The 57,671-nt window shown below is 34.7% G+C and carries 38 protein-coding genes and 3 tRNA genes (2 of these 41 only partly in view); 25 read left to right on the top strand and 16 right to left on the bottom strand.

The annotated features are described in order from the left end of the window. The 3 genes from OZP07_RS06295 to OZP07_RS06285 form a co-directional block, all read left to right on the top strand. A protein-coding gene (locus OZP07_RS06295; RefSeq protein WP_281637679.1) for a T9SS type B sorting domain-containing protein crosses the window boundary here: on the top strand, positions 1 to 960 show its 3' portion. 3,522 nt of this gene lie to the left of the window's left edge; only the last 960 of its 4,482 coding nucleotides appear in the window; the start codon falls outside the window, past its left edge; its stop codon occupies positions 958 to 960. Positions 961 to 990: 30 nt separating this feature from the next. Continuing rightward, positions 991 to 1,410, top strand: coding sequence for a DUF2141 domain-containing protein (locus OZP07_RS06290; RefSeq protein ID WP_281637678.1), 420 nt, complete (start codon positions 991 to 993; stop codon positions 1,408 to 1,410). Between the two features lie 86 nt (positions 1,411 to 1,496). Continuing rightward, positions 1,497 to 2,066 carry a hypothetical protein gene (locus tag OZP07_RS06285; RefSeq protein ID WP_194642534.1) on the top strand — a complete coding sequence of 190 codons (570 nt, stop codon included), beginning with the start codon at positions 1,497 to 1,499 and terminating at the stop codon, positions 2,064 to 2,066. Positions 2,067 to 2,363: 297 nt separating this feature from the next. Here OZP07_RS06285 and typA read toward each other — a convergent pair whose 3' ends face one another. Beyond that, positions 2,364 to 4,160: a translational GTPase TypA gene (gene typA / locus OZP07_RS06280; protein WP_194642535.1), complete on the bottom strand. Its 1,797-nt coding sequence runs from the start codon at positions 4,158 to 4,160 to the stop codon at positions 2,364 to 2,366. Between the two features lie 175 nt (positions 4,161 to 4,335). Here typA and OZP07_RS06275 point away from each other — a divergent pair, with 175 nt between their 5' ends. Continuing rightward, positions 4,336 to 6,078, top strand: a complete 1,743-nt coding sequence (locus OZP07_RS06275; protein ID WP_281637677.1) for a PAS domain-containing sensor histidine kinase — start codon at positions 4,336 to 4,338, stop codon at positions 6,076 to 6,078. Next, positions 6,050 to 6,445, top strand: a complete 396-nt coding sequence (locus OZP07_RS06270) for a response regulator (RefSeq protein WP_281637676.1) — start codon at positions 6,050 to 6,052, stop codon at positions 6,443 to 6,445. Before OZP07_RS06275 ends, OZP07_RS06270 begins: the two co-directional genes overlap by 29 nt. Before the next feature lie 77 nt (positions 6,446 to 6,522). Here OZP07_RS06270 and rpsT read toward each other — a convergent pair whose 3' ends face one another. The 5 genes from rpsT to proS form a co-directional block, all read right to left on the bottom strand. After that, positions 6,523 to 6,774, bottom strand: a complete 252-nt coding sequence (gene rpsT / locus OZP07_RS06265) for a 30S ribosomal protein S20 (protein WP_035673520.1) — start codon at positions 6,772 to 6,774, stop codon at positions 6,523 to 6,525. Between the two features lie 36 nt (positions 6,775 to 6,810). After that, positions 6,811 to 6,882, bottom strand: a tRNA-Glu gene (locus tag OZP07_RS06260). A gap of 42 nt (positions 6,883 to 6,924) precedes the next feature. Then, positions 6,925 to 6,996 (bottom strand) — tRNA-Glu (locus tag OZP07_RS06255). A gap of 42 nt (positions 6,997 to 7,038) precedes the next feature. Next, positions 7,039 to 7,110: transfer RNA gene (locus OZP07_RS06250), tRNA-Glu, on the bottom strand. Between the two features lie 95 nt (positions 7,111 to 7,205). Continuing rightward, positions 7,206 to 8,684, bottom strand: coding sequence for a proline--tRNA ligase (gene proS, locus OZP07_RS06245; protein WP_194642538.1), 1,479 nt, complete (start codon positions 8,682 to 8,684; stop codon positions 7,206 to 7,208). Positions 8,685 to 8,786: 102 nt separating this feature from the next. On the opposite strand from proS, the gene OZP07_RS06240 reads away from it, so the two are divergent. From OZP07_RS06240 to OZP07_RS06215, 6 genes are all read left to right on the top strand, one after another. Next, the gene (locus OZP07_RS06240) at positions 8,787 to 9,815 is read left to right on the top strand and encodes a hypothetical protein (protein ID WP_281637675.1); all 1,029 of its coding nucleotides are present in this window, start codon (positions 8,787 to 8,789) and stop codon (positions 9,813 to 9,815) included. 45 nt (positions 9,816 to 9,860) lie between these two features. Further along, entirely contained in the window at positions 9,861 to 11,405 is a 1,545-nt protein-coding gene (locus OZP07_RS06235) for an OmpP1/FadL family transporter (protein WP_281637674.1), read from the top strand. A 502-nt stretch (positions 11,406 to 11,907) separates the two neighbouring features. Beyond that, positions 11,908 to 13,221 (top strand): 30S ribosomal protein S12 methylthiotransferase RimO, encoded by a 1,314-nt coding sequence (gene rimO / locus OZP07_RS06230; RefSeq protein WP_194642541.1) that lies wholly within the window; start codon positions 11,908 to 11,910, stop codon positions 13,219 to 13,221. Between the two features lie 25 nt (positions 13,222 to 13,246). Then, on the top strand, positions 13,247 to 13,702 hold the full coding sequence (locus OZP07_RS06225; RefSeq protein WP_281637673.1) for a hypothetical protein: 456 nt from the start codon (positions 13,247 to 13,249) through the stop codon (positions 13,700 to 13,702). Between the two features lie 43 nt (positions 13,703 to 13,745). Continuing rightward, positions 13,746 to 14,648 carry an N-acetylmuramoyl-L-alanine amidase gene (locus tag OZP07_RS06220; RefSeq protein ID WP_194642543.1) on the top strand — a complete coding sequence of 301 codons (903 nt, stop codon included), beginning with the start codon at positions 13,746 to 13,748 and terminating at the stop codon, positions 14,646 to 14,648. A gap of 162 nt (positions 14,649 to 14,810) precedes the next feature. Then, positions 14,811 to 15,953 (top strand): DegT/DnrJ/EryC1/StrS family aminotransferase, encoded by a 1,143-nt coding sequence (locus OZP07_RS06215; RefSeq protein ID WP_281637672.1) that lies wholly within the window; start codon positions 14,811 to 14,813, stop codon positions 15,951 to 15,953. A gap of 186 nt (positions 15,954 to 16,139) precedes the next feature. Here the strand turns inward: OZP07_RS06215 and OZP07_RS06210 are convergent, their stop codons facing one another. Together OZP07_RS06210 and OZP07_RS06205 are read right to left on the bottom strand one after the other, a co-directional pair. Next, positions 16,140 to 17,171 carry an outer membrane beta-barrel protein gene (locus OZP07_RS06210; protein WP_281637671.1) on the bottom strand — a complete coding sequence of 344 codons (1,032 nt, stop codon included), beginning with the start codon at positions 17,169 to 17,171 and terminating at the stop codon, positions 16,140 to 16,142. A 702-nt stretch (positions 17,172 to 17,873) separates the two neighbouring features. Next, positions 17,874 to 19,226 (bottom strand): NAD-dependent succinate-semialdehyde dehydrogenase, encoded by a 1,353-nt coding sequence (locus OZP07_RS06205; RefSeq protein WP_281637670.1) that lies wholly within the window; start codon positions 19,224 to 19,226, stop codon positions 17,874 to 17,876. Between the two features lie 461 nt (positions 19,227 to 19,687). On the opposite strand from OZP07_RS06205, the gene OZP07_RS06200 reads away from it, so the two are divergent. Next, positions 19,688 to 20,137 carry a GNAT family N-acetyltransferase gene (locus OZP07_RS06200; protein WP_281637669.1) on the top strand — a complete coding sequence of 150 codons (450 nt, stop codon included), beginning with the start codon at positions 19,688 to 19,690 and terminating at the stop codon, positions 20,135 to 20,137. Between the two features lie 73 nt (positions 20,138 to 20,210). Here OZP07_RS06200 and OZP07_RS06195 read toward each other — a convergent pair whose 3' ends face one another. The 8 genes from OZP07_RS06195 to OZP07_RS06160 all read right to left on the bottom strand — a co-directional run bounded on the left by OZP07_RS06195 (position 20,211) and on the right by OZP07_RS06160 (position 34,987). Next, a complete protein-coding gene (locus tag OZP07_RS06195; RefSeq protein ID WP_281637668.1) occupies positions 20,211 to 22,325 on the bottom strand; it encodes an ATP-binding protein in 2,115 nt (704 codons plus the stop codon). Between the two features lie 119 nt (positions 22,326 to 22,444). After that, complete coding sequence (locus tag OZP07_RS06190) at positions 22,445 to 23,410, bottom strand: glycoside hydrolase family 5 protein (protein ID WP_281637667.1); 966 nt, start codon at positions 23,408 to 23,410, stop codon at positions 22,445 to 22,447. Between the two features lie 11 nt (positions 23,411 to 23,421). Further along, positions 23,422 to 24,660 carry a glycoside hydrolase family 27 protein gene (locus OZP07_RS06185; RefSeq protein WP_281637666.1) on the bottom strand — a complete coding sequence of 413 codons (1,239 nt, stop codon included), beginning with the start codon at positions 24,658 to 24,660 and terminating at the stop codon, positions 23,422 to 23,424. 147 nt (positions 24,661 to 24,807) lie between these two features. Further along, positions 24,808 to 27,678, bottom strand: coding sequence for a beta-galactosidase GalA (gene galA, locus OZP07_RS06180; RefSeq protein WP_281637665.1), 2,871 nt, complete (start codon positions 27,676 to 27,678; stop codon positions 24,808 to 24,810). Between the two features lie 209 nt (positions 27,679 to 27,887). Next, entirely contained in the window at positions 27,888 to 28,940 is a 1,053-nt protein-coding gene (locus OZP07_RS06175; RefSeq protein ID WP_194642552.1) for an IPT/TIG domain-containing protein, read from the bottom strand. A gap of 17 nt (positions 28,941 to 28,957) precedes the next feature. Next, positions 28,958 to 30,598, bottom strand: a complete 1,641-nt coding sequence (locus tag OZP07_RS06170; RefSeq protein ID WP_281637664.1) for a RagB/SusD family nutrient uptake outer membrane protein — start codon at positions 30,596 to 30,598, stop codon at positions 28,958 to 28,960. Positions 30,599 to 30,609: 11 nt separating this feature from the next. After that, positions 30,610 to 33,795 carry a SusC/RagA family TonB-linked outer membrane protein gene (locus OZP07_RS06165; RefSeq protein ID WP_281637663.1) on the bottom strand — a complete coding sequence of 1,062 codons (3,186 nt, stop codon included), beginning with the start codon at positions 33,793 to 33,795 and terminating at the stop codon, positions 30,610 to 30,612. 313 nt (positions 33,796 to 34,108) lie between these two features. Next, positions 34,109 to 34,987: an AraC family transcriptional regulator gene (locus OZP07_RS06160; RefSeq protein WP_194642555.1), complete on the bottom strand. Its 879-nt coding sequence runs from the start codon at positions 34,985 to 34,987 to the stop codon at positions 34,109 to 34,111. Positions 34,988 to 35,287: 300 nt separating this feature from the next. On the opposite strand from OZP07_RS06160, the gene OZP07_RS06155 reads away from it, so the two are divergent. From OZP07_RS06155 to OZP07_RS06095, 13 genes are all read left to right on the top strand, one after another. Further along, a complete protein-coding gene (locus OZP07_RS06155) occupies positions 35,288 to 36,412 on the top strand; it encodes a glycoside hydrolase family 26 protein (protein ID WP_281637662.1) in 1,125 nt (374 codons plus the stop codon). Positions 36,413 to 36,436: 24 nt separating this feature from the next. Further along, positions 36,437 to 37,828 (top strand): MFS transporter, encoded by a 1,392-nt coding sequence (locus OZP07_RS06150; protein WP_194642557.1) that lies wholly within the window; start codon positions 36,437 to 36,439, stop codon positions 37,826 to 37,828. A 23-nt stretch (positions 37,829 to 37,851) separates the two neighbouring features. Further along, positions 37,852 to 39,045, top strand: a complete 1,194-nt coding sequence (locus OZP07_RS06145; RefSeq protein WP_194642558.1) for a glycoside hydrolase family 130 protein — start codon at positions 37,852 to 37,854, stop codon at positions 39,043 to 39,045. 2 nt (positions 39,046 to 39,047) lie between these two features. Then, entirely contained in the window at positions 39,048 to 40,238 is a 1,191-nt protein-coding gene (locus OZP07_RS06140; protein WP_281637661.1) for an AGE family epimerase/isomerase, read from the top strand. A gap of 45 nt (positions 40,239 to 40,283) precedes the next feature. Continuing rightward, on the top strand, positions 40,284 to 41,306 hold the full coding sequence (locus OZP07_RS06135; protein ID WP_281637660.1) for a carbohydrate binding domain-containing protein: 1,023 nt from the start codon (positions 40,284 to 40,286) through the stop codon (positions 41,304 to 41,306). Between the two features lie 21 nt (positions 41,307 to 41,327). Further along, complete coding sequence (locus OZP07_RS06130; RefSeq protein ID WP_281637659.1) at positions 41,328 to 42,557, top strand: glycoside hydrolase family 26 protein; 1,230 nt, start codon at positions 41,328 to 41,330, stop codon at positions 42,555 to 42,557. A gap of 408 nt (positions 42,558 to 42,965) precedes the next feature. After that, the gene (locus OZP07_RS06125; protein WP_281637658.1) at positions 42,966 to 44,261 is read left to right on the top strand and encodes a glycoside hydrolase 5 family protein; all 1,296 of its coding nucleotides are present in this window, start codon (positions 42,966 to 42,968) and stop codon (positions 44,259 to 44,261) included. Next, positions 44,261 to 46,249, top strand: a complete 1,989-nt coding sequence (locus OZP07_RS06120; protein ID WP_281637657.1) for a retaining alpha-galactosidase — start codon at positions 44,261 to 44,263, stop codon at positions 46,247 to 46,249. Before OZP07_RS06125 ends, OZP07_RS06120 begins: the two co-directional genes overlap by 1 nt. 362 nt (positions 46,250 to 46,611) lie before the next feature. Beyond that, on the top strand, positions 46,612 to 50,529 hold the full coding sequence (locus OZP07_RS06115) for a hybrid sensor histidine kinase/response regulator transcription factor (RefSeq protein ID WP_281637656.1): 3,918 nt from the start codon (positions 46,612 to 46,614) through the stop codon (positions 50,527 to 50,529). A gap of 236 nt (positions 50,530 to 50,765) precedes the next feature. Further along, on the top strand, positions 50,766 to 53,747 hold the full coding sequence (locus OZP07_RS06110; protein ID WP_281637655.1) for a SusC/RagA family TonB-linked outer membrane protein: 2,982 nt from the start codon (positions 50,766 to 50,768) through the stop codon (positions 53,745 to 53,747). Between the two features lie 11 nt (positions 53,748 to 53,758). Next, positions 53,759 to 55,357: a RagB/SusD family nutrient uptake outer membrane protein gene (locus OZP07_RS06105; RefSeq protein ID WP_281637654.1), complete on the top strand. Its 1,599-nt coding sequence runs from the start codon at positions 53,759 to 53,761 to the stop codon at positions 55,355 to 55,357. Between the two features lie 32 nt (positions 55,358 to 55,389). Beyond that, a complete protein-coding gene (locus OZP07_RS06100; protein WP_281637653.1) occupies positions 55,390 to 56,529 on the top strand; it encodes a SusE domain-containing protein in 1,140 nt (379 codons plus the stop codon). A 91-nt stretch (positions 56,530 to 56,620) separates the two neighbouring features. Further along, positions 56,621 to 57,671, top strand: partial view of a glycoside hydrolase family 53 protein gene (locus OZP07_RS06095; protein WP_281637652.1) — the 5' portion only. Its footprint extends 47 nt past the window's final position; 1,051 of the gene's 1,098 nt are visible here — the first part of the coding sequence; its start codon is at positions 56,621 to 56,623; the stop codon falls past the right edge of the window.

Here is a 57,671-nt window from a genome sequence, read left to right as displayed (position 1 = left end):
ATTAAAAACCTGCTGCCTTCTCCTTCCACAAACTACACTATCAAATTCTATGCGAATGAAATTGATGCGCTGGCGGAGACCAATATTATTCAAAATTCATCCAGTTATAGAAATACAACAGCAAACCAGCAGGATATTTGGGTACGTGTAGAGAGCAATTTAGACAATGCCTGTTTTGGACTAGGTCCTTACATCACTCTCGCTGTTACCCCTAAACCTAATATTAAAATCAACGGAAATAAAGATGATAATCAATTAGTATGTTCTAATTTACCGAGTTTTTTTATTACTCTCAATGCTGGAATAACAGATAACACACCAACTAGTAATTACACTTATAGCTGGTCAAAAAACGGTGCAATAATTCCAAACGAAAACAACTACACTCTTGATGTCAATGAAGAAGGTATTTACACAGTAATAGTATCTACCCAGAAAGGCTGTGACAGAACACGTAATATTACTGTTAATGCTTCAGATATTGCGCATTTGGATTCGATATCAATTTCAGATTTATCCGATTCAAACAGCGTAACAGCAAATATTTCCGGGCAGGGTGATTACGAATACAGCATTGATTTACCAACCGGACCTTTTCAGGAATCCAATTTCTTCGACAATATTTCACCTGGAATTCACGACCTCTACATTAGTGATAAAAATGGGTGCGGTACCATTAAAAAAACTATTGCTGTACTAGGTATCCCAAAATTTTTCACTCCTAATAATGATGGTTATAATGACTACTGGAATATCAAAGGAGCAAATGAAACATTCAATTCAGGCGCGCAAATTTTCATTTACGACCGATTTGGCAAGTTAATCAAACAGGTTACTGCTTCAGGAAATGGCTGGGACGGAACTTATACAGGAAATCCAATGCCAGCCGATGATTATTGGTACACCATAAAATTGGAAGACGGACGCGAGGCTAAGGGCCATTTTTCTTTAAAAAGATAAACAATCGCTTAAATATAAAAATCAATAATCATGATAAAGTTTTTCGCCATAGGCTTATTATCAATTAGCAGCTTAGGATTTGCTCAAAATTCGAACCTAACCATCAATGTTTCAGTTTTAAAAAACAATACCGGAGTGCTGACAGCTGAATTATACAATACGAAAGAAAAATTCCTCAAAACATCTTACAAAAAAGGTTCTGTCACAATAAAATCAAATACAGCTTCAATTATTTTTTCTGATATTCCTAAAGGAGAATACACTGTTATGGTATACCACGATGAAAACAATAATGGCAAACTAGATAAAAGTTTCATAGGGATGCCTAAAGAACCCGTTGCCTGTTCCAATAATGCCAAAGGTTTTATGGGACCTCCAAAATACGATGATGCAAAATTTACCGTGTCAGCCGATACCAAAATAACTATTAAAATGACTTCGGCGCATTGAATTGCTCCAATTGATTAGTTGGCAGTAATTTTACCTCAGAATCTTAAATTTAAAACATTCTAGTCATTTTTATAATACAACATGAAATGAAAAATAATAAATTGATTGTAGTCTTGTTTTTCTTAATTCCTTTTCTGTGTTTTTCTCAATCAAAAAGAGAGGATGAAAAATATATAAAGGAAACTCAAAAACTTTTATCCGATTTAATAATTCAAAATAAAATTGAGCCTCAATCGGTTTTAAATAATATAGCTAGAGCTAATCTATATGGTTTAAAAGATTGTTTTGATAACTCGTTTATTAATTTAGCAGGACTAAATGATAATGAAGTGTCACAAGTAAAACTTGAAATTTATTCCCAAAATATTTTTAAGTGGACTAACGAATATGTGCCAAACATAAATATCGTTGAAGCATCAGAAATAAACAAAATTTTTGAAGATGATAAAAATGGTTGGAAGAATTTCAGAAAACAATATGGAAATTATTCAATAGTAAGCTTTTCAAAACCAATTTTCTTGAGAAATTATGAAATTTGTATTATTTCATATTCAGTAACTTATGATTATTTAGGCGGTTACGATGAGACAGCTTGCTACAGAAAACAAAATGGCGTATGGGAAGCCTATGGAATTATATGCGGTGGTATGTCATAAAAACTACTACCAACAGATACTACAATGAGTTTAGCCAATAGGCTTAATAGAAGATAGTTTTTTGAAGAATAGTATTTTTAGAATAACAGCAAAAATGCAAAATCTCCCTCTTTAGCCCCGATTGCAGTGAAAATCCTTGTGTGCCGGGTTCAGCCCGCAAGATTGCAGCGGAGCGGGACCAATCTTTCTAAAAATGCCCAATCTTTCTGCTCCTAAAAAATAATCAAACGCCTTTAAAAACAAAAATCCCAAATTCCGATGGAATTTGGGATTTTTAATATTGAAAATTTAAATCTTTTAGATTTTAAATCTCTTTCTATCAGTTTCTGTCAAATAGATTTTTCTCAAACGAATAGATTTTGGAGTAACCTCTACATATTCATCTTTTTGAATGTATTCTAAAGCTTCTTCAAGAGAGAAAATGATTGGCGGGATGATTCTCGCTTTTTCATCAGCTCCAGAAGAACGAACGTTAGATTGTTTTTTCTCTTTAGTTACGTTTACACACATATCATCACTACGAGAGTTTTCTCCAATTACCTGACCTTCGTAAATTTCGGCATTTGGTTCAACAAAAAACTTACCACGATCCTGTAATTTATCGATAGAATAAGGAATAGCTTTTCCTTTTTCCATAGAAATTAATGATCCTTTGTTACGACCTGCAATTTCTCCTTTGTAAGGCTCATATCCTATAAAACGGTGTGACATGATCGCTTCACCAGCAGTAGCAGTAAGCAATTGATTACGTAATCCAATAATTCCACGTGATGGAATATTAAATTTAATAATCATACGCTCGCCTTTTGTCTCCATACTCAACATTTCACCTTTACGAACAGTTACGAATTCAACTGCTCTACCTGAAAGATTTTCTGGTAAATCGATTGTCAATTCCTCAATTGGCTCACATTTTTTACCATCAATTTCTTTGATGATAACTTGTGGCTGACCAATTTGTAACTCATAACCTTCTCTTCTCATTGTTTCAATAAGAACAGATAAGTGAAGTACTCCACGGCCAAAAACCATGAATTTATCTGCAGAATCAGTTTCACCTAACTTCATCGCTAAGTTTTTCTCTAATTCTTTTGTCAATCTTTCTCTAATATGACGAGAAGTTACAAATTTACCTTCTTTACCAAAGAATGGAGAGTCATTGATAGTAAACAACATACTCATTGTAGGCTCATCAATAGCGATAGAAGCTAAACCTTCTGGGTTTTCGTGATCTGCAATAGTGTCACCAATTTCAAAACCTTCAATACCAACTACTGCACAAATATCTCCTGCAATTACTTCTGTAACTTTTTTACGTCCAAGACCTTCAAAAGTGTGTAATTCTTTGATTCTTGATTTTGTTACAGTACCATCTCTTTTTACCAAAGATATTGGCATACCTTCTTTCAAAATACCTCTTTCTAAACGGCCAATTGCGATACGGCCTGTAAAAGCTGAGAAATCTAAAGATGTAATCAGCATTTGAGGAGTTCCTTCAGATACTTTAGGAGCTGGTACATTTTCTATAACCATATCCAACAATGGCTCAATGTTTTCTGTTTGGTTTTCCCAATGATCAGACATCCAGTTATTTTTAGCTGAACCGTAAACAGTTGGAAAATCTAACTGCCATTCCTGAGCACCTAATTCAAACATTAAATCGAAAACTTTTTCGTGAACTTCTTCAGGAGTACAGTTTTCTTTATCTACTTTATTGATTACAACACATGGTTTCAATCCTAAATCGATAGCTTTTTGCAATACAAAACGAGTTTGTGGCATTGGACCTTCAAAAGCATCCACCAAAAGACAAACTCCATCAGCCATATTCAATACACGCTCTACTTCTCCACCAAAATCGGCGTGGCCAGGAGTGTCAATAATGTTGATTTTTGTTCCTTTATATTGAACAGAAACATTCTTTGAGGTAATGGTAATACCTCTTTCACGCTCTAAGTCGTTGTTATCAAGGATTAAGTCACCTGTGTTTTCGTTATCACGAAATAACTGACAGTGATACATAATTTTATCAACCAAAGTTGTTTTACCGTGATCGACGTGGGCAATAATTGCAATGTTTCTAATAGCTTCCATCTGTGAATTTTAATGGGTGCAAAGGTACACTTTATTTTGATATAAAAAATCTTTATGCAATAGTTTGCTATTTTGTTAACACATAAGCAGTTAACACAACACTATAAATGTAGTGTCAGAATTTATTTAAAATGAAGTTTTAAATTTTTAACATTAATTTAATTATATTTGATTAATGAAAAACAAAGCTAACCAGACAACCTTAACTTATACACTCACAGCGTTATTCATAGCTATTCTTTGCTATAGATTAACAAAGCAGTATTCTAACTATTTAAACATCTATAGTTTTGTTTTTATCAAAGACATTCTTTTCATAATTACTACTGGCCTTCTTTTTAGATACATCCTGTACAAAAACAACAAAAGATATATCGAAATAAACAAAAACCTTAAACAAACCAACGACAAACTAAAAGAGTCTAACGAAAAATATGACATCGTAGCAAAAGCAACCAGCGATACGATTTGGGACTGGAAAATACCCGAAGACAATTTCACCTGGAACAAAGGCATCGAAACAATATACGGCTACAACCCAGATCAAGTGAACAATAATTCCAAATGGTGGTTTGATAACATACACCCGGAAGACAGCATTAAAATGTCTATCAAACTCTATTCATTTCTTGAGCAGAAAACCGAAAAATGGCAGGATGAATACCGCTTTAAATGCGCTGACAACAAATACAAATACGTATTAGACAGAGGTTTTATTTTAAAAAACGAAAAAGGGAAAGCCATTCGAATGATCGGTGCTATCCAAGACATCACCAAACAGAAAGAAGAAGAAAACAGATTAAAGCTTCTTGAAACAGTATTCACAGAAGCTCGCGATTCAATCATAATCACACAGGCAATTTCTGATGATAACCAAATTCCTAAAATAGTTTTCGCAAATCCGGCATTCAGCAAAATGTCCGGCTACGAACACTCTAAAATCATAGGAAAATCTCCCAACTTTTTTATGGGAAAAAATTCTGACCCTAATGAAATCCAAAAATTAACACAGGCCATAAAAAACAGAAAAGAATGTTTTCTTGAAATTATACTCTACAAAAAAGACAGCTCAGAATACTGGGTAAGTCTTTCTTTCATTCCTGTTTATAATCTTGAACAGGATTTATCTCACTGGATTTCGATTCAACGAGACATAACAGAAGAAAAAAAATTAGAAAAAGAGAAAGAAATACTCATACAGGAATTAACCCGCAACAATAAAGATCTAAAACAATTTTCATATATCACATCTCACAATTTAAGAGCTCCATTATCAAACTTGACAGGCTTATTAAATTTAATCAATCAAACATCAATTCAAGATGAAGACTTAAAAGAAATCATAGACGGATTCAAAACATCCACCCTGCTGCTTAATGACACTGTCAATGATTTATCCAAAGCGATTACCATAAAAGACAGTCCGGTTATACAAAATGAAGAATTACAGATACAGAATGTTTTTGAAAATATTCTAGGCCAGTTAAATTCAAGTATCGAAACCATAAAACCAAAACTAAATATCTGCTATGGAAACGTTTCAAAAATAAACACCAACAAAACCTACCTTGAAAACATCTTACTCAACTTATTCACTAATTCCATTAAATTTAGATCAAAAACGAGAGATCTAATTATCGACATTACCCTTTCAGAAGTCGACAGCATAATTTCAATCAGCTTTAAAGATAATGGAATCGGAATAGACCTTGAAAGACATAAAAACAAAATATTTGGTCTCTACCAAAGATTTCACGACTATCCAGAAAGCAAAGGCCTGGGACTATTCTTAGTCAAGTCTCAAATAGAAACAATGGGCGGTACAATAAGCATTCAAAGTGAAGTAGACAAAGGAACCGAATTTATACTAACGCTTAAATCTTTTCAAAATGTTAAACTTAATTATGTGCATCGATGATGACCCTATTACATTAATGCTATTTAAAAAAGTAGTACAAAAAGCTTCTTTTGCTAAAGAAATAACATACGCTTACAATGGGCAGGAAGCAATTACGTTTATTGAAAACATTAAGAATGAAGACACAAAACCTCAGTTACTTTTTTTAGATCTAAATATGCCCGTAATGGGAGGATGGGAGTTTCTCGATTTATTTAACGATTCCGATTATTATCTTTCAAATAATACAAAAGTTGTCATTTTGACTTCAACAATCGACCCTGAAGATATCAAAAAATCAAAATCATATTCTAATGTTATTGAATTCCTATCCAAACCTATCACTGTAGAGATGCTGCATTATTTAGAATCGAATCATTTACATTAAATTAACCGTCAGCAAAAAATAGGACATAAAAAAAAGCCCCTTAAAAAGGAGCTTTCTCTATATACAAATTATATTACTTACAATTTAGCAACATGCTTAGTTAACTTAGACTTCAAGTTTGAAGCTTTGTTATCATGAATGATGTTTTTCTTAGCTAATTTATCAATCATAGAAATTACACTTGACAATTTTGAAGTAGCATCAGTTTTATCAGTTGCAATTCTTAATGCTTTAATAGCATTACGAGTAGTTTTATGTTGGTATCTATTTAATACTCTTCTCTTTTCGTTACTTCTAATTCTTTTTAGAGCTGACTTATGATTTGCCATTGTGTTATCTTTTTATCTTAATTATTTCATTTTTTGTAGTCCGTAAGGGAATCGAACCCCTGTTACCAGAATGAAATTCTGGCGTCCTAACCCCTAGACGAACGGACCATATTCCCTCTAAGTTCAGAACTTTCTAGATCAAAAAAATTGTAGTCCGTGGGGGAATCGAACCCCCCTTACCAGGATGAAAACCTGGCGTCCTAACCGATAGACGAACGGACCATTGTTTTTTTATTCTCAGAATTTCAATCTAAATACTTCTTGTAGTCCGTGGGGGAATCGAACCCCCCTTACCAGGATGAAAACCTGGCGTCCTAACCGATAGACGAACGGACCTGCTTCAGTAAACTGCCTTACTTCTGTAATGCGGATGCAAAGATACATCTATTTTTGAGAAGCACAATAGCTGATGCAAAAAAAATTATTTTTTTTTAATATGCCTTAGCAAACAACACCCTTCCAACTGATGGATTCCCAGTAAACACACAGCTTCCCGCCTGTTCAACTCTGTCCAAAGGAATACATCTTATGGTTGCTTTGGTCAATTCTTTAATCTTCTCTTCCGTAGCCACAGTTCCGTCCCAATGTGCTGAAACAAAGCCTCCTTCCCCATCAAGAACCTCTTTAAACTCATCAAAACTATTCACTTCTGTAATATGGGCATTCCTGTAATTTAATGCTTTTCCGAACAAATCTTTTTGAATCTGCTCCAATAAATCGCCAATATAAGTTGTGATTTCATCTTTGGAAACAACTTCTTTTGTCAAAGTATCTCTTCTTGCAACTTCAAAAGTTCCGTTTTCTAAATCTTTTGGACCAACAGCAATTCGAACCGGAACTCCTTTTAATTCCCATTCAGCAAATTTAAATCCTGGTTTTTGAGTTGTTCTATTATCAAATTTAACTGAGATGTTTAATTTTCTCAAAGTCTTTACTAAAACATCAACTTCATTTGAAATTGCATCTAATTGTTCATCACTCTTATATATAGGAACAATAACTACCTGTATCGGAGCTAAATTTGGAGGCAACACCAATCCCTGATCATCAGAATGAGTCATTACCAATGCTCCCATCAATCGGGTTGAAACTCCCCAAGAAGTTCCCCAAACATGTTCCTGCTTACCTTCGGCATTAGCAAACTTCACATCAAAAGCTTTTGCAAAATTCTGCCCTAAAAAATGCGACGTTCCTGCCTGCAGTGCTTTTCCATCCTGCATTAAGGCTTCTATACAATACGTTTCATCAGCACCAGCAAAACGTTCTGTTTCTGTTTTCAATCCTTTTATAACCGGAATAGCCATAAAATTCTCCACAAAATCAGCATATACATTCATCATTTTCTCCGATTCTTCTATTGCTTCTGCTTTTGTTGCATGAGCAGTATGTCCTTCCTGCCATAAAAACTCAGCTGTTCTCAAAAATAATCGGGTTCTCATTTCCCAACGCACGACATTTGCCCATTGATTAATCAACAAAGGCAAATCTCTATAGGATTGCACCCATCCTTTATATGTAGACCAGATAATCGCTTCACTTGTAGGGCGGACAATTAATTCCTCTTCCAGTTTTGCATTTGGATCTACCATTAATTTCCCTGATTTATCAGGATCATTCTTTAATCTATAATGAGTAACTATTGCACATTCTTTTGCAAAACCTTCTGCATTTTTCTCTTCGGCCTCAAACATACTTTTGGGAACAAACAAAGGAAAATAAGCATTTTGATGTCCCGTTTCTTTAAACATTCTATCAAGTTCAGCCTGCATTTTTTCCCATATAGCATAACCATACGGTTTTATCACCATACAGCCTCTAACCCCTGAATTCTCTGCTAAATCGGCCTTAACAACCAACTCATTGTACCATTTTGAATAATCTTCTTCTCTTGTTGTTAGATTCTTGCTCATTTTGAATAATTTGGCATAATATTTGTTTCTTAATAATTTAACTAAATAATTACGCAAAACTAACTAATTTTGTATTGTCCAACAATAAAATAATCTGCCGAAATGAAAACAAATGCATTAATTACCCGGAAAACATCACTTCATTCCTTAATTGTATTTTTAGGCCTGATAATAACTTCATGCGGTTCTTATCAAAACAGCTCCTATTATGATAGTGACGGCATTTATGGTGCAAATGGAGAGAACGCTGGTACAAAAAATAATCAAACTGCTCAGACCTCAGTTCAATATAAAGAATATTTCAATTCATTACAAAGCACTGGAGTATCTGGAGAAATTTTTACTGATGTAAATAGCTACAGCAGTGGTTATAACACAGAGAATGATTCAATACAGGCACCATCTACAGGGTATGCTTCATGGGGAAGTTCCCCTCAAGAAACAACTATAACCGTTTATCCTGACACTTCTTGGTATTTTGGCTATGGATGGAATCACCCCTATTACGGCTATAACTATGGTTATGGCTACCCTTATTATGGATGGGATTATCCAAGGTATGGCTGGGGCTATCCTAACTACGGATATTCAGGCTACGGTTATGGCTACTCATACTATGGATGGGGGTATCCAGGATATAGCTGGGGGTATTCAGGATATGGATATCCTGGTTACAGATACAATTATTCTCATGCAACTCCATATGCTTATAATTACAGCCGAAGAGGATCATCTTACGGCGGGAATTACAACAATAACAGAGTTAGCACTTACGATAGCAATAGAAGCAGTTTTACCAGCAGAAACAGTACCACTGGAAGAAACAGCATTTACTACAACAGAAACAGTACGAATGATGTAGTAAACAGACGGGTTCCTACTTTTACAAACAGAAACAATTATACTAATTCTGCTTCTAGAAATTATAACCAAAGTCAATCTCAATACAGAAACAGCAATTACACCCAAAGCAGAACATATACCCCTAGCCAAAACACTCAAAGATCAAGCTACACTCCAAGCAGCAACAGTTCCTACAGAAGCAGCAGCAACAGCAGCAACATGTCAAGTGGCAGCAGCAGAATGTCAAGTGGTGGCGATGGCGGAAGAACTGGCGGCGGAAGAAGATAAAAAATACTAATCGATTAAACTACTAACTAACTTTAAGTCATACCCATGAAAAAGAACCTTTTGTTATTTTTAGCAGCAGGATTAACATTCTTTACAGCAAACTCACAAGAAATAAATGACGCTATACGTTATGCACAAAATAACCAGAACGGAACAGCTCGATTTAGAGCTATGGGAGGTGCTTTTGGCGCACTTGGAGGTGATTTATCTGCTATAAATGTGAATCCAGCAAGCTCTGCTGTTTTTTCTAACAACCAAATTAGCACAACTTTAAGTAATTTCAGCACCAAAAATAATTCTAATTATTTTGAAACCAATACTTCCAAGAGAGACAACTCTTTTGATGTGAATCAAGCAGGCGGTGTTTTTGTTTTTAGAAACAATAATTTGAATAGTAAGTGGAAGAAATTCTCCATTTCTATAAATTACGAAAACACGAATAATTTTGACAACAAAATCAATTCTTTTGGAACCAATCCAAAAAATAATATTAGTAATTATTTCTTAAGCTACGCCAATGCAAATCCTAGCAGGAATCAACTTGGAATTCCACTAGGAGTAATTACAGATAATAATTATTTTCAGCTAAATTATGCTGACCAACAAGCTTATTTGGGATATTATGGCTTCCTAATTAATCCTTTGAATGAAAATGACAACAGCAACACCATCTACACATCGAATGTACCAGCTGGAGGAAATTACTATCAAGAAAACAGTATAATTTCAACGGGGTATAATGGCAAATTGTCTTTTAACGCCGCCACCTCATATAGAGACAAAATTTATATCGGATTAACTTTGAACTCTCATTTTACTAATTACAAAAAAAACAATCTTTTTTATGAAGAAAATGACAACGCAAATACTAATATTGTTGACTTAGTAAGCACTTCATTCGAAAATGAGATAACCACTTATGGATCAGGTTTTTCATTCCAGCTTGGAGCTATTGCTAAAATTACCAACGAAGTCCGCTTGGGACTTTCATACGAATCTCCAACTTGGTATTCTCTTAATGATGAAGTAAGACAAAACCTAGTTTCTCGAGTTTTCAATTACACCAATAACACTAATCCTAATATATCTTCCGAAAACCCTGATTCAAATGATGTTGTAATTTATGATACATATAAATTAAGAACTCCCGGTAAATTAACTGGAAGCTTGGCTTATGTTTTTAATAAAAAAGGATTAATCAGTTTTGATTACAGCTTCAAAGATTATAGCAATACTGAATACTCAATAGAAAGAGATTCAAGAAATGAGTTTGTAAACAGTGATATATCCAATCAGCTAACTAGTGCTTCGGAATTTAGAATTGGTGGAGAATACAAAATTAAAACATTGAGTCTTAGAGCTGGATATCGTTTTGAGCAAAGTCCCTACAAAAATGCTAGAACCATTGGAGATTTGAATAGTTATTCAGGAGGTTTGGGCTATAATTTTGGCACATGGAAATTAGATTTGGCTTACACCTATGCCGAAAGAAATTCACAACAAAATTTTTTCAGTCAAGGATTTAAAGATAGCGCTAAAATCAATACTGTAAACAACAATCTTTCTATGACTTTAGCATTTGAATTATAGTTTTATAAAGAGATTTACTTTATTTGTATAGAAACCATTTCATTGATTTGAAATGGTTTTCTTTTAGAAAGCCGTACTGAAAAACTAAAAATTATAAAATAAGCCACGATAATAGCAAAAATCCTTGTTACCCAGAGTTTGAGTAACGAGATTGCAGCGGATAGCGGGACAAATATTCTATTATACTACAAATCTTGTGCTCCAAATCATTTTTGCACAAACAAAATGTCCATTTTAAACACGGCATTCGCTTTTAAAAGTTTCTGACACGAATTACACTAATTTGCACGAATTAAGATTGCTATTTAATTACACAAAATGTCCGAAACTGTAAAAGTTGTAAAATTTGATTTCAATTTTGATAAGAACTTAGTGTTAATTGGTGAAATTCGTGTTTATCTTTTTTTAAATGCGAATGCCATGCATTTTAAAAGGAAACAGACAGGGTTTCGGCAAAAAATTGTAATTTTGCGGATTCCTAAATTATCAGGAATATAATATTATGAGAACGAAGTCTTTAAAAAAGAACAAAATAAATGTGATCACTCTTGGGTGTTCTAAAAATGTATATGACAGTGAAGTGCTGATGGGACAGCTTAAAGCAAGCGGAAAAGATGTGACCCATGAAGCCAAATCCGAAGATGAAGGAAATATTATCGTGATAAATACTTGTGGTTTTATTGATAATGCCAAAGCAGAATCAGTAAACATGATATTGGAATATGCTGATAAAAAAGACAAAGGACTTGTAGACAAAGTTTTTGTAACCGGATGTTTATCCGAAAGATACAGACCTGATTTAGAAAAAGAAATTCCGAATGTAGACCAATATTTTGGAACTACTGAATTACCAGCTTTATTAAAAGCTTTAGGAGCCGATTATAAACATGAATTATTAGGAGAACGTTTAACAACAACTCCAAAAAACTATGCTTATTTGAAAATTTCAGAAGGCTGTGACAGACCCTGCAGTTTTTGCGCAATTCCGTTAATGCGAGGAAAAAACGTTTCTCAGACAATTGAAAAATTAGTTAAAGAAGCCGAAGGTCTAGCAAGAGACGGCGTAAAAGAACTGATTTTGATTGCTCAGGACTTAACTTATTATGGTCTTGATTTATACAAAAAAAGAGCGCTTGGTGAATTATTGGAAGCATTAGTAAAAGTAGAAGGTATCGAATGGATTCGTCTTCACTACGCCTTCCCTACCGGATTTCCAATGGATGTCCTTGAAATCATGAAGCGCGAGCCTAAGATTTGCAATTATATTGACATTCCGCTGCAGCACATTGCTGATTCTGTTTTGAAATCGATGCGCCGAGGAACTACACAGGAAAAAACAACACAATTATTAAAAGATTTTAGAGCTGCGGTTCCTGGAATGGCAATCAGAACAACTTTGATTGTGGGTTATCCAGGAGAAACTGAAGAAGATTTTAATATTTTGAAAGACTTTGTTCAGGAAATGAAATTTGACAGAATGGGATGTTTTGCTTACTCACATGAGGAAAATACACATGCTTTTTTACTGGAAGACGATGTTCCTGCCGATGTAAAACAAGATCGCGCTAACGAAATTATGGAATTGCAGTCACAGATTTCCTGGGATTTGAATCAAGAGAAAGTTGGAAAAACTTTTAGATGTATCATTGACAGAAAAGAAGGCGGTCATTTTGTAGGAAGAACCGAATTTGACAGCCCAGATGTAGACAATGAAGTACTAATTGATGCTGCAAAACACTATGTAAAAACAGGTGATTTTGCAATGATTAAAATTATTGAAGCAACAGAATTTGATTTATACGGAGAACCAGTTTAGATTTTTTAATTTTCAAAATTGTATTATGAAAACATTTAAAACAGTATTATTTATCGCGTTTTTATTTTTGTCCGCCAATACCATTTCGGCTCAATACTATAATAATGGTTACGGTGGCGGTTATGGAAACGGCTACGGCAGATCCAATCAGATGAGCCAGATGCAGGCCAGCCAGCCAACTGCACCAAAACCCGTACCCGTAGAAGAAACTGCTGGGAAAATTGTTGCTTATTACAAAAAAGAACTTAATCTGGATGCACTTCAAGAAGTCGTTGTAAAAAACATCTACATCAAATCGTTAAAAAAAGAAGAGGTTTTAATGAAAAAAGAAATTAGCGATGATGACAAAAAACAGGAGTTTAAAGTTCTTAGTGAAATGACAGAAATGGAAATAAAAGAAATTTTGAACAAGGATCAAAAAGAGAAATTCAAAAATCTGATTGATGAGAGAAACAGCAAAATGGAAGCTCGAAAACGTTAAAAAGACTCACGATTAAATACTTTTTTGAAAATATTCCAATCTTATGACGAAAATTTTTTACTATCTCATTATAATACTTTTAATTGTTTCATGCGGTCCAAATCCACATAAGTCAAGTGAAAAAGTTTATAATGACCAAATAAAATCTTTAAATGAAACTATCGCTGTAAAAGAAGCTACTCCTTTAAAAAACCAGCCTTTTGTTGTGATTGACAGCATCGCTTACCGATACAACAATCAATTACTTAATTATAAAGATACGCTTTCTAAAACTGACACTAAGGTTTTACAAAACGGCATTGTATCTGAATGGGTGGGTACAGTAAATTTTAATTTAAGAAAGCCAAATTTTATTATTATTCACCATACTGCGCAGGATTCTATACAGCAGACTTTAAAAACTTTTACTTTAAAACAAACCAATGTAAGCGCTCACTATGTAATCGGCAGGGACGGAAAAGTGGTTCACATGCTCAATGATTATTTAAGAGCCTGGCATGCCGGAAATGGTTCATGGGGGAAAAACACTGACATCAACTCCAGTTCCATCGGCATTGAATTAGACAATAATGGCACCGAGCCTTTTTCTGATTTACAAATCAATACTTTACTGGCTCTTTTGACCAAATTAAAAAAAGATTACAATATCCCAACTCAAAATATAATAGGACACGCTGACATCGCCCCAACAAGAAAAAAAGACCCAAGCGCTTTATTTCCTTGGAAACTTTTGGCAGCAAATGGTTTTGGCGTTTGGCCAGATGACATACTCCCGTGTCCTCCGCCTGAATTCAATACAGAACAAGGCTTACAGGTTATAGGTTACAGTACTAAAAATCTTTCCGCAGCCATTATCGCTTTTAAACTTCATTTCATGCAGACTGAAATTAATGATATTTTGGACGAAAAAACAATCAGCACCATCTATTCTGTTTACAAAAAATAGAAAACAATATTTCACAAAAAACGCTTTTTGGATTAACCAAAAAGCGTTTTTATGTTTATATTTATTTGGTTTTAAAAACCAAATAAATATTCAATATTGAACAAAAACAAGCATCAGCCAAAATCATTTTTTTAAATTCTGTGATTTTAATGTCTAAAAACAATGAGCAACCCAAAAATATGGTTATCCTCTCCGCACATGGGAGGCTCCGAACTTAACTACATACAGGATGCATTTGACTCGAATTGGATTGCTCCATTTGGAGCAAACATAACCGAATTTGAACATGATTTAGAAAAATACCTGTCTCATGGTGTTTTTGTAACCGCACTAAGTTCTGCAACCGCCGCTATTCATTTAGGCTTAATACTTTTAAATGTAAAACCAGGCGATGCAGTAATCTGTCAATCTCTGACATTTTCAGCATCAGCAAATCCAATTTTATATCAAGGAGCAGCTCCTATTTTCATTGACAGTGAATCAGAAACCTGGAATCTTTGCCCTATAGCTTTAGAAAATGCTATTGTAGATACGATTAACAAAGGGCTGGTCCCGAAAGCAATAATAACAGTCCATCTATATGGAACCCCTTATAAAATAGACGAAGTTAGAGCCGTTGCCGACAAATATAATATTCCTATTCTTGAAGACAGTGCCGAAGCTTTGGGAAGCAGTTATAAAGGACAAAAATGCGGTACTTTTGGAGATATCAGCGTTTTTTCATTTAACGGAAATAAAATTATAACTACCTCTGGAGGAGGAGCGATAATCACTTCAAGCCAACAGCTGAAGAAAAAAACTCAGTTTTTAGCTTCGCAGGCCAAAGATGAAGCACCTCATTATCAGCACAGTGAACTGGGTTTTAATTACCAGATGAGCAATATTTGTGCTGGCATTGGACGCGGTCAGATGAAAGTTCTCGACAAACATATCGCACTGCGAAGAGCCATGCACGATTTTTATGTTTCTCTTTTCGAAAATATACCAGGAATCACTGTTTTCTCGACAACAGATCCAGACTATTTTTCCAACTATTGGCTGACTTCTATTCTTGTAGATCCTGCCAAAACCAAAAACGGAATCGATAAAGAAACTATACGGCTGACTTTACTGGATTCAAATATCGAGTGCAGACCTTTATGGAAACCAATGCACCTGCAGCCTTTGTATAAAAACTATCCATTCTATGGAGGAAAAACTGCCGAAACATTATTTGAAAATGGATTGAGCCTTCCTTCGGGATCAAACTTGAGCGATGCTGACAGGGAACGCATACAAATATGTATTTTAAATTTATTAAGCTGATTACTTTCTGAAATAATTATTTTGGCATACAGAAAAATTCATATCGCCTTTATACATTATTAAATCAGAACAACTACAAATTCTACTAAATAAAAAAAGCTGCCAAAACCACAGAGGATTTTGACAGCCAAAAAAAAAATATTCTTTTATTATTTTTTGAAAAGTTTAAACTAAAGAAACTCTTTATTAGAACCCATAAACCACAGCTAAAAGAAATTGAGAAGCTGAACTAGTTGGAGCCAAATCTGAATCTTTAAAATAATCATCCGAATTACTATCTAATCTAAACTCAGGAATAATAGTCAATCCGCTTACTTTATAGTTACCTGATAATGTAAAAGCCGTTACTGATTGATCAGCACCAATTCCATATAAAGCAACAGCCTCTTCTTTTGCTTTAAAATATTCAGCACGTAATCCTAATGAAAAAGCATCAGTAAAAGCATAAGAAGGGTATATTGCCGCTCCTGTATAACCTACTTTATCTCCATTTGAAAAATCAGCAGCATTCAAACCTAATTTGAATTTTTTACTAAGCTGGAAGGTTGCAGTCAAATCTACAATAGTACCGCTTACAGAACCATCCATAAAATTAAGATACGCACTAACTCCTTCAGTTGCAAAAGACAATTGACCTCCCACAGCATTTAATCCTTTCACTGGATCCGCTTTGTATGAATTCCATGTATCATTAAACACTCCTAACATTGCACCAAATTTATCAGATATTTTATAATTTGCTTTAACACCTGCATTTTGGAATGGTCCATTGGTAAACAAATAAGAAGTAGAATAGTTAAAATTACCTACAGGAGAAATTACCTCATATCCTATATATGTTCCCATATAACCAGCTGTAAAACTAAATTTATCTGAAACCGCATAGCTGGCATACAGATTTTGAATGTGGAATGAATTTACATCTGTTCCATCACCATTTGGAATTGACTGATACTGTCCTCTTGGCCCAAAAGAAACCTCACCAACAAAAGACACTTTTTTTATGCTTTTCTTAAATGCAATATCCAGCATCCCCAAAGAAACAGAATTCTGATCTGTTCCAAAACTCGTTCCAATATTTGGAACTTTTGCAAAATCGTACTTGTAATATAAATCTCCAGAACCTGTAATCTCCAATGGTGTCGTTTCTGGTGCATCTTGTGCAAATGAAATACTCGTTGTTAAGGCTAAAACTAAAATTGCTAATAATTTTTTCATGTTTAATTTGTTTTTTAGTTACTAATTTGAATAACGACTTCCTAGTCAGATTTTGTTATTTTTTTTCTTTCTTTGAAGCGAAATTATTAACTTTTCGTTAACATGAAAATTTTTTTAACCGTTTCTGAAAAGAATTATTAATATCCAAAAATCATAGCATAAATATGATCAAATTATGTTTTTTTTGCTTTTATTTTAAAAATTCAATAATCACATTTTTAAATAATACCCATAAAAACAATACGTAATTATACTTATCAATACTTAAAAATTCTATTTTTAAATTAAAAAATTAAAATTAAAAAACATCACCCCCTAAAAAATAGGGGATGATGTTGAAAAATTAAAAATTAAGCCGTAAAACAGCATCACTTCTTAGGTCAAAATCAAAACAGCATTCTTACTGTTCAAATCCTTAAACCCATTATTAAATGTGCTTAAGGATTCCGTTAACTAAACCACTATTGACTGAAAGTCCATAGATTGGGTTAGGCAGACTGAAAGTGCAAGGTTGGATTGCGAAAATTGATGAAATTTTGCCACAGATTCATAGATAAAAAATGATTTTAAAATCTGTGAATCTGTGGCAAAAACTTTTTTAGAAACTAAAGCGAGATGCACTGAAAGTGCATAGTTTTAAACTCTATTTGAGGCCAATAAAATTGAAATCATTCGCAAAAACAACTTCAGCTAAGATTATAATTACTCAATAATAACTGATTTCATATTCATAAATTCTTTGATACCAACACTGGATAATTCTCTCCCATAACCCGATTTTTTTGTTCCTCCAAAAGGAATTCTGGAATCTGAACGCACCAAAGAATTTACAAAAACATTTCCTGCTTCAATTTTTCTGGCTAAAATATAAGCCCGTTCTCTGTCTTCTGTCCAAATGGCCGAAGCCAAACCATATTTATGATTATTTGCAATTGCGACAGCCTCGTCTTCATTTTTTGCTCTAACGAGAACTGCCAACGGTCCAAAGGTTTCTTCCTGAAAAGCAATATTACCAGAGTCAACAAAATCAATCAGTGCAGGCTGAAAATTGCATTGATCCCTTTCTCCTCCAACTACCAATTGAGCACCTTGGCGTAAAGCATGTTCCAACTGACTGCTTAATTTTTCTGCTAAGTCAATTCTTGCCAAAGGCCCCATATCAATACCGCTTTGCAACGGATTTCCCTGCTGCAGTTTTCTTATTTTTTCGGCAAAAAGAAAAGCAAACTCATCGGCGGCTTTTTCTGTAACGATAAAACGCTTTGCACAGATACACGCCTGACCTGCATTTAGCATTCTTGACTGTACAGCAACAGCAGCAGCTTTTTCTAAATCAGCATCATCCAAAACAATAAAAGCATCGGAACCTCCTAATTCCATCACTGTTTTTTTGATATGCTTTCCTGCCAGCGCTGCCACCGAAGATCCTGCTGCTTCACTTCCAGTCAAAGTAATTCCCTGAACAATATCAGCTGCAATAACACTTTCTGCTTGAGAAATATCTATAATTATCTGCTGAAAAACTCCTTCAGGAAAACCAGCTTCCAAAAAAGCTTTTTCAATAGCTTTGGCGCATCCAATAACATTTGGAGCATGTTTTAAAAGCGTAACATTACCTGCCATAATTGCCGGTGCTGCATAACGCAATACCTGCCAAAAAGGATAATTCCAAGGCATAATCGCAAATACTGCCCCCTGAGGATCATAAACAGACATACTTTTAAAAGGAGTGTCATAATATTCATCCTTAAGCATTTTTTCGGCATTTTCAGCATAAAAATCACAATTTGCAGCTGATTTTTCAACCTCTGAAATTCCTTCAGAAAGAATTTTGCCCATTTCATTAGTAATAAGCAAACCTAATTCCTCTTTGTTAGTGCGCAATATAACTGCCAGATTTCTCATTTTGTCGGCTCTTTCCTGAAAAGTAGTAGTGCGCCAATACTTGAATGCCGATTCAGATATCTTTAATTTATCCGCCAATTGAGCATTAGTCAAGACTTCATGTTCTTCTAGTTCTGCTTGTGTGAATGGATTTATGGATTTGAATATCATTTTAAAAGTTTATAAAGTTTAAAAAACAGCAGTGCTGAAAATCTAATAATAAAGGTATGATAATCCTCTGAAAAAATATACTTCTTCAAATAACAGCCCCTAAATTTGAAATATAAATTACAATGCACATTAAACCACGGCATTCGCATTTAAAAAAAGATAAACACGAATTTCACCAATTAACACTAATTCTTATCAAAATTGAAATCAAATTTTACAACTTTTTACAGTTTCGAAGATTTTGTGTAATTAAACAGCAATCTTAATTCGTGCAGATTAGTGTAATTCGTGTCAGAAACTTTTAAAAGCGAATACCGTAACATTAAACTGAAATAATGCTATTTTTTTTTGCTTTTTGAGTAAGAAAACAGCGTTAAACCAATTAAATCTGAAATATTATTGAAATACATGATTATTATTTTTGTACATTTAGTTTTCTAACTAACACAACCAGCACAATTATGATACGAAAAGCTAACATTCAAGACTTGGATCAATTAACAAATCTGTTTGACCAATATGTAGTTTTTTATAAAAACCCATCCAATTATGAAAAACATTATGCCTATCTAAAAGAAAGATTAGAAAATAATGAAGCCGTAATTTTTGTAGCTTATGATGATGCATATCCTGATAAAATTATTGGTTTTGCACTCATTTACATCACTTTTTCTTCATTGGCACTCAATAGAATACTAATCTTAAACGATCTTTTTGTAGATCCATCAGCACGAAAAAAAGGAATAGGCGAACAATTAATTACACAAACTGAAGCATTTGCTAAAGAGCTGGGCTCTCCTACAATTCGTCTGAGAACCGCCAAAAATAATAATGCAGCCCAAAAATTATATCATAAAATGGGTTTTGTAAGAGAAGATTACCTTTACAGCTATGATCTTACTGTTTTATAACCTCACTTAGTAAAACGAAAAAAAATGAGGACTCCTAATCGAAAGTCCTCATTTTTTTTTGAATAAAATAAATCTAATTAGCTGAATTGTTTTGAAACACCTTGGTAATTATTTCATAGATTTTTTCTTTATCTAAAGGTTTAGTAATATAAGCTGAAAAACCGGCTTTCATTATTCTTTCTTTCACTTCTGATGAAGAATGAGCTGTCTGAGCAATTACAATCAGATCTGGATTCTCTTTTTTAATTATTTCAAAAGCCTCATAACCATCTAAAACCGGCATTTTAATATCCATAAAAATCAAATCTATCGCCGGATTTGATCTACTGATATCTACTACTTCCTGACCGTTTCTTGCTCTTATAACAGAGTGTTTTTTTAATTCCAATATTGTTTTTAACAACAAAAAATTGATATTATCATCTTCAGCTACTAAAATATTTTTAGAATCAGAGTTTTTATTCAGGCATTCTTCATCGGGATCTTTATTTTCCTCAATATATTCTTCGTAAATCAATGGAATTGTAAATTTAAAAACAGAACCTCCTCCATAAACTGATTCAACATGAATTTCACCGCCAAGCATTTCAACATAAGCCTTGGAAATAGATAAGCCTAATCCTAATCCGCTAAGTGATATTGAATAATCATCTTCAACTCTTCGAAAACGGTCAAAAACAACTTTCAGATCATTTTTACTGATTCCAATACCTGTATCTTCAACCCTAAACTCTATCAGCTGTTCCTCTTTATCTATCGAATAACCAAAGGCAACATGTCCGCTGTCTGTAAATTTTATTGCATTTGTAAGCAGGTTAACAATTATCTGCTTCAGCTTTACTTCATCCGTTAAAATATTATTTTCTAATTTCTCAGTGCTTTCGCTAATATAAAAATTAATGCTTTTATCCTCAGGTATTGTCACTTTTAGTGTATTATACAGTTCCTTAATGCATTTTTCAATATCCAGCCCTTTATAATTGGGCATTATCAGTTTGGCATCAATCTTTGACATTTCAATTAAATCTTCAATAATAGACACCAAACTTTTGCCGCTGCTATTGATGATTTTCAAATATTTCATTTTCAGATCTTCGCTTAAATTTTCATTTAAAAGCAAATCTGAAAACCCGATAATAGCATTCATCGGTGTTCTAATTTCATGAGATAAATTAGCAAGGAAAGTCGACTTTAGTTTATCACTTTCTTCAGCTTTCTGTTTGGATTTTTCCAATTGAAACCGATTCTTTCTATGATCTTCAAACAAATTTCCGATATGTCCAAATTCCCCTGGCTCCCTTTTTAACAGACTAATTGAAATCTCTCTGTCGGTCTCTAAAATATTTGTTACTAAACGCAATGGTCTGTAAACCCATTTTCTGGAATAATAAACCGCGGCTATAAGTCCTATCAATGTAGTAATGACAATAATCAGCAGCAGTTCTTTGGTTCTTTCAAAATTAAGATAAGAAGATCTCTCAAACAATAATTTCCCAACTGTATAATTTTTATGATCTTTAAGCTGTATTAATGATGTCATTTTTTTATCTCCAATAAGACTGACATCTTCATTATTTAAGAGCCGGACATTAGAACTGCAGATATCTTCTAAATTTTTAAAATATTCCTTATCTAATAACCGAGCCATGAACATATATCCGGCTGGTTTCGTTTTAATTTTTCTAGGATCATTTGAAGCATGAATTGTTCCTCCAAGCACCTCGACTATACCCTCAGGAACTCTCATGTAAAATCTGGAAAACTTGGTTTTATACAAAACTCTCATAGCCTGTTTTGCTATAAAATCTTTGGATTTAAAATCAGGCTTTGCAATGCTTGTAATAAACTTTTTATCGAGACCATAAATCGAAATATAATCTACCTCATAAGTAGGAAATTCATTTGCAATATATTTTTTAAACCAAAGTGTGTCTTTCGATTTTGTAAAATTGACTAAAGCATCCCAATAAGTAAGATCATTTATGGTAACTATCTGGGTTTTCGAATTAAAATCAAATAATCGGTTTATCTCTGTTTTATATTGATTTGAATTAGCTTTGAAAACATCATTTTCCTGCTGTACTGTATATAAATAAAGGGAAAGAAATAACAATATAAAAAGCGAACAAATACTAATGATTAACAGTACCAATTTAAAGTAAGTCGTTAATTTTAATGTTAATTTCATATAGTTACTATCAATGTAGATGCGTCCAATGCTGCCAAAAAAGAGGCGCAATATAGTTCTTTTTGGAACACAAAAAAAAACCAACTCGTTGAAAAGTTGGTTTTTATGTTTTTTTAAATCTAATTCTTACTATTAAATTTTCTTAGCAGTTCTTTTGTTTTCAAACCAGATTCATTCAGGTCTTCATCTTTCCAATTTCCTTCAGAACTGGCAGATTTTTTTAACATCGAACATGTTTCTGTCTTGTCAGAAATTGACCAAACTACCCAGCTTAATTTTTTACTCTCCATCCAGTCAATATATTCCTGCCATGCAGTATAATTCATAGGACCGTCACCAGAAGCTTCCATTCCGGCCGATTCTGAGATAAAAACAGGCAAACCACTTTTTATGGCTTCATCTGTTCTATCTCTAAGCTCTTTTTGATGCGTTGCAGCATAAAAATGCATGGTGTACATTAAATTATCATAGCCTTTTATAGGGTCAGCTGCTGGTAAATTTACATCTTGGTCCCACCTTGGGCATCCTACTAAAATAATATTATCCGGATCGTTTGCTCTAATGACTTTAATTACTTCTTCGGCATAGGCTTTTACTTCCGGCCAGGTTTCGTAGTCCGGTTCATTAAAGACCTCATAAATTACATTTGGATATTTCCCGTATTTCCTGGAGATTCCGTCAAAATATTCTTTGGCTTCTTTCAAATTAATATTATGACTGTGCCAATCGACAATCACATAAATATCGGATTTGATTGCACCTTTTATAACCGCATCTATTTTTTCTTTAGAAAATTCAGGTTCTTTTATATAAGCATACTGCCCAATTTCGATTCCCAATGCTGCACGCACAATATTGCAGCTGAAATCCTTTTTCAGCCAGTCTACCGTTTTTTCATTATAAAATCTTGGCCACATACTATGCCAGCCAAAACTTACGCCTCTCAAAACAATTGGGCTTTGGTTTTTATCCACCAGCTGAGTTCCTTTTACGCTTAGCTGTCCGTGCTTTTTTACGAATTGTGCGCTTGCGATACTGCTGCTTAGTACCAGCAAAAGCAGAATAATTTTAGATTTAAAGTTCATCTCTATCATTTTTAAGGAATTAATCGAAGTGTAATTACATCGTGAGAAGCTATATCAGCAGTAAAATTCTTCTTAGTAGTTCCCGCTTCTTTGTTTTTCCAAAGATCTTTGATTTTAAATATTGTTTTATTAAAATCGGCTTCAAAGCCAAAATCGGCATCTTTGATTGAATTTTTTTTCCAGTCGAAATTGATTTTTTTAAGAGCGTCGGTTCTATTTAAGAAAGTAACAGCCCAATTTCCATCAGCTAATGGTTTTACCCAAACTTCCAGTCCGTCTTCCGCAGAAAGTTTGAATCCCTGGATTCCTAATTTATCCTGATTGACCGTAATTAGTTCTTTATTGGTTAGAATCGCCAAAGTTTCTTTTGACATTTTTCTGAAATCATTTCCCGCAATCAAAGGAGAAGCCATCATACACCACATCGCAAAATGTGTTTTGTCCTCGGTATTGGTCATTCCGTCGCCTACTTCCATCATATCAAAATCATTCCAATGATCTGGTCCTGAATATTTACGAATATCTTTACGCATTTCGGCAATTTTCATGAATCCCCATGATGACCAATTTCCTTCTTCGTGGTGGAATTCACAATCAAAACAAGGATAAATATCTCCCGAAATTCTCCACAAGTTTCCAATTGGTTTTCCCCACTCCCAAGGTTTTGTATCACCCCATTCGCAAAGACTGAAAACAATTGGTCTTCCAGCGGTTTTAAGTGCGTTGCTCATTGTTGTATATGCTTCTGTAGAATTAATTCCTGCCGTATTACACCAATCATATTTCAAAAAATCGATTCCTAAACTGGCATAAAAACGAGCATCTTGGTACTCATAACCGCGTGTTCCCGGATAACCTGCGCAAGTATGTGTTCCCGCGCAATTGTACAAACCAAACTTCAAACCTTTAGAGTGTACATACTCGATTAAAGCTTTCATTCCGCTTGGGAATTTTATTGGGTCGGGAACTAAATTTCCATCTTTATCTCTTTCCTTTGTCATCCAGCCATCGTCAAGAACAATGTAGTTGTAACCCGCAGCTGCCATTCCGGTAGAAACCATAATATCTGCGGTTTCTTTTATGAGTTTTTCATCGATGTTAGTTTCAAAAGTATTCCAGGAGTTCCAGCCCATTGGCGGTGTCATGGCCAAACCTTCGAATTTTCCGGTTCCTTGTTTATAGACATTTCCTTGGGAGAAGCCTTGAATTGCAATGCAGTTTAAAAGTAAGCAGAGAAGTGATTTTTTCATTTTTTTATATTTTGTTATTGCAGTGGTATTCTTGTACAGATGTTTATTTTTTTGTTTGGCACGCAGATCTTGCAGATTTTGCGGTTTTTTTTTAAAACTATATGATCTTGTTCTCCATTTTTTTGGTGAGGGCACGCCCACATTCTATTAATTATTTATTGCATTTATTTTTATTTCAGCATTCTTCAAGCCTTTACTGACTGCTGTTAACGTAATTTCTCCTGCTTCCCCGGTTGTTTGGACAATTACCTGTGCCAAACCATTGAATAATTTACGCTTGTAATTTTCGGCTTTGGTAATAATCTGGATCGTTCCCGGGTTTTGATTGACAACATCCCATTTGTATTTTTTCAATAAAGGCTGGGTGATAATTGCAATGGTGTTTTTGCCTGAATGCAGGATTTTTTTGTCCAATACAAATGAATCTCCTTTTTTGTTTTCTGGAATTTCATTGCTGATTTTATTTCCGTTAATAAAAATGGATTGTTTTTTCCCAAGACTGTTATAGAACAAATTAATTTCCGTTTCGTTATAGTTTGCCGGCAAATTGAACTCAGTTCTGTAAACGACTGCTTTTACTTTTTTACCAAAAATAGTATCTCTGTCGTCTGTAAAGGCTTTTTGCCAAGATTCGGTACTAACATTTTCCTGCGTTTCTTCTGAAATATTGAAATCAGCTGCTATTTTTTCTTTTAAATTTTCAATATTCAAAACGGTGTTGGTTTCTAAATATTTATCAGCTTCCAATGATGTTGGATTTCCGTTTCCAACACCAATAATTTTTCCAGGTCCAGTGATTGAAAAAGTAATTTCATTATCAGCAATTGGAACAGAAAGTCCTGATTTATCTTTGGCACTCACTGTAATCATTGCGATATCATTTTTGGAAGCTTCAATATTATTTTTATCGGATGCTAAATTTAGAACTGCTGCTGTGCCGGTAGTTTTTACGGCATCGGTTATGATTTTCTTTCCGTTTTTGTACCCGACTGCTTCAAGAGTTCCGGGAGTGTAATTGACATTCCATTCGAGATGGCCGTCTTTTTCCATTACTTTTTTACCTAAACTTTTCTTGTTTAAAAAAAGTTCTACTTCGTTACAATTGCTGTACGCCCAGACTTCTATGCTTTGATTTTCCTTTCCTGCCCAGTTCCAGTGAGGCAAAAGATGGAGAACAGGTTCGTTTTGCCACCACGCTTTCAAGTACCAAGCGTCATCTTTATAAAATCCGCATTGATCTACCATCCCAAAATAAGAACCTGTTGAAGGATATTCAAAAGGTGTAGGCTCACCGCGATAATCAAATCCTGTCCAAATGAACATTCCCGACAGATACGGGCGGGAATTATAATGTTTCCAGCCTTGTTCTATACTAATAAAACTCGAACTTGGTGCTTTATCATAAGCCGGCATAATGTGTTTTTGATTGTCGCGGTAATATTCACCACGAGTGGCATTGGTACTGCCCTCTTCGGTTCCCCAAATACATTGATTTGGAAATAATTCATGTTGCTTGTCCGTGCTTTTATTCACGATATAATTGATCCCCAACAGATCCATAACCGTTGTTATTCCGTTACTGCCAATGCCACCGCTAAAAGCAGCAGTTGCTGGCCTGGTATCGTCTATTGACTTTACATAGGACTGCATGGAACTCGCAATTCGGGCACCAACTATGTCGTTTTCAATTCCCCATTCTTCGTTTCCGATACTCCAGCTAATGATAGAAGGATGGTTTCTGTCACGTTCGATCATTTTTTTGATATCTGTCAGATGCATTTCTGTGCTCCCCATTAAACGATTTTCGTCAATAACCAGCATTCCTAAACGGTCACAAGCTTCGAGCAATTCGGGAGTCGGCGGGTTATGAGAACAGCGATAAGCATTGCTTCCAAAGGATTTTAAGGTTTTGATTCTGAAATACTGCAATGCATCCGGCATGGCCGCTCCTACTCCAGCGTGATCCTGATGATTGTTTGTTCCTTTTATTTTGACATGTTTTCCGTTAAGAAAAAAGCCCTCATTGACATCAAAACGAATAGTTCTTACTCCAAAAGAAGTTTGAAAAGTATCTACCAGCTTATCCTCTTCATAAACGGAGGTAATCATTTTATACAAATAAGGATTTTCAAGTGACCAAAGTACTGCATTCTGCAAAATCAAATCTGTTGAAAAGTCTTTGGTTTCTCTTGGGTTTAAAACGCAGGAATTTATTGTTTTTTCTGAAACATTTTTACCTGACGCATCCAGAACAGTTTGACTAATTCTGAATGATTTAGCAGTTTTTCCTTCGTTTGCAAGTGTTACTAATGCGTCAATTGCTGACGTATTGTCTTTTGTTTTTGTTTTCACAAAAGTGCCGTTATCCGGCACATGAAGCTCACTAGTTTTATTAAGCCAAACATGACGATAGATTCCGGCTCCTTCATAGAACCAGCCTTCTTCCATAGTTGCATCTACACGGACGGCGATTGTATTTTCACCTCCATAATTAATATAATCGGTGATGTCATATTCAAAACCCAGATAACCGCTGTCCTGATTTCCTAAATAATGACCGTTTACCCAAACAATGGAATTACGGAAAACACCATCGAATGCGATATGGATCCGTCTTCCCAAATCACTTTCGGGAATGGTTATTTTTTTACGGTACCAGCCGATGCTTTTGTCAGGAAAATTTCGGCCAATGGCTTTGAAGCCGTGACTAAAACTGGCTTCAGGACTAAAACCCTGCTCTACCGCCCAATCGTGAGGAAGATCCAATTTACGCCAGGAACGGTCATCAAAAGAAGCATTGGCTGCGCCGTCACCAAAACCCGCTTTTGCCAAATAAGAAAAATAGGCTGTTCCAGTATTATAGTCTTTCTTAGTATCTGATGGATGACCAAAAGCAAATTTCCAATCTTTGTCTAACAAAATATGTTCTCTTGGAGAATTTTTCAAAGCTGATTGTGAAAAAACAGAAAAGCTAAAAGAAATCAGTACTAAAAAAAAGGATGTTTTAAAATTTTTCATCAACATTTATAAAAAGGTTTGTCAAAAGTTTAACTCTCAAAAATAATGAATCGAAGTCAAGTATATTGATACTTTTTTTTCAAAATACACTTAAAAACAATGTAATAGTGAATTTGAGTATTTCAAATTTAAAGTCATAAGAACTGCTGTAAAAAAAATATTCCCTAATTTTTCAACTAGGGAATATTTCAACTAACTCAAATTAAAAATTATTTTAACACAAATCCCATCTCATCCATTAATATGGTGTTACCGCCAAAATTTCCGGCTTCTTGAAATGTCAATTGATCAAAAGTAGTAGGATTTCCAATCTCTGAGAACGGAATCTCAATAATAGTCCATGATGTATTTATTGATTTTACTATTTGATAAGCCCATCCTCCAAAAACAAATTTCAATTTGGCATCAGGATTTGCAGAGGTACTTTTAATCTTAACTCTAAATGCTTTATATTTTGAAACATCTCTAGAATTAAACTTCAAATCAGCACCATCCCAACCTCCAAAAGCTATTTTCAGGGATGCGTTTCCTTGGGCTTTATCTACAGTATAATTTGTATTAAACTCGTTACCGCTCCAAGTCCAATGTCCTGCATCACCTTGTATTGCATCGTCATACAATGCTGCACCAACTGCTAGACTAGAAGCTGCTGTACCAGTAATATTTGTAACTGTCACCAATTTATCAGCAGAATTAGCTGGCATCTTAAACTTAATCTCTGTCAACGTAGAAGAAACTATAGTTGCTTGCTGCGTGCCAACTTTTACAACAGGATTTAAAAAATACTTTCCATCAATAGTAACTACATCACCTGCTGCTGCATTTATTGAATTGAACCAATTAAAAGTTGGCGGCGGCGGTGCTGTAACAAAATCATAAAGAACAGTTCCGTAATTGGTAACTATTTTTAATTTATTAGAAGCGTTAGCATACGGCGTGCTTTCATCAATCATTATAACAATATCAGTATCTGTTACAAAAGTTGGACGAAAATAAGTCTCAAAATCATTAAAGTACACTTTCTGCGTTGTAAGCAAACCTTTACCATGGATGATATAATAACTTTTAGGATCTCCTTTAGTAACTGGAGCTAATGGCAAAATAACACCATCTTCAGTATAACCTGACGGCATTACTGATTCTACAACTGGAGGACCGGCACTGTCTGAAGTATTAGAATCATCGGAGCATGAACTAAAAAGCATTAAAGAGAACATCAATGCAATACATGCTGTCAACGTAACATTTTTTATATTTTTCATATTTTTAATTTTAAAAATTATTTAAAAGTATACGGAGCTACTTCTGTCAATTTTGGATTTTTAATCAAATCATCTGCTGGATAAGGCAGTAAAAGATTTGTAGCAGTAATCGTTATGTGTTTAGGATTGTCTTTATCTCCTCTATTTTGCGCCTCTAGTATAGCTTTAGCTTTAGCAAAAGGCAAACGTCCCAAATCAAAATAGTAATCTCCTTCACAAGCCAATTCTGCGCGTCTTTCTTTGAATACATCATCAAAAGTAATTGATGCCTTTGCAGACAGTCCTGCTCTTTTACGGACTGCATTGAAAGATTTAAGAGCCAATGCATCTGTGGTGCTTCCTGTCTGAGAACCTATAGCTGCTTCTGCATGAATCAATAATAACTCAGCATAACGCATCTGATACGTGTTCATACTGCTTTCTCCATTAAAAGGCTTATTAAATTTCCCTGTTATAGGTAAATTTTCTTTTCCGATTACATATTTTTTAAGCCCTGCTCCAGAGTTTTGAACTCCATTAAGTGTAGGATTCGCAGTTTTCCCGTCAGGTAAAGTTGCTGATGTTGTATCAAATGTATATCCTAAAATATAAGGAGCATCAACACTAAGATCCTTAGCATAAGTTAAATTAGGATAATAATCCCCAGAAAGCATAAAGGTCTCTCTTCTTCTTCTGTCTCCAGCCTCAAAAACATTATTAATTAAATCCTGAGATGGTGCAATCTGAGCAGAATAAGTAGTTTCTACCAATCTATTTTCAGGAGCAAAAGTTGTATTAGAGAAGTTACCGTCAAAATAAGTTGCTGTCCCTGTCCATTGCCATGCAAAGATTGACTCTTCATTATTATTGTTCATCTGCAAAAATAAATCTGCAAACGATTTTGTAGGCAATTCATCTCCTCCTAATAATTTAAACTCTCCGCTATTAATTACTTCTAAAGCCATAGCTTTTGCCAAGTCATACTTTTTCTCATATAAATATACTTTTGCTAAAAAAGCCTTAGCAGACCCGCTTGATACGTGCGCATTAGCAGCATAATTAGAACCTCTTACTTTTATTCTCAAATTTGCAGCGGCAAATTTTAAATCATTTTCTATAAATTTATAAACATCTGCAACTGGATTACTCGGAGTCACAAAATTTGCAGAATAATCAGCAGTGTTTTCAATAATAGGCACATTACCCCATAATCTCACTAAGAAAAAATAAGAAAAAGCTCTGATAAAATGTGCTTCTCCTAATGCATTATTTAATGCTTCTTTACTAACTTCTGGCCCAACACCTGTAGGCAGACCATTGATAAAAGCATTAGAATTTGCAATAGCACCATAACATGATCTCCATGAATCAGAAATATAGGATGCCGTACTAGTAAAACTCAAATCGGTGAATTTACCAAAATCATTATACGGAGCAGCATACATATTACCAGAAATCACATCAGTAATACCATAATAACCCGCTTTGTTCATATTAAACCATACAAGACCATATAATCCATTAGCTGCATTATCCAGTTTTAAATCTGAGTCATAATAGTTAGTTAAAGTAGGTGTTCCCTGTGCCGGCACATCTATAAAATCCTGAGAACAAGAAGATGAGACCAACAATATCAATGTCATAGCAACAACACTGCTTCTTTTTATTATATTTTTCATATTAATACGTATTAAAATTCAACATTAAAACCAAAAGATATCTGTCTAGGAGTCGGATAACGTCCGTTATCAATACCAGATAATAATGCATCTTGGTTATAAGAACCTACTTCAGGATCATAACCTTTGTAATTGGTAAAAGTATATAGGTTTTGCGCAGAGGCATAAAATCTCAATCTTGACAATTTTATTTTTGAAATAATATCAGACGGTAAAGAATATCCTAAAGTTAGATTTTGAATTCTCAAATAAGATCCATCCTCAATAAAACGAGATGATACCGCATTATTTATATTGTCATAAGCTGAAGGTCTTGGTAAAGCACCATCTAAATTATCAGCCGAATAAAAATCTGCTGCTTCAGTCAAATAATTTGTTCCAACACCATTATTCATTGTACCAGATGCACGAGTTAAATTCATTAATTTATTTCCAACAGTTCCCTGAAGAAAAATAGACAAATCAATATTTTTATATTTAAAATTATTCGTAAATCCGTAAGTTAATTTTGGATTAGGATTTCCAATTGCAACTAAATCTTTTGAATCAATAATACCATCATTATTTTGATCTTTATAAATTACATCTCCTTTTTGGAAATTTGGCAATAATGAATTTGTACCATCTTTTAGGATTGTTTTAGTTCCATTAGTATCATGCCCATAAGTTAACAAATCAGCATCTGTTCTATAAATGCCTTCAGCCTGATAACCAACAAATGACCCTATTGGCAAACCTTCCATTGTTCTGGAAACAGTAACTGTACTATAAGCCAGTGTATTCATTGTTTTAACAATGTTTAATCCTGCCATATCCGTTACTTCATTTACATATTTAGATAAATTCAAATTAGCATTCCATGAAAAATTTTCAGTAAAGTTATGAGAATAACCAAGTGTAACCTCGATACCTCTATTTCTCATACTTCCAAGATTAAAATATGGAGGATTTACACCACCTTCATAATCACCGCCGCCAGAAAGGAAGTTTGGCAAAGGAACTTGATACAAGAAATTTTTAGAAACTTTATTATACACATCCACAGAAGCAGTTAGTTTAGAATCAAACATTGTAAAATCTAAACCTAAATTAGTCTGCTCTTGAGTTTCCCATTTTAAATTTGCATTATTCGTGTTTGATGGCAAATAAGAATTCCCCATTGAACTGTTAACCAAATGCAGATTAGAATCATATAAGTTATTAGGGATTTGATTGTTACCTGTCTGTCCCCAGCCAAATCTAAATTTTATGTTGTCGACATACTTTTTAGTACTCTCCATGAAAGCCTCATTAGAAAGTTTCCAAGAAGCACCAAATGCGCCAAAAGTACCCCATTTTTTACCAACGTCAAACTTTGAAGATCCATCCGATCTTATCGATGCCGAAATCCCATATTTATCGCCATAATCATAAACAACCCTTCCTAAATAAGAAGACATAGTTTGATCTCCTTCGTATGGACTGCTTACAATTGCTTTAGACAAATCAGAATACGCAAGTTCATGATGACTATTGTCTTTAAAGCCAGTAGCATTAATAGAATACCCTTCCCAATGTGCTCTATTAGATTCTTGTACTGCCAAAACTGTAAAATTGTGTTTACCAATAGTTTTTCTATAGGTAAGCATATTTTTCAAGTTCCATGAATTACCAGAAGATGGATTATAATATAAATTAGCATAGCTTTTTACAGCATTTCCTAAAGAATACATTGGATCATACTGCTGTCCTAAATTGTCATAAATATATCCACCCGCTTCAAAACGATAATCCAATCCTTTAAACAGATCAATCTGCGTATAAAAATTTCCGGAATAATTTTTTCTAACCAATGTATTGGATCCTAATAAAGAAGTTGCAACAGGATTAACGAATGAAAGTCCGCTAATTGGTCCTCCAAAAGACCCTGACAATTCTCTAACTGCAACATCTGGAGTTGATAATAGAGAAGTAGCAACTACTCCATTAAACTGACCGTTTAAAGTTAATTTTTCATCAGTAATTGTACCGCTGACATTTGCACCGACTTTTATAAACTTATTAAGTTTAGCATCAATATTAGATCTAAAATTATATCGTTTGAAACCCGATTCAATTACGATACCTTCTTGATTTAATGCACCACCGGAGATATAATAATTCACGCCGTCTTTACCGCCTGAAAAAGACAATTGATTCGATTTCATAATTCCTGTCTGGTAAATTTCTTTCTGCCAGTCTGTTCCAGCTCCTAAATATTCTGGATGAGCAAATTCTGGACGAAGACCAAGACCATATACAGTTGCTAAAGCATTTTGATGTGCCGCATATTGCTGCAGATTCATTGAAGGCAATTGTTTTGGCAGATTACTGATAGAATAAGAATTCTCGTAAGTTAATTTTCCTGTTCCTTTTTTACCAGATTTTGTTGTCACAAGAACAACACCGTTAGCGCCTCTAGAACCATAAATAGCTGTAGCAGAAGCATCTTTAAGAATATCAATAGATTCTATATCACTAGGGTTTATAAGTGATAAAGGGCTATATGTAATATTTCCAGCATTAGAAAAATTAGAATTTCCAGATGCATTTCTTCCAGATGTAGATGAATTTCTTGCATCTCCTGAAATTGGCACACCATCAATTACATATAAAGGCTCGTTTGTGCCTGTCAATGATGATGCTCCTCTAATTTTTACAGAAACATTTCCTCCTGGCTCACCAGAGTTATTATTTATAACAACACCAGCAGCTTTACCCTGCATCATTTGGTCAAAAGAAGCTACCTTTATATTTTCGATATCTTTTGAACTAATACTAGAAACAGCACTGTTTACGTCTTTTCTTTTTACAGTTCCATAACCAATTACTACAACGTCTTTTAAATCTTCTGCACTAGATTTTAAAATGACATTGATAGTTGTTCTCCCGTCTACAGCAATTTTTTGCGTATTAAAACCTACAAAAGAAAAGGACAATGATGCATTTGCAGGAACATCTATAGCAAATTTCCCATCAAAATCAGTTGAAACTGATTTTCCCGAACCTATAACAGTGATATTTACCCCTGGAATAGTAAGCCCTTTATCATCTTTTACAACTCCCTGCACTTTTGTTTGTGCCGTAATGTAACTGCATGATAATAATAAAAACAAAATCAAAGGAATTGGTCTGTGGCTGACTTTCCAATGAATTAAATTAGACAATAGTTTTTTCATAATAAAAATTTGTTAGTTAAGTTTGATAATCCCCGAAAAGGGTTATTCGGAAATTATCTTGGTATTAATTAGTATGATTTATAATTAACAAATTTATAACAGTAGTAAACATTAAATTAATATTATTATATCATTTAATGATAATATATTTTCAAAATGGAAATAAAAATTACATATAATAAAATTTAGTCAATATTTTTTTATGTTATTATTATTTAAAACTTAAAATTAAAGCGATATAAATAATTATTAAAAACAAAAAAGTCCTTTAAATTACTTTCAAAGGACTTTTCATAACATAATCACAAGTTTTCTACAGAATTCGCTTCAATCCTGAGAAATCATCACGGTACTGACTGGGAGTACATTTCTTAAAAGACTTAAAACTTCTGTTGAAATTTGCAATATTATTAAACCCAGATTTAAACGCAACCTCAGATATACTGAGATCTTTCTCTACTAACCATCTGGCTGCGTAACCAATACGAATATCATTAATATAATTAACAAATGTCTTTCCTGTACGTTTTTTTATAAACCGATTGAAAGAAATAGTAGTCATACTGGCAACACCGGCAACCTCTTCCAATGATAATTTCTCAGCAAAATTCTTCTGAATATAATCATAGATTAACTTCATCTTATCATACTCCTCAAAAGTATCATTTTCAACAGTAAAAGTAGACAAAAGCCTTTGATTACGAGAGTTGGCAAGGTCATAGAGAATTGATATGATTTCAAGAAAATAATCCATCCCATCCAGCTTTGATATCTTTATTAACCGCGGAGTAAGCATTTCTGCTACCTGTTTTGAAAATAAAATACCATGTACAGAACGATTAAACATCTCTTTAATTGGAGTCATAATTCGCCTGGAAAGCAAAAAATCATGAAAAAGATCATTATGAAACTGAATCGTTATCTCATGAATATCTTTATTTTTACACTTATATTGTTCCCAACCATGATATAAATTCGGCCCTACCAGCACCAGCTCAACATCATCAATCTCTTCTATAGTGTCACCTACAACGCGTTTTACTCCTTTTCCGTTTAATATAAAATTGATTTCATACTCGGGATGATAATGCACCGGATAATCAAACTCATCTTTAATCCTGTCAAAAACCAAAAAACTGTCTTGTGCCGCTAGTGGAACTATTTCTCTGTGAAAATCTTTAAAAGCGCTCATAATTCATTTATTTTTTTGCAATAATAAGATATAAATTTGATAAAATAATATTAATTCAAAAGATGTTATTACTTTATCTTTGAAAAATGAATTTATGTTTTTGAATGTAAAAATATCCTTAAAAAATATAAATCATTTTAAAACGATATTTTTTTTAACATTTTATCAAAAAATTAATATAAATATAGAATAACAGTTTTCAAAAAACACAACACTCTGAGACTTAATTCACACTAAATACAGTCTAAGCAGCACCATTAAAAACTTTTACTATAAATTATGACAAAAACAAACCACATAATGTCTTTTTTATTTGCTTTGAGTGTGTTTTTCACAGCTCAATCACAGAATAGTGATACTAAATTATCATTATCCGATAAAAAAGCGACAAAAAACACCATTCTATTATATCAAAATCTACACAGAACAAGCAATAAGGGAATCCTTTTCGGCCATCAGGATGATTTGGCATATGGCGTAAACTGGAAATATGAGGATGGACGCAGCGATGTAAAAGACGTTGTTGGAGATTATCCTGCCGTCTATGGCTGGGATTTAGGAGGACTTGAATACAAATCGGATAAAAACATCGACGGAATTCCCTTTGATAAAATGAGACAATTCATCATTGACGGACATAAAAGAGGCGGTGTTATTACTCTTAGCTGGCATTCAAACAACCCATTAACAGGTGGAAATGCCTGGGATACAACTCAAAAATCATTGGCTTCGGCTTTGCCGGGAGGTGTTAGTCATGAAAAATATAAAGCTTGGCTGGATGAAGCAGTAAAATACATTTTAACTTTAAGGGATAATAAAGGGAATCTAATCCCAATATTATACCGTCCTTATCATGAACTTACCGGCACTTGGTTTTGGTGGTGTAAAAACAACGGAAGCCCCGAAGAATTTAAAAAACTTTGGAAATTCACAGTTGATTATTTTCAAAAGAAAGGCCTTCATAATTTAATTTATGTATACAATACAGCTGATTTTACGTCTAAAGAAGATTTTTTAGAATACTATCCAGGGTCAGAATACGCTGATATTTTAAGCTTTGATAAATACATTTACAATGACCCGCTGAAAGACAATTCTTTTGTAGAAAACTGTCAAAAACAATTTGGCATAATAGATCAGATTGCCAAAGAGCAAAACAAAATCATTGCATTTGCAGAAACTGGCTATGAAGCTATTCCTTATGACAAATGGTGGACAGACACTTTGATGAAAGCAATGGGAACGTATAAAATATCTTATGTCTTAGTTTGGAGAAATCACGGCTGGCAGGAAAAAGAACAAAAAATGCATTATTACGCTCCTTTTAAAGGACAAGTCAGTGAAAAAGATTTTGTAGATTTCTATAATCTAAACAACATCTTTTTTGAAAAAGATGCTGCCAAAATAAATTTATATAAAAAATAACACCAAAAGACAACAACCTAAAAAATGGAAGAAAAAATTAAATTAAAAGAAAAAGTTGGTTACGGATTAGGAGATGCCGCCTCCTCAATGTTTTGGAAAATTTTCAGCATGTACCTAATGTTTTTTTATACAGATGTTTTTGGAATAGCACCAGCCGTTGTTGGAACAATGTTTTTAATTACACGTATCTGGGATTCCTGCTTTGACCCTTTGGTAGGTATTGCTGCAGACCGCACCAAAAGCCGTTGGGGAAAATTCAGACCTTATTTATTATGGACAGCAATTCCGTTTGCAGTAATTGGTGTACTTACTTTTTATACTCCTGATTTTGATGAAAAAGGCAAAATAATCTACGCCTATGTTACTTATTCATTAATGATGATGATTTATTCTATAATTAATGTTCCCTATGCTTCACTGCTAGGAGTAATGTCTGCTGACCGCAAAGAACGCACCACACTTTCTTCATACCGTATGGTTTTTGCATTTGGCGGAAGTCTATTGGCTTTGTGGCTAATCGAGCCTTTGGTAAATCATTTTGGCGGAAGTTTGAACTCTAAAACAGGCTGGTTATATACGATTGCCGTTTTTGGAATGATTACAACAATTTTCTTTTGGTCTTGTTTTTTTCTTACCAAAGAAAGAGTTCAGCCGTTAACTGATGAAAAACCTAATTTAAAAGAAGATTTAAATGACCTTCTTAAAAACAGACCCTGGTGGATTTTATTGGGAGCCGGAATCGGAGCATTGATATTCAATTCAATACGTGACGGAGCAGCTGTTTATTATTTTAAATACTATGTAAGCAGCACTGTAAGCTATAGTTTTAACTTTTTGGGAGAAAATTTTGCAATGACTCCAACCACACTTTATTTAGTATTAGGACAAGCGGCTAACATTATTGGTGTTATTGCTGCCACACCTATTGCTAATAAAATCGGGAAAAAGAAAACGTTCTTTGGCGCTATGGCTCTTGCTGCAGTTTTGAGTATAATTTTCTATTATTTAGGAAAAGAAGATATAATCCTTATTATGGTTTTCCAAGTACTTATTAGCATTTGTGCAGGCTGTATATTCCCTTTAATCTGGTCTATGTATGCCGATAGTGCCGATTATTCTGAATGGAAACAAGGACGAAGAGCAACGGGACTTATTTTCTCAGCTTCTTCAATGTCTCAAAAATTTGGATGGACAATCGGCGGAGCAGCAACAGGATGGTTATTGGGATACTTTGGTTTTCAAGCCAATGTAGCACAAACATTGACCGCACAAACTGGAATACAATTAATGCTGAGCATTCTTCCTGCAATTGCAGCGGCTATCTCGGTACTTTTCATCGTTTTCTACCCCCTTTCGGAAGAAAAACTACAAGCCATTGAAGATGAACTTAATGATAAAAGAAATATAAATAAATAATACCGATCTAGAAAATTCAACCTATGAATACAACAGCACTACAGCCAGATTTAAAAGAAATAAAAGCTGGACTTGAAAAACAATTTAACACCCTAATACAAACAAAAAACCAGCCTCAGGAAGGCATTGGAAACGGCATATACACTCGCTATAAAAATCCAGTCTTAACAGCTGCACACGCTCCGCTTGAATGGAGATTTGACTTTAATCCAAATACAAATCCGCTGTTTTTGGAAAGAATTCAGATAAATGCAACATTCAATGCTGGTGCCATGAAATGGAATGATAATTATGTCCTTTCAGTGCGTGTTGAGGGAGCCGACAGAAAATCTTTTTTTGCTATTGCTGAAAGCCCTAATGGAGTAGATAATTTCAAGTTTTGGGACAAACCATGTGTCATACCTCAAACAGAAGAACCTGATACCAATGTATATGACATGCGTTTAATAAAGCATGAAGACGGCTGGGTTTATGGTATTTTCTGTACTGAAAGAAAAGATCCATCCGCTCCAAAAGGCGACACCAGTATGGCTGTTGCCAATGCAGGAATTGTACGCACCAAAGATTTAATCAACTGGGAAAGACTGCCGGATTTAGTATCAAATACAGGACAGCAGCGCAACGTGGTACTGCACCCTGAATTTGTAAACGGAAAATATGCTTTATACACCCGTCCGCAAGATGGTTTTATTGATGTTGGAAACGGTGGCGGAATTGGGCTTGGCTATATTGACGATATGACTAATCCAGTCGTAAAGGAAGAAAAAATCATTTACGGAAAACAATATCACACAGTATATGAATTAAAAAACGGTCTTGGACCAGCACCGATTAAAACCGAAAAGGGATGGCTGCACTTGGCTCACGGTGTGCGTAACACTGCTGCAGGTCTGCGTTATACATTATACATGTTCATGACTGACCTGAATGATATTTCAAAAGTAACTCATGCTCCTGCCGGACATTTTATGGCACCAGAAGGCATAGAAAGAGTTGGAGATGTCTCTAATGTTTTATTCTCTAATGGGTGGATTGAAGATAAAGACGGTACCGTTTTCATTTACTATGCTTCTTCAGACACAAGAATGCACGTAGCTGTTTCTTCTGTAGAAAGATTAGTAGATTATGTTATCAATACTCCTGAAGACACTTTAACTTCTGCAGGTTCTGTAAATGCCATCATCAATCAGGTGAATAGAAACAAAGAAATTTCATAATTGTGAATTCTAATTTAAAAAATCTAAAAACAGAACTAAAGCTTGAACTTCAAAGCATTCTCTCTTATTGGATGGAAAATACTTTGGACGAAAAAAACGGAGGTTTTGTCGGGCAGATAGATTACAATAACAATACAAATAATGAAGCTGAAAAAGGGTCTGTACTTAATGCGAGACTGTTATGGACCTTTTCTGCAGCTTATAAAATTTCTAAAAAACAAGAACACTTAGACACAGCTAAACGTGCTTTCGAATATATTTCGAAACACTTTTACGACACTGAATTTGGAGGTATCTTTTGGAGCATCAATTATGATGGAACTCCAAAAGACACCAAAAACCAAATTTATGCTTTAGCCTTTGTCATTTATGGACTGAGCGAATACTATTCGGTAACCGAAGACAACAAATCATTACATCTTGCTATTGCCTTATACAATAGAATTCAAAAACATAGTTATGACAATGAAAAAGGCGGTTATTTAGAAGCTTTTACACGCGATTGGAAACCTATAGATGACTTACGCTTAAGCGAAAAAGACGCCAACGAAAAGAAAACGATGAATACTCATCTGCACATCGTTGAAGGTTATGCCAATTTATATAAAGTCTGGAAAGACGAATCATTGCGAAAAGTCATTATAGAATTATTAGAAACTATCGAAAAATATTTTATCAATACTGAAACAGGACATCTGAGACTTTTTTTTGATGAAAATTGGATAGAGAAGAAAGACGTAATCTCCTATGGTCACGACATTGAAGCAGCCTGGCTTTTACTGCAATGTGCAGAAATTGCAGGTGATGACAATTTAATAGAACGATACAAAAAATATGCGGTTCAAATTGCCGATGTAACCAAAGAAGGAATTGATGAAGATGGCGGATTGTGGTATGAATTTGACCCGGAAACTAATGAATTAATTGCCGAAAAACACTGGTGGCCTCAATCCGAATTGATGATAGGCTATTTTACAGCCTGGCAGCTTACCGGCAAACAGGAATATTTGGATATAATTTTCAAAAACTGGGATTTTACACAAAAACACATCATCGACAAAAAAAACGGAGAGTGGTTTTGGGGAATTTTCAGCGACTATTCGATTATGAAAAAAGACAAAGCCGGATTCTGGAAATGTCCCTATCATAACGGAAGAGCCTGCATTGAATTAATTCACCGAATCGAAAGTTAGAAAACATCCCGTTTTAATTTAAAGTAACCTCTAAATTTAATCATTATGAAAGCATTGCTTGTATTAAGTCTTTTTTTTATTACTGTGACAAATAATGCGCAGACCAACCTTATAAAAAATGCTGGTTTTGAAACTGATTTATTAAATTGGAGAGGCGAAGAAAATGCAGCTATTTCGCCTTATGATAAAAAATCAGGTAAAAACAGCTGTACCATTACTCAATATGTGGGAGCCGAATGGAAAGCTGTAGACCAGATTACCACTATTCCTAAAAATACAGCAGCCATCGAATTAAGCGGATGGATAAAAACTGAGGGAGTAGAAAAAGGCAAAAATGACTGGAACACTGGAAAATTTGATATTGAATTTTTAAATTCTGGTGAGAAAGGAATTAAAAACGAAAGTATCGCTTCAGTATTAGGAACAACACCATGGTCTTTTTACAAAAAAATAATTGCTGTTCCTGCAGGAGCTTCAAAGCTTAGAGTAATGCTGGCACTAGGACAGACTAATGGAACTATTTTTTTTGACGATATAAAAGCTGTTGCTATTACACAAGAGCAGATGGATAAAATACAGCAAGAAGAAAATGCAAAAAATACAGCCACAGCTTCAGGATCGCAGACAGCAGTGTTAACAAATACCGATTTTGAAAACGGAACAGCTTCCTGGCGCGGCAATGCAGCTGTTTCAACAGCTGTTTTCAAAGAAGGCAAGGCTGCGCTTGTTCTAAATTCTGCCACTTTTGACTGGACTGGAATTGATCAGATTGCAACAGTTCCTGATAATGCTGTCTCAATAACAATTTCAGGATGGTTAAAATCAGATGCCATAAAACAGGGTAAAGATCCATGGAATAACGGATTATTCAGTGTCGAATTTACCGGAACCGGAGATCAAAAAACTGGTGATCAAAATATTGCTTTTGTAACCGCAACAACAGACTGGACGTATTACACCAAAACATTTACGCTTCCAGCTGGAACAAAAAAATACAGAATCATGCTAGCCTTAGGATTTGCATCGGGAACGCTTTATGCCGATGCTCTTTCAGTCGATTTCAAATAGCATCTAAATCGTACATTATTTATGAGAAAAATTTATACTCTGACAATTCTGATCGGATTGTCATTCCTTTCGGCCTGCTCTGGAGACAGCTCAGCTTCAGCACCTGATCCGGTGACTGAACCACCTGTAGTTACTGATGTTTTAACAACACAAAATGTAAAAACCTATATGGCTGACCCAAACGCTACGGCTGAAACGGCTGCTTTATTTTATAACCTAAAAAAACTTGCTAAAACCAAATTTGCAATTGGACAGCAGGATGCTTTTAGTGGCATTTACAATAATGGCTCTTCGGCTGAATCAGACATGAAGAAAACAACTGGATACGATCCCGCTGTTTTGGGTTCTGATTTTATGTTTATTACCGACAAAAACAATAATGGACAAACAAACAATTGGTATTACCAACAGGAAATTACTATAACTGATGATGTTAAAGAGGCATACGCCAAAGGAATGATCAACACTTTTTCCTGGCACATCAGAGAACCTAATAAAGACGAAAGTTTTTATGCCGCAGACATGACCTCAGAGGAAAAAGCAACGGCTTTCAAAAGCATTTTGCCTGGCGGAACCAATCATGAATGGTACAAGAAAAAACTTGACAAAGTGGCCAGTGTGATATCAAATTTAAAAGGTTCTAAAGGAGAATTAATTCCCATTATTTTTAGGTCTTTTCATGAGTTCGACGGAAGCTGGTTCTGGTGGGGCGCTAATTTTTGTTCACCAGACGAATATAAAGCAGCTTATCAGTTTACTGTTACTTACTTAAGAGATACCAAAGGAGTTCACAATATTTTATATGCATTTTCTCCTGATAATTCTTATTCAAAAGCGACAGATTATTTGAGCCGTTATCCCGGAGATAAATATGTTGATGTTTTGGGAATAGATAATTACGGTGACTTTAATAATCAAGGGCAGACTGGAGCTGATAAAGCTAATGCTAAACTAAAAATGATATCCGATTTAGCCGCAGACAAAGTGAAAATTGCTGCCATGACAGAAACTGGTTATCAAGTTACAGCAAGTGTTTCTCCGATAGCCAATTGGTTTTCGACTTATTTATACAGTGCATTGACAGCAAACAACATCCAAATAAGCTATGCTGTTTTTTGGACCAATTATCAAGACGGGTATTACGTTCCAACACCGACTGCATCTAATGCAGCTGATTTTAAAACATTCGCATCAAAAACAAAATCGGCATTAGTGAATTCTTTGCCTAAAATGTACGAGCTGCCTAAATAAATTGTAAATTCAGAAAACGCCCAGCCACTAGCCCTGATAGCAGTCTACCGTATGGACACAAATATTTTATGTTAAAATAGCACGCAGATTGGGCAGATTATCGCTGATTTTTTGGTTGTATACTAAAAATATTATGTATAAAACTTATGTTTTTTTCAATACATTTTTAAAAAAAACAACAAATTTATCGATTTAAATCCGTTCAATCCGTGTCATCTGTGGCCTATTAAAAGATGTGTCCACACGGTAGGATAGCAGTGGAAAGCCCGGAGCAGGAAAAGCAAAATTTTCTTGCTGCAAAAAAGCGGCCAAAGGAAGCTCTTTTTGTAACTTTAGAAAATCTGCTTTTCTGCGAGGACTTGAAGCGGATAACAGGATCAGCTTCTTAAAAAAGAAACATAAGTATATATGAAAAAGACATTTCTACAATTAGCATTACTTGCATTATTGATGGTAAATTTTGAAGCCAGTGCTCAAAAACAGCAAGCCAGAATTACAGTAAAAGAAACGCAGTTTTATAAGGGAGACAAGCCGTATTCGTATATTGGAACCAATTACTGGTACGGAAGTTTATTGGCTTCCAAGAAAGTGGGTGACCGAAAAAGACTGCTTCGGGAGCTGGATTTAATGAAGAAAAACGGCATCGACAACCTACGAATTCTGGTTGGTGGCGACGGTGGAAAATATGATTTCACTGTTCGCCCAGCTTTGCAGTATGAGCAGGGAAAATATGATGCTGACTTACTGGATGGCTTGGATTTCCTTATTGCCGAAATGGGCAAGCGCAGCATGTATGCGGTTTTATTCCTAACCAATAACTGGGAATGGTCCGGCGGTATGTCGCAATATCTGGAGTGGAATGGCAAAGGCGCTATTCCAGTACCTGCCATTGCGCCAAATACCTGGCCACAATTTATGGCCTATACCCAGCAATTTTATAGCTGTGAACCTTGTATGGAAGGGCTGAATAATCATGTGAAATATATTATTGGCCGAACAAATGCCTATACTAAAAGGAAATATACAGAGGACAACACCATTATGGCATGGCAGGTCGGGAATGAACCGAGGCTTTTTACTGTAGAAAATGAAGCAAAATTTACTGTTTGGCTGAATAACATTGTGAACTTAATTGACAGTCTGGACAAAAATCATCTGATTTCTACAGGTTCTGAAGGACTGAATAGTTCGAATGATGATATCGGTATTTTTGAAAGAACGCACCTTAACCCAAATATTGATTATTTGACAATGCATATCTGGCCAAAAAACTGGAATTGGTTTAAAGCCGATAATGCTGAAAAAACATTACCGGCAACTCTGGAAAACGCAGGGATTTATATTGATAAACATATAAAAGCAGCTCAGAATTTAAAAAGACCTATTATAATTGAAGAATTTGGCCTGCCAAGAGAAAATGAAAATCTGACCAGTAGTTCTTCTGCTGCTAACAGAGATATTTTCTACAATTATATCTTTAACCGTGTTGCAGAAAGTGTAGCTAAAAAAGATGTACTGCAGGCTGCTAATTTCTGGGGATTTGGCGGTGAAGGAAAAGCGATTACGGCTGATGGAAAATGGAATCCCGGCGATCCGTTAACTACAGATCCGCCACAGGAACCGCAAGGACTGAATTCGGTTTTTTCTACTGACAAATCAACTTTGGAAATCGTTAAAAAATATAATTCTAAATTCAAAAAGTAATGAAGCAGACAATCTCATTATTCCTTGTTTTATCCTTTTTCAATCTTTCTTTTGCCCAAAAGAAACAAGACTTTACGCTGCATTCTCCAAACGGAAAAATCCAGATTAAAATTGCTGTCAATGACAAAATAACCTGGGCCGTTTCGCATGAAAAAGATATAGTTCTGGCTCCATCGGTAATGTCTATGGCTCTGGCTGAAAATGATATTTTAGGAAAAAATGCTGTTGTTGTAAATTCAAAAAAAGAAACTGTCGACACTTCATTTGAATCACCTTTTTACAAAAAAAAATCAGTCAAAAACAATTACAATCAGCTGACTTTGAATTTCAAAAATGATTTCAGCATTGAATACCGTGTTTTTGATGATGGTGCAGCGTATCGTTTTATCACTAAAAAGAAAAAAGATATTACTGTAAAAAATGAAGAAGTTGTTCTGAACTTCGATCAGGATTACAATACGCTGATGCCTTATGTTCGTGATTTACGAAATCCGAAAGATCCTTACATCTCATCATTTGAAGCACATTATGAAAACAAAAAGATCAGCGAATTTGCCAAGGATACTTTGGCATTTCTGCCATTTTTAATTGATTTTAAAAATCATAAAAAAGCCGTTTTCCTTGAAGCCAATCTGGAGGATTATCCGGGATTATTTATAACCAATAACAGTTCTAAATCTGGTTTTGAAAGCCGTTTTTCTAAATATCCTTTACAGGAAAAAAACGGTGGTTTCAATAATATCAACAGATTGATTACAGAAAGAGCTGATTATCTGGTTAAAACCAAAGGAACCCGAAACTTCCCTTGGAGAATTGTGGTTATCTCAGAAAATGACAAGGATCTGGCGAATAATGATATGGTTCAGAAATTATCTGAGCCAACGAAAATTAAAGACATCAGCTGGATAAAACCAGGAAAAGTTGCTTGGGACTGGTGGAATGACTGGAACATTTACAATATTGATTTTAAAGCCGGAATCAATACCGAAACGTATAAATATTACATTGATTTTGCCTCCAAAAACAAAGTGGAATATGTGGTTTTAGACGAAGGCTGGAGTCTGGAAGAAGACATTATGAAACACAATCCGAATGTTAACCTGGAAGCATTGATCGCTTATGGAACAGAACGCAATGTCGGGATTATTCTTTGGAGCTCGTGGATGGCTCTGACCAAAAATACAGACGGAATTTTAAAGAACTATGCCGGCTTGGGAATCAAAGGTTTTAAAGTTGATTTCTTGGATCGTGATGATGCCAAAATGGTGAATTCTGTTTATGATATTGCACAAAAAGCAGCCGATAATAAACTGCTTTTGGATTTTCACGGTATGTATAAGCCTACAGGAATTCAGCGTACTTTTCCAAACATTCTGAATTTTGAAGGCGTAAAAGGACTTGAAAATAATAAATGGACACCAAATGATGATGTCCCAACGTATGACTGTTCAATTCCGTTTATCAGAATGATGGCGGGACCGATGGATTATACACCCGGAGCCATGCGAAATGCAACCAAAAGCGAGTTCAAACCTAGCCATTCTAATCCTGTAAGTCAGGGAACAAGATGCCATCAGCTGGCGTTATACACTATTTTTGAAGCGCCTCTGCAGATGATGGCCGACAGCCCGACTGCTTATATGAAGGAACAGCAAAGCACAGATTTCATTGCTAAAACGCCGACCACTTTTGATGAAACTGTGGCTCTGGACGGGGAAGTTGGTAAATTCGTTTCTATTGCCCGAAAAAAATCAAACGCCTGGTATTTAGGAGCCATCACCAACTGGGATTCCAGAGAAATAACCATTGATTTTTCTTTTCTTGAAAAAGGCAAAAAATACGAAGCTGAAATTTTCTCAGACGGTTTAAACGCTGACAAAGCTGCGAATGATTATAAGAGAGAAATTATCACAGTAGATTCAGCAACGAAATTAAAATACCGATTGGCTGGCGGTGGCGGATTGGCAATGATTATTCAGATGAAATAACTGAATAATCATTAGTAAACACTAATTTCACGAATTTTCACAAATTCATTCGTAAAATTAATTACACGGACTACAGACGCAATAGTTTGTGAAATTAGTGTCAATTTTACCTTTATATTTCTTTCCAGATTGCAGCTTATTTTAATCCATTGGAGAAAAAGTACCATATACTTAATTGCATATTTTGATTTACAATTAGAAAGTAACTACTTTTATACACTCTAATGCCACAAATTTTGAAACCATTATTACACTTTTTTACCTTATTTTTTTTAGGCACATTAATTTGTTTTCCCCAATCCCAAACTGTCTTTAAAAAGATAAATAAATCATCTGGGCTGTCTAACGGCAGGATTACCAGTATGGCAAAAGAAAAGGACGGTTTTGTATGGATTGGTACTAATAATGGATTGAACCGTTATGACGGTCTGGGTTTCAAAGTGTACAACAAAAGGAACAGCAGTATTGGATCCAATGATATTTCGGATATTTTAATTGACAGCAAAAACAGAATCTGGATTACAACTCTGGGAGGCGGATTAAATTATTATAATCCGCTGGATGATACTTTTCAAATTTTCAAAAACAATCCCGGCAATCCTAAATCGCTGATATCTGATAACGTCAGCACCTTAATCGAAGACTCAAAAGGGCTTATCTGGCTTGGTACCGAAAAAGGTCTGTGCAGCTTTAATCCAATTACCAGACAGTTTGTCTCTTACACCAATAAATTCAGTAACAATCAGACCAAAAAGAGCAACAGTATTACCAGTATTTATGAAGATAAAAATAAAAACTTGTGGATCGGTACTTTTGGAAACGGTTTATTTTTATTTGATAAAACTGAAAAAAAATTCACCCAGATTAAATCTGAAAGGGTATATGTTTCTGATTTCATAAATGTTATTTCGGCTTTAAATCCAGACAAAATTCTTATTGGCACCAGCGGAAGCGGTCTGCTGTTATATGATTTAGCAACACAGAAATTTTCTGATTTTCTAAAGGATAATTTAGCTTTAAAACAAGAAATAAACATTGTCCGTTCTGTAAAAATTGACAGTAAAAACAATCTATGGATTGGTACCGATGGCAACGGCGTTTTTGAAGTGGAATATCCCAATGCCACTCATCCAATAATTCATAACTATTTATATAATCCGCAGTTGGAAACCTCGCTTTCCGGTAATTCTATTTATACCATAATTGATGATGCAGACGCCAATATCTGGATTGGTACGGCATGGAACGGCATCAGTGTTTTGGACAAAAAAAACAGAAGCGAATTGCTGTTTAGTGATATTGTAGGTTTAAATCCGTCGCCGGTACTTTCGATTTATAAAAAAAACAACGAACTATATCTGGGTCTTGACGGTGAAGGATTAACCGTATTTAATGCTGCATCAAACAAAGCCAGATATTATAATGAAAAATATCATAATACGTCTATAAAAGGGCGGTACATTCAAAAAATTATCGAAACGACTGACGGAATGCTCTGGCTGGGGACTTTCAAAAACGGACTTGTAAAATTCAATAGACAAAGTGACCAGTTTGAGCAGTTCAATCATAAGTTTGGAAATAAAAGCTCAATCAGTTATGATGACGTACGAGATATTATTGAGGATAAAGACCATAATTTATGGGTCGCTACCTGGGGTGGCGGTCTGAATTATTTTGATACCAAAACAGAAAAATTTATCAGCTACAGAGAAAGTGCCAATAATAACAAGACCATAAATAATGACAACCTTATTGATATGGTTCAGGATGGAGATAAAATATGGATTGCCACATTTGGAGGCGGATTAAATGTTTTTGATACAAAGAAAAAACAGTTCCGCTATTTTAAACACAAAGATTCGGACTCCACAACGATCAGCAATAATAATATCTTCTCATTATGTAAAGATTCTAAAGGCTATTTGTGGATTGGTACTGCCGGCGGAGGTATCAATCGAATGAATTTAAAAACCAATAAAATCGAGCGTTTTGAAAAAAATGACAACATTAAATATCAAACGGTAACGGGTATTATTGAGGATGACAGCCATACCATCTGGTTTAGTACCAAACAGGGGATTATAAACTACAATTATTCGGCCAAAACCTTTAACAGCCTGCCAAAAATAACATCTGAGTTTCATATCAATTCTATTTTTAAAGATGAAAAAGGATGGATTTATTTCGGCGGCATTGACGGTGTTGTAAAGCTGAATCCTAAAACCATAGAAATGAACAGTAAGCCGCCAAAAGTGAAACTTACTAATTTTAAATTATTCAATAAAGAAGTTCCTGCCGAGAAAAATGGAATCTTAACCAGTGATATTGCTTTTACAAAAGAAATTACGCTCGATCATAATCAGGATGTACTCACTTTTGAGTTTTCGGCATTACAGTTTCCTTTTTCTAACAGCTGTGAATATGCCATCAAAATGGAGAATTTTGATGCCGACTGGCGTTTTATCGGAAAAGACAGAACTGCAACTTTTACTAATTTATCCCCAGGAAACTATATTTTCAAAGTAAAAAGTAAAGAAATAGGCGGGCAATGGGGAAAAGAATATGCTTCAGTAAAAATTCATATTTTAAGGCCTTATTGGCTGCAGTGGTGGGCTTATTTAATTTATGGAGCTGTATTGGTTTTTCTGTTTTATTTATTTAGAAAATACACTATCGAATGGGAACGGTTAAAAACTAATCTGGAGTTTGAGAGACTCACTCACGAGAAAGACAAAGAATTATACAACCTGAAACAGCAGTTTTTTACCAATATTTCGCATGAAATCAGAACTCCGGTAACCTTAATTTTAAGTTCGATAAACCGATTGTTCGATAAAGGCGAAATGCTGGAAAGCAGACAGCTGAAATCGGCACATACCATTCGGAAAAACAGTAATTTACTGCTTCAATTGGTTAATGAACTTTTAGATATTAAAAAATTTGAAACAAATGATGTCCATTTAAAAATTACTGAAAACGACTTTGTTTCCTATTGTAAAGAGATTTATCTGTCTTTTTCAGAAATTGCTTCAGACAGGAATATTGAATATACTTTTGATTCAGATAAACCAAAGATAGATTTGTGGTTTGACAAAAATCAATTCGAAAAAGTACTTTATAATCTATTGACAAATGCTTTTAAATTCACCAAAAATGGCGGAAGCATCAATATTGAAATAGAAACTGATGATGAAGCCGTGTATCTGATAGTGAAAGATACCGGAATTGGAATGTCCGAAGGAAATCTGCGCCAAATATTCAATCGTTTTTACCAGATTAAAAATGCAGAAACAGATGGAAAATCAGGATTTGGTTTAGGTTTATCTATTGCAAAAGAAATCATAGACCTGCACAAAGGCTCAATCGAAGTAAAAAGCGAAAAAGGCAAAGGAAGTATTTTTGAAGTAAAGCTTCTCAAATTGAATACTCATTTTTATGAAAATGAAATTGAAAAAACAACAGTTGTGCCCAAACAGGAATTGGATACTATTAAACATTTAAAACAAAAAGCAGTCAAAAACGAAGTCAAAAAAGAAACTATTTTAATTGTTGAAGATAATACAGCCATTCAGGAATCATTAAAAGAAATATTGAGTAATGAATATGTAATTCTTCAGGCTTTTAATGGAGAAGAAGGTTTGAAAACAGCATCAGAAAAATTTCCAGACTTAATTATAAGCGATGTCATGATGCCGGTTATGGACGGAATTGAATTTGTAAAAAAATTGAAATTAAACACTTTTACAAGTCATATTCCAATTATTATCCTGACGGCAAGAACTACTATACAAAACACAATGGAAGGCTTTGAAACTGGAGCCGATGATTATGTTGCCAAACCCTATGACGAGGAATTATTAAAAGCAAGAATCAGCAATCTGCTTAACAATCGGAAATTAATCCGTGAAAAGTTTATAAGTGATAATCTTTTAAATCCAAAAGAACTTGCTATCAGTTCGCCTGACCAGTTATTTCTGCAGCGTCTCTATGAAAGCTTAGAACCCAAGCTGGAATCCACAGATCTAAAAGCAGAAGTAATTGCAAAAGAAATCGGGATGAGCCATTCGGTAATGTACAAAAAAATAAAGGCATTAACAGGACTGTCTTATGTAGAATTTATCCGTGACTACAGACTTTCTATCGCAAAACAGCTTATAGAAGATCTAGGCTATTCTGTTTCGGATACCTGCTATAAAGTGGGCTATTCTGACCGCAAATATTTCAGTAAACTGTTCAAGGAAAAGTTCAAAAAGAACCCTTCCGAATTCCTGAAAAAATAAAAACTTTTTTTGCGTTATACTCAATTTATTTGTTTGTTTTTTCTCTATTTGATTAATTTTTAGTACTTCACCGCCCAAAGCGATGAATTCCACACCCCTATTTAACGAAATCGACCCTCATCAAAGCTCATAGAATCGAGGTAATTGCAGCCATTGAATTTAGTAGGTTTTATTTTTAGCCAGTATCAAAAAATAACACTTATTAAAACTAATCTAACCAATTTAAATTACATTTTATGATGAACCGTTTTCGAAAAAGAAAGCGCTATTTTGAAGTGAAACAGCATTTCTTCATTATGTTGTTTTTATGTTTTACAATAGGCGCATTTGGACAAAAATTAAAAATTTCAGGACTTGTTACTGATGCCGCAACGGGAACTGCTATTCCGGGGGTTAGTGTAACTGTTAAGAGTTCTAATCAGGGAACTACAACGGGGTTTGATGGTAAATATCAAATCCAGGCAAATCAAAATGATGTTCTGATATTTTCTTTTATGGGATATCGAAAAACTGAAATGACAGTAAGCAAATCAGAAACTATCAATGTCCGTTTATCAGAAGAGAATCAAAAACTGAATGAAGTTGTCGTTATTGGTTACGGAAGTACCAAATTGAAATCGGCTACTGCATCAGTAACTGCTGTGACGGCAAAAGATTTTAATAAAGGAAACATTGTTACTGCAGAAAATCTTTTAACAGGACGAGTTGCTGGTTTATCTATTACAACTGGCGGTGATCCAGGTTCTGGATCTACTATCCGAATTCGTGGCGGAGCCTCATTAGGAGCTTCAAACGATCCTTTGATTGTTATTAATGGTCTTCCGGTAGATAACAATACAATTGGAGGCTCACGTTCTGTCTTGAGTTCTATTAACCCAAGTGACATAGAATCTTTTTCTGTTTTAAAAGATGCTGCAGCTACGGCTATCTATGGTTCAAGAGCATCAAACGGTGTTATTATTATCACGTTAAAAAAAGGAACTAAAACCCTTGCTGCAAGCTTAGACATGAATATGGGTGTTAATACAATTACTAATACAGTAGATGTTTTTGATGCTAATGAAATAAGAAGCCTGATATCTGAAAAGAATCCAGCATTATTACCTTTATTAGGAACAGCAAATACGGATTGGCAGAAAGAAATTTATAGAAACAGTATTTCTTCAAATTTGAATTTTTCCGTGAGCGGAATGCTGTTTGACAAAGTTCCGTCAAGACTTTCTGTCGGCAGAACATTACAGGAAGGTTTGATATTAACTTCAGGATTTGAACGCAGCAACGCTTCGGTATCTTTGAATCCAAGTGTGCTGGATAATCATTTAAAAATTACTGTTAATGCAAATGCTTCTTTGGAAAAAAACAGATTCAACAAAGGAGTTCAGGGAACTGCAATAACTTTTGATCCTACACAGCCTGTGTATGATGCTAACTCTCCATTTGGAGGATACTTTCAATATTATAAAGACAATAATGACGGCGTTATCAACAAGAGTGATTTAACAGAACGTGCACCGCTGAACCCTGTAGCAGATTTGATGCAGACCAACAGCCGAAGCGAGGTAAAAAGAATATACGGAAATGTAAAATTAGATTACACCTTCCATTTCTTACCTGAATTATCAGCAGTTTTAAATGTTGGTTTGGACAAAAGTTCTGCCGACGGTTATTCAAGAACTTCAGACCAGAATCCGCTTTCTCAGGCTGATGGACGCATTATAGGTTCGTCAACTGAATATTCTAATGAGCAGAGCAATAATTTATTAGATGGATATCTGGCTTATAAAAAAGCAATAGGAAGCTTAAATTTTGATGTTACAGGCGGTTATTCATATCAAAAATTCACGAATAAAAGATATGCTACCAATGAATTACTGGACGATGGCGTAGATAGTTCTCCAGTTACAAACGTAGATCCAGATTTAGTTTTAATTGGATTCTTCGGAAGGACAAACCTTTCTTTTTATGATAAATATCTTTTTACATTTTCTTATCGCAGAGACGGTACTTCCCGTTTTAGTGAAGAAAACCGCTGGGGTAATTTCCCTGCAGCAGCTTTTGCCTGGAAAATCAAAGAAGATTTATTTCCAGAATCTAAAACACTATCTAATTTAAAATTAAGATTAAGCTGGGGTGTAACAGGACAGCAGGACATCGGTCAGACAAATTTAGATTTGTATATGGCGAGATATATCATGGGCTTACCGACTTCTCAATATATTTTTGGAAATACAATTACAAATATTGGAATACCACAATTTAGAAATGAAAATCTAAAATGGGAAGAAACTACGACTTATAATGCTGCTATAGATTTTGGAATGTTTAACGATAGACTGACAGCAACTGTTGAAGGTTTTTACAAAGAATCTAAAGATCTGCTTGCAAATGCTGCTATCTCAGATGGTTCTAACTTTAGTAATTCTGGTTTTCAGAACATTGGTGATTTTACATCAAAAGGTCTTGAATTTTCTATAAATGGTGATATAATTAAAAACCCAAAAGGATTCAACTGGAATGCTAATTTCAATACCACTTTTATAAAAACACAAATTAAGAGCCTGGCATTAGGCCAAGATCAGTTTATGGGTTCAACAGGATCAGGGACAGGATCTACCGCACAGATACACAGAGTAGGCTATACTCCTTATTCGTTTTATGTGTACAAACAGATTTATAATGAAGCTGGTAAACCAATTGAAGGAGCATATGCCGATCTTAATGGCGATAATGCAATCACTAGTGCGGATTTATACATTCATCATAATGGTATGCCAACTGTAACTATGGGATTTGCATCCAATATGAATTATAAAAACTTAGATCTATCTTTTAATATGAGAGCAAGTTTAGGTAATTACGTTTATAATGCTGCGAATGCTTCAAGAGCACAATACAATTTATTAAGAAACAGTTCAGTAGTATCCAACATACCAACTTCAGTCCTAGACACCAATTTCCAGTCTAATGAAGCTGTATTATTATCTGATTACTACATCGAAAATGCTTCATTCTTAAAAATGGACAATGTAACCCTTGGATATACGTTTAAAGAAACTTTTAATGCTAATTCTTCTATACGCTTATCTGCTGGTGTGCAGAATGTATTTACGATTACCAATTATTCAGGTTTAGATCCAGAGGTATTTGCGAACGGAATTGATAATTCAATAACTCCTCGTCCTAGAACTTATCTAATAGGAGCTAATATGAAATTTTAAAAAGAAACAGTATGAAGAATATAATAAAACATAAAGCAATATACATCTTAGGAACTGTATTAGTAATGGCTGGCTGTACAAATGATCTTAATATTGATGTTAAGGATCCAAATGTACTGCTTGTAGACGACTTTTATTCTACTCCCGAATCCTATAAACAAGGATTAGCAGGTGTGTATGGTAATCTTTCTTTGACAGGAGCTACAGGACCGGGAAGTTCTAACATTTCAGGTCTGGACGCAGGAACAAGCCAATACGGAAGAGGTTTCTGGAACATGCAGGAGCTTACTACAGATGAAGTTAAATGGTCATGGGAAAATGATCCGGGATTAAAAGGATTAAACAATGACACCTGGACATCCGATAATGTGGTAATCAGAGGTTTTTTTGGAAGATGTATGACACAGGTAGCTTTTGTCAATGAATATCTCAGACAGACATCAGATGCTAAATTAGACAGCCGTGGCGTAAGCACTGAATTGCGCAGTGAAATTAAAACCTATAGAGCCGAAGCCCGTTTTTTAAGAGCATTAGCTTACTATCATTTAATGGATTTATTTGGCAAAGCAGGATTTGTTACCGAAAATGATCCAGTAGGTGCTTATCAGTCACCACAGTATGGACGCCCTGAATTATTTGCTTTTGTAGAATCTGAATTGAACGCAATTATTCCAGATTTAAAAAATGCACGTGAAAATGAATATGCCAGAGCAGATAAAGCTGCAGCATGGATGTTGCTTGCTAAAATTTATCTGAACGCAGAAGTTTTTATTGGCCAGAAAAAATACGATCAATGTCTTGCAAACTGCAAAAATATAATTGATGCAGGATACACTTTATCTCCGGTATATGCCAATAACTTCAACGCAGATAATAATAGTAATTCGGCAAAAAACGAAATTATATTCCCTATTGTTTCGGATGGTAAAGTAACGCAAAACTATGGCCCTACTACGGTAATGGTTAATGCTCAGGTGGGATCATTGGAACAAAACGGTGCTAGTTTTGGTGTTGCAGGATGGGCTGGAGGATTGAGAGTTACTAAACAATTCTCAGAAACTATGTTAAATGGAAACTATGCCAAAGATGACAGAAATACCATTATCAGCAAAGACAGAACCATAGAAATGACAGACATGAACAACTATGGAACCGGATATATTACTGCAAAATGGTCTAATAAAACATCATTAGGAGTAAATGGCTCTGCAACTGAAATGGTTGATACTGATTTCCCAATGTTTAGATTAGCCGATGTGTATTTAATGTATGCCGAAGCCGTTCTTAGAGGAGCAGCCGGCGGTTCATTGACTACAGCAAGAGACTATTTCAATCTATTGCGTGCCAGAGCTCACAATACAAAAAAAATATTGACCAGCGATCTTAATTTGGACTTGATTCTAAATGAGAGAATGGTAGAACTATATTGTGAAGCCCACAGAAGACAAGATTTAATCCGTTTTGGAAAATTCACCGGAGGAAGCTACAACTGGTCTTGGAAAGGAAACGTGATGAGCGGTATTGCCATCAGTAATATCTACAATGTATTTCCAATTCCTAAAGCGAGTATAGCGGCAAATCCAAATCTTATACAAAACACAGGTTACTAAAAAAGATATAAAAAATCAAAAATATAGATACAATGAAAAAACTAATCTTACTGTTTATAGCACTTATAAGTTTAAATGCTTGTTCTGATGATAATTCACCCATTTTTACTGCAAAACCAGATGCTGATGGTATAGCATTTACCAATACTTTTGCAGCCAATTATTTAATATCACAGGCTACAAAAGACAACGTAGCCGATCGATTTATGTGGGAATCTGCAGACTTTGGTGTACCTACGAATATTACATATGAACTGCAGGGTGCTACTAAAGCTGATTTTACAGGCTTTAAAGTTGTGGGTACTACCAGCGAAAAGAATTTAGCAGTTACTGTTGCTAAATTATTGGATTTTGCCAAAGATTTAGGACTTGATGATAATCCGGCAACAACTAATGCAGATGGTACTCCAAACAATACCGGACAGGTATACTTCAGATTAAGAGCAACAGCAGGTACAGCTGGAGCTAATGAAACATTATCCGAAATAAAAGTTATTACTATTAAATGGATTGAAACTGTGGCTGCAGGAAACAGCTGCCCTTCACTTTATGCAGTTGGAGAAGCTTTGACAGATATTGGCTGGAATTTTAAACCGGCCGGAGAAATGAAATGTACTAACAATGTTGTACAGATAAAAGCAAAATTAACGAATGGAAACTTTAGATTTTTCCAAGAATCAGGAAACTGGTCATCAGCTTTGGGGTATTCCTATTATAAAGGTGAAGGTTATACTATCGATGCAAGTTTAGAAAACTCTTTAGACAATGACAGCAACTTTAAATTCGTTGGAACTCCTGGAATTTACACTATCACGATAGATAATACCAAAAAGACAATTGTATTAACAGCTTCCAGCTCTCTTTGGGCAGTAGGAGGAGCAGTACCGGGCGGGTGGAACTTTGACGCAGCTAAAACCATCCAATTTACTGAAGCTACTCCAGATATTTGGTCAGCATCTATTACATTATCAAATGATGTTTTCCGATTCTTCCACGTGTTTGGCACTTGGGATACCAAAAATAATTTTGCTTCTTACTCAGATGCGGGTTACAAAATCAACGCAAATTTAGTAAGCGACGGAAGCGGAGATGCTAATTTTAAATTTGTTGGAACACCTGGTACCTATAAATTAACAATTAACGCTGCTGCTAAAACAATTACCCTAGAGTAAACTTAATAATATTATGAAATGAGCATAACAGCAGGCTGTTTAAAAACACCAATTGCGGTTATGCTCATTACATAAAAACAGTAAACAACACATGAAAAGAATCATAACCTTATTATCACTTTCTGCTTTATTAAGTATTCAATTTGCTTGCTCAAGCAGCGATTCTCCAGAAACGCCCGTTGTAGATCCACCAGCTGTAACTGACGATTTTATTAGAGCAGCTGATATTTCTTCCCTTCCTCAAATTGAAGCTGCAGGAACTGTTTTTACCAATAATGGAAAAGCTGAAAATATGCTTACAACTTTAAAAAATGCAGGCTGTAATACTATCCGAATCCGTTTATGGAAAAATCCAGCTGGAGGTTATTCAGGATTAACCGAAGTAAAAGCTTTGGCAGCTCGTGTGAAACAAGCAGGTTTAAAAGTTTGGATTACGGTTCATTACTCAGATTCCTGGGCGGATCCGGGAACACAAACTATTCCGGCAGAATGGAAAAACTTGTCTTTTGCAGATTTGAAAACAGCAGTAGCTAACTACACATCGACAATAATCACAGAAATTAATCCTGATATTATTCAAATTGGGAATGAAATTAACATTGGATTGTTATGGCCACAAGGACATTTGATTAATAATGAAGCTCAATGTATTGATTTGTTAAAAACCGCTAGTGCAGCTGTTCGCAGTAAAGCACCAAAAACTAAAATCATGATTCATTATGCAGGAGTAAAAGCTTCTGACACGGATTGGTTTTTTAATAAAGTAAAATCCGTTGACTATGATTATATAGGACTTTCTTATTATCCTGTTTGGCATGGTACAGATTTGGCAGTTGTAAAAAGTACTATTAATAATCTAGGAACTAAGTTCAATAAAAAAGTACTTATAGCCGAAACAGCTTATCCTTTTACATTAGAATATAATGACTGGACAAATAATATTGTGGGCCTGGCCAATCAATTAGTTCCTGGTTATCCAGCAACTCCTGAGGGGCAAAAAAGTTTTATATTAGCCATTAAAGATATTGTAAAAACTTCTAATTCCGGTATAGGATTCGCTTACTGGGGAGGAGAATGGGTTTCGTTCAAAGGAAACCAAGCAACCGATGGTTCAACATTTGAAAATCAGGCATTATATGATT

The sequence above is a fragment of the Flavobacterium marginilacus genome (assembly GCF_026870155.1).
In the GTDB taxonomy this organism is placed as follows: domain Bacteria; phylum Bacteroidota; class Bacteroidia; order Flavobacteriales; family Flavobacteriaceae; genus Flavobacterium; species Flavobacterium marginilacus.
The sequence above is the reverse complement of the archived record's forward strand: the minus strand, read 5'-3'. Positions and strand labels throughout refer to the sequence as shown.

Coding starts and splice junctions, on each gene's coding strand:
- OZP07_RS06150 (WP_194642557.1), top strand. CDS start 36,437: ATGGAAGAAAAAATTAAATTAAAAGAAAAAGTTGGTTACGGATTAGGA.
- proS (WP_194642538.1), bottom strand. CDS start 8,684: ATGAGCAAGAATCTAACAACAAGAGAAGAAGATTATTCAAAATGGTAC.
- OZP07_RS06270 (WP_281637676.1), top strand. CDS start 6,050: ATGTTAAACTTAATTATGTGCATCGATGATGACCCTATTACATTAATG.
- OZP07_RS06110 (WP_281637655.1), top strand. CDS start 50,766: ATGATGAACCGTTTTCGAAAAAGAAAGCGCTATTTTGAAGTGAAACAG.
- OZP07_RS06125 (WP_281637658.1), top strand. CDS start 42,966: ATGAAAAAGACATTTCTACAATTAGCATTACTTGCATTATTGATGGTA.
- OZP07_RS06120 (WP_281637657.1), top strand. CDS start 44,261: ATGAAGCAGACAATCTCATTATTCCTTGTTTTATCCTTTTTCAATCTT.
- OZP07_RS06155 (WP_281637662.1), top strand. CDS start 35,288: ATGTCTTTTTTATTTGCTTTGAGTGTGTTTTTCACAGCTCAATCACAG.
- rimO (WP_194642541.1), top strand. CDS start 11,908: ATGAGAACGAAGTCTTTAAAAAAGAACAAAATAAATGTGATCACTCTT.
- OZP07_RS06135 (WP_281637660.1), top strand. CDS start 40,284: ATGAAAGCATTGCTTGTATTAAGTCTTTTTTTTATTACTGTGACAAAT.
- OZP07_RS06130 (WP_281637659.1), top strand. CDS start 41,328: ATGAGAAAAATTTATACTCTGACAATTCTGATCGGATTGTCATTCCTT.
- OZP07_RS06145 (WP_194642558.1), top strand. CDS start 37,852: ATGAATACAACAGCACTACAGCCAGATTTAAAAGAAATAAAAGCTGGA.
- OZP07_RS06220 (WP_194642543.1), top strand. CDS start 13,746: ATGACGAAAATTTTTTACTATCTCATTATAATACTTTTAATTGTTTCA.
- OZP07_RS06105 (WP_281637654.1), top strand. CDS start 53,759: ATGAAGAATATAATAAAACATAAAGCAATATACATCTTAGGAACTGTA.
- OZP07_RS06160 (WP_194642555.1), bottom strand. CDS start 34,987: ATGAGCGCTTTTAAAGATTTTCACAGAGAAATAGTTCCACTAGCGGCA.
- OZP07_RS06200 (WP_281637669.1), top strand. CDS start 19,688: ATGATACGAAAAGCTAACATTCAAGACTTGGATCAATTAACAAATCTG.
- OZP07_RS06205 (WP_281637670.1), bottom strand. CDS start 19,226: ATGATATTCAAATCCATAAATCCATTCACACAAGCAGAACTAGAAGAA.
- OZP07_RS06170 (WP_281637664.1), bottom strand. CDS start 30,598: ATGAAAAATATAATAAAAAGAAGCAGTGTTGTTGCTATGACATTGATA.
- OZP07_RS06240 (WP_281637675.1), top strand. CDS start 8,787: ATGAAAACAAATGCATTAATTACCCGGAAAACATCACTTCATTCCTTA.
- OZP07_RS06100 (WP_281637653.1), top strand. CDS start 55,390: ATGAAAAAACTAATCTTACTGTTTATAGCACTTATAAGTTTAAATGCT.
- typA (WP_194642535.1), bottom strand. CDS start 4,160: ATGGAAGCTATTAGAAACATTGCAATTATTGCCCACGTCGATCACGGT.
- OZP07_RS06235 (WP_281637674.1), top strand. CDS start 9,861: ATGAAAAAGAACCTTTTGTTATTTTTAGCAGCAGGATTAACATTCTTT.
- OZP07_RS06225 (WP_281637673.1), top strand. CDS start 13,247: ATGAAAACATTTAAAACAGTATTATTTATCGCGTTTTTATTTTTGTCC.
- OZP07_RS06285 (WP_194642534.1), top strand. CDS start 1,497: ATGAAAAATAATAAATTGATTGTAGTCTTGTTTTTCTTAATTCCTTTT.
- OZP07_RS06290 (WP_281637678.1), top strand. CDS start 991: ATGATAAAGTTTTTCGCCATAGGCTTATTATCAATTAGCAGCTTAGGA.
- OZP07_RS06275 (WP_281637677.1), top strand. CDS start 4,336: ATGAAAAACAAAGCTAACCAGACAACCTTAACTTATACACTCACAGCG.
- OZP07_RS06185 (WP_281637666.1), bottom strand. CDS start 24,660: ATGAAAAAATCACTTCTCTGCTTACTTTTAAACTGCATTGCAATTCAA.
- OZP07_RS06215 (WP_281637672.1), top strand. CDS start 14,811: ATGAGCAACCCAAAAATATGGTTATCCTCTCCGCACATGGGAGGCTCC.
- rpsT (WP_035673520.1), bottom strand. CDS start 6,774: ATGGCAAATCATAAGTCAGCTCTAAAAAGAATTAGAAGTAACGAAAAG.
- OZP07_RS06210 (WP_281637671.1), bottom strand. CDS start 17,171: ATGAAAAAATTATTAGCAATTTTAGTTTTAGCCTTAACAACGAGTATT.
- OZP07_RS06175 (WP_194642552.1), bottom strand. CDS start 28,940: ATGAAAAATATAAAAAATGTTACGTTGACAGCATGTATTGCATTGATG.
- OZP07_RS06115 (WP_281637656.1), top strand. CDS start 46,612: ATGGCAAAAGAAAAGGACGGTTTTGTATGGATTGGTACTAATAATGGA.
- OZP07_RS06190 (WP_281637667.1), bottom strand. CDS start 23,410: ATGAACTTTAAATCTAAAATTATTCTGCTTTTGCTGGTACTAAGCAGC.
- OZP07_RS06165 (WP_281637663.1), bottom strand. CDS start 33,795: ATGAAAAAACTATTGTCTAATTTAATTCATTGGAAAGTCAGCCACAGA.
- galA (WP_281637665.1), bottom strand. CDS start 27,678: ATGAAAAATTTTAAAACATCCTTTTTTTTAGTACTGATTTCTTTTAGC.
- OZP07_RS06195 (WP_281637668.1), bottom strand. CDS start 22,325: ATGAAATTAACATTAAAATTAACGACTTACTTTAAATTGGTACTGTTA.